The 57671-nt window shown below is 63.8% G+C and carries 51 protein-coding genes (2 of these 51 only partly in view); 43 read left to right on the top strand and 8 right to left on the bottom strand.

Translation table 11 applies throughout. From position 1 onward, the window contains the following. Positions 1–598, top strand: partial view of a 3'(2'),5'-bisphosphate nucleotidase CysQ gene (cysQ, locus tag BKX96_RS27465; RefSeq protein WP_179092184.1) — the 3' portion only. The gene continues 167 nt to the left of window position 1, outside the view; 598 of the gene's 765 nt are visible here — the last part of the coding sequence; its start codon lies off the left edge, out of view; its stop codon occupies positions 596–598. A 71-nt stretch (positions 599–669) separates the two neighbouring features. Here cysQ and BKX96_RS27460 read toward each other — a convergent pair whose 3' ends face one another. Both BKX96_RS27460 and BKX96_RS27455 read right to left on the bottom strand, forming a co-directional pair. Then, the gene (locus tag BKX96_RS27460; RefSeq protein WP_077185976.1) at positions 670–1104 is read right to left on the bottom strand and encodes a nuclear transport factor 2 family protein; all 435 of its coding nucleotides are present in this window, start codon (positions 1102–1104) and stop codon (positions 670–672) included. 230 nt (positions 1105–1334) lie between these two features. Beyond that, positions 1335–2663, bottom strand: coding sequence for a spinster family MFS transporter (locus tag BKX96_RS27455; protein ID WP_046817055.1), 1329 nt, complete (start codon positions 2661–2663; stop codon positions 1335–1337). 254 nt (positions 2664–2917) lie between these two features. Between BKX96_RS27455 and BKX96_RS27450 the strand changes: the two genes are divergently transcribed. The 11 genes from BKX96_RS27450 (at position 2918) to BKX96_RS27400 (ending at position 17779) form a co-directional block, all read left to right on the top strand. Further along, complete coding sequence (locus BKX96_RS27450; protein WP_077185975.1) at positions 2918–4003, top strand: alkene reductase; 1086 nt, start codon at positions 2918–2920, stop codon at positions 4001–4003. Then, entirely contained in the window at positions 4000–5853 is a 1854-nt protein-coding gene (locus BKX96_RS27445; protein WP_143512480.1) for a long-chain-acyl-CoA synthetase, read from the top strand. Before BKX96_RS27450 ends, BKX96_RS27445 begins: the two co-directional genes overlap by 4 nt. Then, complete coding sequence (locus tag BKX96_RS27440; protein WP_077185974.1) at positions 5846–6931, top strand: MBL fold metallo-hydrolase; 1086 nt, start codon at positions 5846–5848, stop codon at positions 6929–6931. The genes BKX96_RS27445 and BKX96_RS27440 overlap by 8 nt, the downstream gene beginning before the upstream one ends. Positions 6932–6998: 67 nt before the next feature. After that, on the top strand, positions 6999–8666 hold the full coding sequence (locus tag BKX96_RS27435) for a DUF1302 domain-containing protein (RefSeq protein ID WP_077185973.1): 1668 nt from the start codon (positions 6999–7001) through the stop codon (positions 8664–8666). Between the two features lie 93 nt (positions 8667–8759). Then, on the top strand, positions 8760–9971 hold the full coding sequence (locus BKX96_RS27430) for a thiolase family protein (protein WP_046817060.1): 1212 nt from the start codon (positions 8760–8762) through the stop codon (positions 9969–9971). Positions 9972–9975: 4 nt separating this feature from the next. Beyond that, positions 9976–10926 (top strand): bifunctional OB-fold nucleic acid binding domain-containing protein/MaoC family dehydratase, encoded by a 951-nt coding sequence (locus tag BKX96_RS27425; protein WP_077185972.1) that lies wholly within the window; start codon positions 9976–9978, stop codon positions 10924–10926. Positions 10927–11214: 288 nt separating this feature from the next. Then, entirely contained in the window at positions 11215–12201 is a 987-nt protein-coding gene (locus BKX96_RS27420; RefSeq protein WP_077185971.1) for a WD40/YVTN/BNR-like repeat-containing protein, read from the top strand. Positions 12202–12215: 14 nt separating this feature from the next. Then, complete coding sequence (locus tag BKX96_RS27415; RefSeq protein ID WP_077185970.1) at positions 12216–14648, top strand: efflux RND transporter permease subunit; 2433 nt, start codon at positions 12216–12218, stop codon at positions 14646–14648. Positions 14649–14796: 148 nt separating this feature from the next. After that, the gene (locus tag BKX96_RS27410; protein WP_046817064.1) at positions 14797–16032 is read left to right on the top strand and encodes a helix-turn-helix transcriptional regulator; all 1236 of its coding nucleotides are present in this window, start codon (positions 14797–14799) and stop codon (positions 16030–16032) included. A 133-nt stretch (positions 16033–16165) separates the two neighbouring features. Then, complete coding sequence (locus tag BKX96_RS27405; RefSeq protein WP_077185969.1) at positions 16166–16933, top strand: SDR family oxidoreductase; 768 nt, start codon at positions 16166–16168, stop codon at positions 16931–16933. A 12-nt stretch (positions 16934–16945) separates the two neighbouring features. Continuing rightward, a complete protein-coding gene (locus tag BKX96_RS27400) occupies positions 16946–17779 on the top strand; it encodes an SDR family NAD(P)-dependent oxidoreductase (protein WP_046817066.1) in 834 nt (277 codons plus the stop codon). A 61-nt stretch (positions 17780–17840) separates the two neighbouring features. Here BKX96_RS27400 and dmpG read toward each other — a convergent pair whose 3' ends face one another. From dmpG to BKX96_RS27380, 4 genes are all read right to left on the bottom strand, one after another. Beyond that, positions 17841–18869 carry a 4-hydroxy-2-oxovalerate aldolase gene (gene dmpG / locus BKX96_RS27395; protein ID WP_077185968.1) on the bottom strand — a complete coding sequence of 343 codons (1029 nt, stop codon included), beginning with the start codon at positions 18867–18869 and terminating at the stop codon, positions 17841–17843. Between the two features lie 10 nt (positions 18870–18879). After that, on the bottom strand, positions 18880–19806 hold the full coding sequence (locus BKX96_RS27390) for an acetaldehyde dehydrogenase (acetylating) (protein WP_077185967.1): 927 nt from the start codon (positions 19804–19806) through the stop codon (positions 18880–18882). Between the two features lie 31 nt (positions 19807–19837). After that, a complete protein-coding gene (locus BKX96_RS27385; protein ID WP_077185966.1) occupies positions 19838–20629 on the bottom strand; it encodes a fumarylacetoacetate hydrolase family protein in 792 nt (263 codons plus the stop codon). Positions 20630–20704: 75 nt separating this feature from the next. After that, entirely contained in the window at positions 20705–21478 is a 774-nt protein-coding gene (locus BKX96_RS27380; protein ID WP_046817070.1) for a glucose 1-dehydrogenase, read from the bottom strand. A gap of 849 nt (positions 21479–22327) precedes the next feature. Between BKX96_RS27380 and BKX96_RS27370 the strand changes: the two genes are divergently transcribed. The 5 genes from BKX96_RS27370 to BKX96_RS27350 all read left to right on the top strand — a co-directional run bounded on the left by BKX96_RS27370 (position 22328) and on the right by BKX96_RS27350 (position 29251). Further along, entirely contained in the window at positions 22328–23515 is a 1188-nt protein-coding gene (locus tag BKX96_RS27370; RefSeq protein WP_046817071.1) for an acyl-CoA dehydrogenase family protein, read from the top strand. Between the two features lie 79 nt (positions 23516–23594). Next, positions 23595–24617: a ferredoxin--NADP reductase gene (locus BKX96_RS27365; RefSeq protein ID WP_077185965.1), complete on the top strand. Its 1023-nt coding sequence runs from the start codon at positions 23595–23597 to the stop codon at positions 24615–24617. 16 nt (positions 24618–24633) lie between these two features. Beyond that, positions 24634–26250, top strand: coding sequence for a FadD3 family acyl-CoA ligase (locus tag BKX96_RS27360; RefSeq protein ID WP_077185964.1), 1617 nt, complete (start codon positions 24634–24636; stop codon positions 26248–26250). A 50-nt stretch (positions 26251–26300) separates the two neighbouring features. Further along, positions 26301–27947 (top strand): DUF1302 domain-containing protein, encoded by a 1647-nt coding sequence (locus BKX96_RS27355; protein WP_178134461.1) that lies wholly within the window; start codon positions 26301–26303, stop codon positions 27945–27947. A gap of 74 nt (positions 27948–28021) precedes the next feature. Beyond that, complete coding sequence (locus tag BKX96_RS27350) at positions 28022–29251, top strand: NADH:flavin oxidoreductase (RefSeq protein WP_077185963.1); 1230 nt, start codon at positions 28022–28024, stop codon at positions 29249–29251. A 196-nt stretch (positions 29252–29447) separates the two neighbouring features. Here the strand turns inward: BKX96_RS27350 and BKX96_RS27345 are convergent, their stop codons facing one another. Continuing rightward, positions 29448–30281 carry an alpha/beta fold hydrolase gene (locus BKX96_RS27345; protein WP_046817075.1) on the bottom strand — a complete coding sequence of 278 codons (834 nt, stop codon included), beginning with the start codon at positions 30279–30281 and terminating at the stop codon, positions 29448–29450. A 254-nt stretch (positions 30282–30535) separates the two neighbouring features. Here BKX96_RS27345 and BKX96_RS27335 point away from each other — a divergent pair, with 254 nt between their 5' ends. From BKX96_RS27335 to BKX96_RS32945, 20 genes are all read left to right on the top strand, one after another. Continuing rightward, positions 30536–31270: an SDR family NAD(P)-dependent oxidoreductase gene (locus BKX96_RS27335; protein ID WP_077185961.1), complete on the top strand. Its 735-nt coding sequence runs from the start codon at positions 30536–30538 to the stop codon at positions 31268–31270. 14 nt (positions 31271–31284) lie between these two features. After that, positions 31285–32058: an SDR family NAD(P)-dependent oxidoreductase gene (locus BKX96_RS27330; RefSeq protein WP_077185960.1), complete on the top strand. Its 774-nt coding sequence runs from the start codon at positions 31285–31287 to the stop codon at positions 32056–32058. Next, entirely contained in the window at positions 32058–32693 is a 636-nt protein-coding gene (locus BKX96_RS27325; RefSeq protein ID WP_077185959.1) for a nuclear transport factor 2 family protein, read from the top strand. Before BKX96_RS27330 ends, BKX96_RS27325 begins: the two co-directional genes overlap by 1 nt. Before the next feature lie 213 nt (positions 32694–32906). After that, positions 32907–33797, top strand: coding sequence for a VOC family protein (locus BKX96_RS27320; protein ID WP_077185958.1), 891 nt, complete (start codon positions 32907–32909; stop codon positions 33795–33797). A 12-nt stretch (positions 33798–33809) separates the two neighbouring features. Further along, positions 33810–34685, top strand: a complete 876-nt coding sequence (locus tag BKX96_RS27315; RefSeq protein WP_046817130.1) for a CoA transferase subunit A — start codon at positions 33810–33812, stop codon at positions 34683–34685. A 12-nt stretch (positions 34686–34697) separates the two neighbouring features. After that, positions 34698–35495: a CoA-transferase subunit beta gene (locus tag BKX96_RS27310; protein ID WP_077185957.1), complete on the top strand. Its 798-nt coding sequence runs from the start codon at positions 34698–34700 to the stop codon at positions 35493–35495. Between the two features lie 16 nt (positions 35496–35511). After that, complete coding sequence (locus BKX96_RS27305; RefSeq protein WP_077185956.1) at positions 35512–36420, top strand: enoyl-CoA hydratase; 909 nt, start codon at positions 35512–35514, stop codon at positions 36418–36420. Beyond that, entirely contained in the window at positions 36417–37529 is a 1113-nt protein-coding gene (locus BKX96_RS27300) for an NAD(P)H-dependent flavin oxidoreductase (RefSeq protein WP_046817083.1), read from the top strand. The genes BKX96_RS27305 and BKX96_RS27300 overlap by 4 nt, the downstream gene beginning before the upstream one ends. Continuing rightward, positions 37526–38278, top strand: coding sequence for an enoyl-CoA hydratase family protein (locus tag BKX96_RS27295; RefSeq protein WP_046817084.1), 753 nt, complete (start codon positions 37526–37528; stop codon positions 38276–38278). The genes BKX96_RS27300 and BKX96_RS27295 overlap by 4 nt, the downstream gene beginning before the upstream one ends. A gap of 9 nt (positions 38279–38287) precedes the next feature. Further along, positions 38288–39451: an acyl-CoA dehydrogenase family protein gene (locus BKX96_RS27290; RefSeq protein WP_077185955.1), complete on the top strand. Its 1164-nt coding sequence runs from the start codon at positions 38288–38290 to the stop codon at positions 39449–39451. A gap of 9 nt (positions 39452–39460) precedes the next feature. Then, entirely contained in the window at positions 39461–40519 is a 1059-nt protein-coding gene (locus BKX96_RS27285; RefSeq protein WP_077185954.1) for an acyl-CoA dehydrogenase family protein, read from the top strand. Positions 40520–40522: 3 nt separating this feature from the next. Next, the gene (locus BKX96_RS27280; RefSeq protein ID WP_077185953.1) at positions 40523–41674 is read left to right on the top strand and encodes an acetyl-CoA C-acetyltransferase; all 1152 of its coding nucleotides are present in this window, start codon (positions 40523–40525) and stop codon (positions 41672–41674) included. A gap of 60 nt (positions 41675–41734) precedes the next feature. After that, positions 41735–42613, top strand: coding sequence for an SDR family oxidoreductase (locus BKX96_RS27275; RefSeq protein ID WP_046817088.1), 879 nt, complete (start codon positions 41735–41737; stop codon positions 42611–42613). 230 nt (positions 42614–42843) lie between these two features. Continuing rightward, complete coding sequence (locus tag BKX96_RS27270; protein ID WP_046817089.1) at positions 42844–43629, top strand: SDR family oxidoreductase; 786 nt, start codon at positions 42844–42846, stop codon at positions 43627–43629. A 10-nt stretch (positions 43630–43639) separates the two neighbouring features. Continuing rightward, complete coding sequence (locus tag BKX96_RS27265; RefSeq protein ID WP_046817090.1) at positions 43640–44110, top strand: MaoC family dehydratase; 471 nt, start codon at positions 43640–43642, stop codon at positions 44108–44110. Positions 44111–44117: 7 nt separating this feature from the next. Next, positions 44118–45326 carry an acetyl-CoA C-acyltransferase gene (locus BKX96_RS27260; RefSeq protein ID WP_046817091.1) on the top strand — a complete coding sequence of 403 codons (1209 nt, stop codon included), beginning with the start codon at positions 44118–44120 and terminating at the stop codon, positions 45324–45326. A 75-nt stretch (positions 45327–45401) separates the two neighbouring features. Further along, a complete protein-coding gene (locus tag BKX96_RS27255; protein ID WP_077185952.1) occupies positions 45402–46604 on the top strand; it encodes a helix-turn-helix transcriptional regulator in 1203 nt (400 codons plus the stop codon). 101 nt (positions 46605–46705) lie between these two features. Then, positions 46706–48082, top strand: a complete 1377-nt coding sequence (locus tag BKX96_RS27250; RefSeq protein WP_082240511.1) for a DUF1329 domain-containing protein — start codon at positions 46706–46708, stop codon at positions 48080–48082. Between the two features lie 175 nt (positions 48083–48257). Continuing rightward, positions 48258–49298 (top strand): 3-ketosteroid-9-alpha-monooxygenase, oxygenase component, encoded by a 1041-nt coding sequence (locus BKX96_RS27245; protein WP_077185951.1) that lies wholly within the window; start codon positions 48258–48260, stop codon positions 49296–49298. A gap of 83 nt (positions 49299–49381) precedes the next feature. Next, on the top strand, positions 49382–49555 hold the full coding sequence (locus BKX96_RS32945) for a hypothetical protein (protein WP_179092183.1): 174 nt from the start codon (positions 49382–49384) through the stop codon (positions 49553–49555). Here the strand turns inward: BKX96_RS32945 and BKX96_RS27240 are convergent. Then, a complete protein-coding gene (locus BKX96_RS27240) occupies positions 49542–49703 on the bottom strand; it encodes a DUF2986 domain-containing protein (protein ID WP_077185950.1) in 162 nt (53 codons plus the stop codon). The two genes, BKX96_RS32945 and BKX96_RS27240, sit on opposite strands and share 14 nt — an antisense overlap. A 162-nt stretch (positions 49704–49865) precedes the next feature. Here BKX96_RS27240 and BKX96_RS27235 point away from each other — a divergent pair, with 162 nt between their 5' ends. The 6 genes from BKX96_RS27235 to nahK all read left to right on the top strand — a co-directional run. Beyond that, positions 49866–50387: a sigma-70 family RNA polymerase sigma factor gene (locus BKX96_RS27235; RefSeq protein ID WP_046817094.1), complete on the top strand. Its 522-nt coding sequence runs from the start codon at positions 49866–49868 to the stop codon at positions 50385–50387. Next, positions 50384–51343, top strand: coding sequence for a FecR domain-containing protein (locus BKX96_RS27230; RefSeq protein ID WP_077185949.1), 960 nt, complete (start codon positions 50384–50386; stop codon positions 51341–51343). Before BKX96_RS27235 ends, BKX96_RS27230 begins: the two co-directional genes overlap by 4 nt. A 96-nt stretch (positions 51344–51439) precedes the next feature. Then, positions 51440–53920 carry a TonB-dependent siderophore receptor gene (locus tag BKX96_RS27225; RefSeq protein WP_077185948.1) on the top strand — a complete coding sequence of 827 codons (2481 nt, stop codon included), beginning with the start codon at positions 51440–51442 and terminating at the stop codon, positions 53918–53920. Positions 53921–54159: 239 nt separating this feature from the next. Beyond that, positions 54160–55344, top strand: coding sequence for a porin (locus BKX96_RS27220; protein WP_046817097.1), 1185 nt, complete (start codon positions 54160–54162; stop codon positions 55342–55344). A 248-nt stretch (positions 55345–55592) separates the two neighbouring features. Then, a complete protein-coding gene (nosP, locus tag BKX96_RS27215; RefSeq protein ID WP_046817098.1) occupies positions 55593–56756 on the top strand; it encodes a nitric oxide-sensing protein NosP in 1164 nt (387 codons plus the stop codon). Next, positions 56725–57671, top strand: partial view of a hybrid sensor histidine kinase/response regulator NahK/ErcS' gene (gene nahK, locus BKX96_RS27210; RefSeq protein ID WP_046817099.1) — the 5' portion only. Its footprint extends 1648 nt past the window's final position; only the first 947 of its 2595 coding nucleotides appear in the window; its start codon is at positions 56725–56727; its stop codon lies off the right edge, out of view. Before nosP ends, nahK begins: the two co-directional genes overlap by 32 nt.

The following is a 57671-nucleotide window of genomic DNA, read 5'->3' as shown; positions in this document are numbered from 1 at the left end:
CTTGGCGACGCTCACGCCGCAGATTCCGGTGATATCGGAAGAGGCTGCCGCCGCCGGCTTGGTGCCTGAGTTCGGCAGGCGTTTCTGGCTGGTGGACCCGCTTGACGGGACGAAGGAGTTCATCAATCGCAATGGCGAGTTCACCGTCAATATCGCCCTGATCGATAACGCTGAACCAGTGCTTGGGGTGGTGCTCGCGCCCGCGCTTGCGCGACTGTTCGCCGGTGCCCGTGGTTGCGGCGCCTTTATCGAGCAGGCCGGGCAGCGCCAGCCCATCCACTGCCGGGCAGCGGCGAAAGAAGGCTTGGACGTTGTCGCCAGTCGCTCCCATGGCGATGCCCAGGCGCTGGATAAATTCCTCGACGGGCGCCAGGTGCGGTCACTGAAAAGCGCCGGCTCGTCGCTGAAAATCTGCCTGGTCGCTTGCGCAGAGGCAGACCTTTATCCGCGCCTGGGGCGCACCATGGAATGGGATATTGCCGCGGGGCATGCGGTGCTGGTGGCTGCCGGTGGACAGATCCGCATCCTTGGCGGCGATGTGCTGCGTTACGGCAAGCCCGGCCTGGACAACCCGCATTTCTACGCTCACGGGTTATAGACCCCACACGCTTGCGCACGGGCCTGTTTCCGGGGATGGAAGCAGGCCCTTTTTGTTGGCGATTTCGTGATCTACATCGACAGATGCGCGCTCAAGTCCCCCATCATGTCCAGGTGCGAGTAATCGCGAAAGCTGAAGCGCCAGACCCCGTCCATCTGTACGAACTCATCGAGGTAGCGTCCGCTGGCGATGGGTTGCAGGGCCAGGGTGTCGGTGGCTTGCAGCACGGTGTAGCAGGAACGAACCGACGCGGTGCCTGCGGCCTCGTCGAGGTCGATGATCGGATTACTGATGATGTGCCGGGTGCGGGGTGTGCCGCAGGGGTAGCGCTTGATCCGTTGCTGCCAGATGCCCAGCAAGGCGCTGTGATCGGCGAAGGTCTCCTGGCTTTGCAGCTTGATGCGGGCATGACGGAACAGCTCGGCCGCTTCAATCAGTTGGCCGCTGTCCAGGTATTCGCCGTAACGGTAGAGCAGGTTGCTGATCTGTATGGCGCTGGTGCTCATGGTGATCCTCTTTTTTGTAGGCGCCGGCTTGCTGGCGATGGCGGCCTGACAGCCAACCCATCTCCCACGGCCGTACCCGATCTACTGTGGGAGCTGGCTTGCCAGCGCATCGCCAGCAAGCTCCTACAGGAATTGCGTCATCCATGTTTCCCCGCAAATGCATGAAGAACCATTAAAAAGCCGCTGCAACCCGGCAAGGGTTGCAGCGGCATGGTGATGTGCGAAAGCGGTCAGGCAGTCACTGGCCGGATCGCCGCGAGGGGCGCAGCGGGGTTCTTCATCTGTTGCCGATAACGTGGCAGCGCCAGGGCCAGGAACACGCTGGCCAGCGCCAGCATCGACACCGATGAGGCCAGGGCGTAGCGCAACGACTCGCTGCCCAGGGTTGGCACGAAGAAGTCGCTGAGCATGCCAACGAAGAGCGGCCCGATGCCCACGCCCAGGAGGGTCATGGACATGACGAAAATCGCCGTGGCCTGGGCCAGGCGGGTCGCCGGGAAAAGGTGGGTAATGGCGCTCAGGCATGGTGTTGCCCACCACACGCCAAAGAAGGCGAATGCGCTGTAGAACAGGAACGCCTGCGGTACGGCAGTGCTGCCGATATGGAACGCCGTGCCCTGGGGCCAGAGGAAGTACGCCAAAGCGAAGGGAATGCTGATCAGCGTGCCCAGCAGCGGCACGCCGATTTGCCAGCCGACATCGCGCCGAGCCATGCGGTCGGTGAGCATGCCGCAGACCAGGGTGCCAATGGCCGCGCCACCGCCGCCTACCACGCCGACCAGGAATCCGGCCTGTTGCATGTTGAGACCGTGGGAACGGATCAGGAAGCTCGGGCTCCAGGTGCCAATGGCGTAGCCGGCAATCGCCGCCGCGCCACCGGTGAGTACCAGCCACAGGAACGAGGGCATGCGAAACAGCTCAGTGAGGGTCTTGAGCCAGCCGTCTTGTTGCAATGTGGCGCTGCTCAGCGGTACGACCCGCTTGGGCGTACGCACAGTCAACAGCAGTAGCAGGCCGAGGAAAATGCCCGGAGCGCCGATCAACAGGAAGGCGTAGCGCCAGCCATGGTGTTGGGCGATCCAGCCGCCCAGCCCCAGGCCGACAACCGCTCCCAGGCTGGAGCCGAGCATCAGGAATGCCAGGGCTGTGGAGCGGCGATTGGGCGGATACAAATCCGAGACCATCGCCACCGACGGCGCCGTGCCGCCGGCTTCGCCCACGGCCACGCCAATCCGCGCCAGCACCAGGGTCAGGAAGTTGCCGGCCATGCCGCAGAGCATGGTCATCAGGCTCCAGGCGATGCAGCTGAAGGCGATCACCGGCTTGCGCCCGATGCGGTCCGACAGGCGCCCCAGCGGAAAGCCGAACACGGTGTAGAACACTGCAAAGGTCACCCCCGACAGCAAGCCGATGCCGGTATCGGAAATGCCGAACTCAAGCTTTACAGGCTCGATCAGGATCGCCATCAACTGACGGTCGATGTAGTTGAACACATAGATGCTGGCGAGCACGAACAGCGCGTAGTGCGTTCGCCATGTGACGGGGGTGGACTGGTTCACTGCGGGTGCTCCCGGTTTTGTTCTAGTTGGCGCGATGCTCTACGTGCACAGTGTTTTTTTCATCGTCCGTTCAGACCATTTTCGGCTTTGCCGGCAAGCCGCCGTGCACCTTGGCAAACCTAGTCTTGTCGGACGATGTTTCGCTCGCGCTCAACGTCAATCATTCAGCCCGTATCCGCTGCCATGCCAGCGTTTGCCCACATTGTGGCAAGCCCTGCGACAGCCTGAAAACAATAAGAAGCTGAGGAATTGAAATGAGCGTCTTGTTCGAGCCGGTCGCCTTGGGCGAGCTTCAACTGGCCAACCGCATCGTCATGGCTCCCATGACGCGCAGCCGCGCCCTTGCCGATGCGATTCCCGGCGGCGATATGGTCGAATACTACCGCCAGCGGGCCAGTGCCGGGTTGATCGTGGCCGAAGGCACTGCGCCGTCCGCCAGCGGCCTGGGCTATTGTCGCACCCCGGCGATCTACAGCGACGAGCAGGTCGTCGGCTGGCGGCGGGTCACCGAGGCGGTGCACGCCGAGGGCGGGCGCATCGTTTTGCAGTTGATGCACGTCGGCCGCGCCGCCAGTCGCCACAACAAGCCGGCAGGCGCGGCCACGGTGGCGCCTTCGGCGCTGCGTGCACGTACCCAGGTGTTCAGCGACGCTGCCGGGCTGGTGGACACTGACGAGCCGCAGGCGTTGACCCTGCAAGGCATCGGCGAGGTCATCGAAGACTATCGCCAGGCCGCACTGAATGCGCGCCTGGCCGGCTTCGACGGTGTCGAACTGCATTGCACCAGCGGTTATCTGCCGATGCAGTTCATGGCCTCCGGCAGTAACCGGCGTAGCGATGTCTACGGCGGCGACGTGACCGGGCGAGTGCGTTTCGCCAAGGACGTGATCGAGGCCATGGCCAGTGCCATCGGCGCCGGCCGTGTCGGCTTTCGCCTATGCCCCGGCAACCCCTACAACGACATCGACGATCAGGACCCGGTCGCGACGGCCGCCGCCCTGTGCGAAGCCGTGGCGCCGTTGAGCCTGGCGTACCTGCACATCATGCGTTCGCCCCTGGCCGAGCTCGATGCCTTCGCCCTGGCGCGTAAGCACAGCCCCCACGCCTTGATCCTAAACGATGGTTTCGACGGCCCTTCGGCCAGTGCCGCTCTCGCGTCGGGCGAGGGGGCTGCCGTGTCGTTCGGCCGTCACTTTATTGCCAACCCCGATCTGGTGGAGCGCTTGCAGCGTGGCCTGCCTTTGGCTGGCTTCAACCGCAAGACCCTGTATACGCCGGGCCCGGCGGGCTACTCGGATTACAGCGCCTATCAAGCCAATGCCCAGGAGGTGGCGCAATGAACCTGAATGACCTCAGTCACGGCCTGCCGACCCGCGTGGTTCCACGGGAACAGACCCAGGCACTGCTCGACCAGCGCGCGGCCGCCGCCGGGCTGATCAAGCCGAAAGACCGCTACACCCTCGCCGACCGCCTCGAACATCAGGCGCGCGAGCAGGGTGAGCGCACGTTCCTGATCTACGGCGAGCAGACCCTGAGCTACGCCGAGGTCGATGCCCGGGCCAACCAGATGGCTCACACCTTTTATGCCAATGGCCTGCGCGCCGGCGATGTCTGCGCCCTGGCCATGGAAAACCGTCCGGCGTTCTTCTGCACCTGGTTCGGCCTGGTCAAGCTCGGGGTGGTGGTGGCCTTCATCAATACCCAGGTCACCGGCCGCCCGCTGCTGCATGCATTGCAAACCACCGATGCCAAGGCGTTGGTGATCGGCGAGGAATGCCTGGCCAATGTGCAGGCCACCGAAGGTTTTCCAGACCTGCCATGCTGGCTGATACGTGACGCGGAAAATCCCTGGAGCGGCCCGCTGCCCAAGGGCATCGACGGGCATTTCGCCGCGCGCCTGGAGAAGGCTCCGCGCATGCCGTTTCCCCGGGATATCCGCGCGCACATCGAAGCGCAGGCCGCGACGCTGCTGATCTTTACCTCGGGCACCACCGGCTTGCCCAAGGCGGCGCGCTACAGCCACATGCGCTGGATGTCCTCGGGCGATGTGATGGAAGTCACCCTGAACGCTACCTGCAAGGATGTGTTCTATTGCTGCCTGCCGCTGTACCACGGCGCCGCAGCCACCTCGGTGACCTCCACCGCACTGCGCGCAGGTGCCGCCATCGTGGTGCGCCGCAAGTTCAGTGTGCGCGAGTTCTGGAACGATGTGGCGCGCCACCAGATCAGCATCTTCCAGTACATCGGCGAGATCTGCCGCTATCTGCTCAACCAGCCGATGCGCGCCGGCGAGCGCGAGCACAGCCTGCGCTGCATGCTCGGCGCCGGGCTGTCGCCGGACTCCTGGCAGCGCTGGCTGGAGCGCTTCGGCCCGATCCAGGTGTTCGAGGGCTGGGGCGCCACCGAAGCCAACTCCGCCGTGATCAACGTCGACAACTATTTCGGTTCCTGCGGACGGATACCGGACTGGAACAAGACCAACTTGCGGCTGGTGCGTTACGACATCGAAAACGACTGCCATCCGCGGGACGAAAACGGTTTCTATCAAGTCTGCAAAGTGGGTGAGGTGGGCGAGGCCATGGGCTTTATCGTCGATCACCCCGAGATCGGTGGCGGACGCTTCGAGGGTTACACCTCGGCTGAGGCGACCGAGAGCAAGATCCGCCGCAATGTGTTTCGCGAAGGCGATGCCTACTGGAGCTCCGGCGACTTGATGCGCGAGGATGCCGACGGTTACTGCTACTTTGTCGACCGCATCGGCGATACCTATCGCTGGAAGAGCGAAAACGTTTCGACCCTGGAAGTGGCCGATGCCCTGGGCGATCTGGCGGGGCTGGAACTGATCAACATCTATGGCGTCCTGGTGCCGGGCCATGAAGGCCGCGCCGGCATGGCCGCGGTGCTGATGCAGGCGGGCCAGGCATTCGATCCCGCCGCCCTGTACGCCCTGACCGAAGCGCGCCTGCCGCGCTATGCGGCCCCGGTATTCGTGCGGGTCACCCAGTCGGCAGACCTGACGGCCAGCTACAAGCTGCGCAAGGTCGATCTGCAGCGCCAGGGTTATTGCCCGACTCGATGCAGCGATCCGCTGTTCATCCGCGACGAGCAGGCCCGCAGCTATGTGCCCTACTCGCCAGAAGCCCTGGCGCGGGCTGGCCTGACGCCCTTCACGGTGGCCGACCATGGCTGATCTCGACGCCAACGGTCACGAACTGCGCAGCGGCCTGCGGTATCCCTGGCCGCAGGCGCCGGACTCCGGGCAGGTGCGTGAAGTGGCGCCGGGCGTGTGGTGGCTGCGCATGCCGCTGCCGTTTCGCCTGGACCACATCAACCTCTATCTGCTGCGCCACACCGATGGCTGGGTGGTGGTGGACACCGGCATGAACACCGCGCAAACCCGTGAGGTCTGGGATCGGGTGCTCAGCGAAGTGTGCGGCGGGCTGCCGGTGCTGGCAGTGGTCTGCACCCACTTTCACTCCGACCATGCCGGGGTGGCCGCCTGGCTCAGCGAGCGTTTTCACTGCCCGGTGTACATGACCGCCAGTGAGTTCCAGTCGCTGCATGTGAGGTTTCCCGCCGACCAGCCACCGGGCTGGGATTTCCTCGATTTCTACCGCAAGGCTGGCGTGACTGACGAGCACAGCACCGAGATGTTCGCGGTGATGAGCAACGCGCATTTCCTGCCGGCGCCACTGAACCATTTCCGCCGTCTGCAGGAAGGCAGCTGCCTGCACATCGGTGGCCGCAACTGGCAGGTGGTCATCGGCCGCGGGCACTCGCCGGAGCATGCCTGCCTGTATGCCGCCGATGACGGCTTGCTGATTTCCGGCGACCAGGTGTTGCCGCGCATCACTTCCACTGTCGGCGTGCATGCCACGCAACCGTTGGCCAACCCACTGCGCGACTGGCTCGATTCCATCGAGCACCTGCGCAGCTTGCCCGACAGCGTACTGGTGCTGCCGGCGCACGAGCGGCCGTTTTTCAATTTGCATGAGCGCCTGGATCAACTGCAAGCCCATCACCAAGGGCACCTGGCGCAGATGCTGGCCGCCTGTGACGAGCCGCGCACCGTGCTCGAACTGATGGCCGTGCTGTTTCCCAAACTGTCGGGTCGTTTCGACGAACTGATGGCGCTGGGCGAAACGTTGGCCCATGCCAACTATCTGGTGGCCGAAGGGTCGCTGGAGCGTGAAGAGGACCGGGGGCGATACCGCTACCGGCGTGCTGTAAGGGGAGCGTGCGCTGTTAACCCGCTCAGGGTGTTTTGAGCGGGCGGCACGGCAGCAGTGTTGAACATTCCAGGCAGCCAGCCGGTTGTCATAGAGGAGAGTCAGTGTGATCAACAAGAACAACAATAACTCCACGGTCATCGGTTCGCGTGCGTTTGAGCTCACCAGCCTGGCGGCAGCCATTGCGCTGGTGTCCACACCGGTGTGGGCTGGCGATACGATCGAGTTCGACAACGGCGCGACGATGGATTGGTCGGTGACCACCAGCTACGGCATCGGTGTGCGCACTGGCAGTCAGAGCGATCGCTTGCTGACGGTCAACGCCGACGATGCCAACCGCAACTTCGACAAGGGCAGCCTGACCACCAATCGCGTGGGCGCGCTGGCGGAAATGATCCTGCGCAAGGACAACTACGGCGCCGTGGTGCGCGGCAGTACCTTCTACGACGACGTCTACCACCGCAAGAACGATAACGACTCGCCTGCCACCGTGAACAAGAACGGCGACAACGACGAGTTCACCAGTGACACCCGCTACTACAGTGGCGGCCGCAGCAAACTGCTGGACGTCTATGCGTTCAGCGGCTGGCGCTTTGACAACGACACCATGCTCGACGTCAAGGCCGGGCGCCACATTGAATCCTGGGGCGAGAGTCTGTTCTACCCGGGTGTGAACGGCGTACAAAACCCGTCTGACGCGGTAAAAGCGTCGCAGCCGGGTGTCGAGGTCAAGGAAGTCCTGTTGCCGGTGGGCCAGTTCTCCGGCTCGTTCCGACTGAACCCCCAGTTGACCTTCGGTGCCTACGTGCAATACGAATGGAAGGGCACCGAACTGCCGCCGGTGGGCAGCTACCTGTCCAGCAGCGACGTGGTTGGGCCAGGGCGCGAGTTTATCTACGCCAACGGCCAGAAGATCGCCTACCGCGGCACCGACAAGCCGAGTGATGGTGGTCAGTGGGGCGTGCAGATGCGCTACCGCCCGGTACCGGCCCTCGAGCTGTCGCTGTTTCACGTCAACTACCACGACAAGAACCCGGCCACCGCCCTGGTCGGCTACGACCCGCTGCCAGTGGGCGGTGGCCGCAACGCCTTCGTCAGCAATGGTTACGAGATCAAGTACTTCGAAGACATCAAGCTGACCGGCATCAGCGCCTCGACCAAGATCGGCGACACCCAGGTCGGCGCCGAATGGTCGTACCGCGACGGTGCGCCGGTGATGGTCAATACCGGCCTCGGCGCGGTGCCGGCCAAGGGCAAGGGCCAGCAGATGCAGCTGTCGGCGATCCGTATCCTGGGGGATCGTCCCTGGGCCAGCCAGACCAGCCTGACCGCCGAAATCATCCGCGTGCAGGTCGACAGCGTCGAGTCCACTTCGGCGGCGCCCAACCTGCAAGGCGTCAACCTATTACCCTCCCTGGCACCCCTGGTGGCTCCTTCCGATGACTATACCTACAGCACAGCCGCGGGTTACCGCACCAAGTCTTCCAGTGCCTACACCGTGGGCGCATCGTTCAGTTATCCGGGCGTTTTCCAAGGCTGGGATCTGGAAGTCCCCTTCAGCTTCTCCAACGTCTTCAGCGGCTCCACGCCCATGGCCGGAAGCATCTCCGGCGTCGCCGGCGACCGACGCCTGAGCGCGGGCACGACCTTCAAGTACCTGGGCAACCTGGAACTGGGTTTGAAATACATCGCCTACCTGGGTGAAGCCGATGCGATCGACCGTCCGTTCGCCGACCGCGACTACGCCACGTTCTCGATGAAATACACCTTCTGACCGACCACTCGAGTTCCGCGGCGCTTGATGGCGCCCGGACCTTAAACACAACTTGGAAAAAGCCGCGGCGTAACGCTTCGGCACGGAGGCACTATGGGGCTCAAAGGGCATGCGGCCATTGTTGGCAGCGCACAGTACAAACCGGAGAAGTACTCCACCGCGCCCAAGATGTTTCACCTTGAACAAGTCGCCGACCTGGCGGCCCAGGCGCTACGCGATGCCGGGCTCAAGGCTTCGGACCTCGACGGGCTGGTGATCAACGGCCCGCATTTTCATGAAGCCTCGGTGTTCGTACCGGCGATGGCCGCCGAATACCTGGGCCTGCGGCTGAACTTCGCCGAAGTGGTCGACCTTGGCGGCTGTACGTCGGTGGGCATGGTCTGGCGCGCCGCCGCCGCCATCGAACTGGGGTTGTGCCAGGCCGTGCTGTGCGTCATCCCCGCCCGCATGGCGCCGTTGGGTCCCGACGAGGATCCTGGCTGGATGGCCCGGTCCATGCGTTTTGGTGGGCACAGTACGGCGTTCGGCGCGCCCGAAGCCGAGTTCGATTTGCCTTACGGGCACATGGGCCAGAACACCGGCTACGCCATGATCGCCCAGCGTTATGCCGCGCAGTACGACTATGACCAGCGGGCGATGGCCAAGATCGCCGTCGACCAGCGCACCAATGCCCTGGCCAACCCGCAAGCGATGTTTTACGGCCAGCCGTTGACCATCGAGCAGGTGCTGGCGAGCAAAATGGTCGCCGACCCGCTGCACGTCCTGGAAATCGTCATGCCGGTGGCCGGTGGCGCCGCATTGATCATCACCAACAAGGAAGTGGCGGCGCGGGCGCGCAAGCGTCCAGCCTTCATTACCGGGTTTGGCGAGCACCTGGCGTTCAAGTCGCCGTCCTATGCAGAAGACATGCTGCACACGCCGATCGGTCCGGCGTCCCAGCGGGCCTTTGCCATGGCCGGGCTCAAACCCACAGATGTCGATGCCGCGCAGATCTACGACTGCTACACCATCACCACCTTGCTGACCCTGGAAGACGCCGGTTTCTGTGGCAAGGGCGAGGGCATGGCGTTCGTGCGCGAACACGACCTGACCTGGCGTGGCGATTTCCCGATGAACACCCATGGCGGGCAACTCAGTTTCGGCCAGTCGGCCTCGGCCGGTGGCATGAGCCAGGTGATCGAGGCGGTGACGCAGATCGCCGGCACCGCCGGTGAACGCCAACTGGGCCGCTGCGACAGCGTCTACGTCTCCGGCACTGGCGGCGTGATGAGCGAGCAGGGCGCATTGATACTTCAGGGAGCATAAGCACATGTCCAACAACAAACCGATGCCGGTCGCGACGCCGATCTCCGCGCCCTTCTGGGAGGGCCTGAAGGCTCGCCGCCTGTTGATCCAGCAATGCAACGCCTGTGCGCACTGGAACTTCTACCCGCGCCGGCATTGCCCGGTGTGCCTGGAACACGACCTGGCCTGGCGCGAAGTCGACGGCGCCGCCACGCTGTACAGCTACACCGTGACGCGCATCGCCACCTTGCCCGACTTCATGGATGAGATGCCGCAGAAACTGGCGGTGGTCGAACTGGCCGAAGGGGTGCGCATCAACACCAACCTGGTCGGCCTCGACGAAACCGAGATCCGCATCGGCATGCCCCTGCAGCCGGTGTTCGCCGAAGTCGACGCCAAGGGCAACCGCCTGCTGCGCTTTACCGGCGTGGACAAGGATGCAGCGGCGTTCGAGTCGCTCCCTGCACAGGACAGCGAACCGGCGCCTGCGACCTCGCAGCAACCCGTCGCCCTGCAGGTCGACCTCAACGATGGGCCGGCCTTGCAGGCCCTGGTCAGCGAGCAGTACAGCGACTGGAGCAACGTGGTGGTGGTCGACCAGGCACTGATCGATGCCTTTGCCCAATTGTCGGGCGACGATTACTGGATCCACACCGATCCGCAGCGGGCGCGCCTGCAAAGTCCGTTCGGCGGCACCATCGCCCACGGTGCGCTGGTACAAGTGCTGCAGTCGCGAATGAAACTGGCGCTGGGGTTCGAGATCAACGGTTTCAGCACCCAGATCAACTACGGCTCCGATCGCCTGCGCTTCCCGGCGCCGGTACCGGCCGGCTCGCGCATTCATTCGCGAGCCCGGGTGAAAAAAGTCGAAATCCTCGCCCGGGGTACCCAGCTGACCCTGGAACTCAACATTCATGTGGTGGGTCAGGACCGGCCCTCGGTGATCAACGACCTGGTGATCCTGTACATGGCCTGATCCCCACGCAAGCCCATGAGCGGTGATCTCCTGTGGGAGCGAGCCTGCTCGCGAAGAGGCCATTCCTGTCGGCATCAATGCCGACTGGTCTACCGCCATCGCGAGCAGGCTCGCTCCCACAGTTGCATAAGCCATTTGGACGATGTGTCCCCCCTCCCTTGCGCCGACTATTGCCCCAGAGGCAACGCCCATCTCGATTGCCTCGCATGCCCTGGCGCGTGACAAAAACAAGAGGATCGGCCCTATGACTTGCCCTATCCACGCCACCCCCGAACAGGAGCGTTACTCATGCGTTCGGTGATCGGCTACGCGGTTTGCCTGGTGGTCGCCTTGACCATTGGCTACACCTTCTCCCCCAAATCCCCCCCACAAGCGGAATTGCTGGCCACGCGCCCGGACCGGGTGCAGATCAATGGCCTGCTCAATCTTGGCGCGCGCGTGGTCGCCGTGGGCGAGCGTGGCAGTGTCCTGCTCAGCGATGACCAGGGCGTCAGCTGGCAGCCCGCGAGCGTCGCCACCCAGCGCAACGCCACCCTGACCGCCGTGGTGGCCCTGGATGACAAGCGCTTGCTGGCCGTCGGGCATGACGGCTGGATCCTGCGCTCCGAGGATGCCGGCAGCAGTTGGCAGGAAATGCGCTACGACAGCGACCTGGGCGAACCGCTGCTGGGCATCTGGACCAGTGATGGCAACAGCGTCATGGCGTTCGGCAGCTTCGGCAAGTTCTATCAATCGGCTGACGCCGGGAAGACCTGGACGCCGCAGTCCCTGGACATCGACAACGCCCACCTCAACAGCATGGCCGGCGGCGACGATGGCCGCCGCATGCTGGTGGGCGAGCAGGGCCTGGTGCTGCGCACCAACGACGCCGGCCAACACTGGCAGAGCTTGCCGGCGTTCTACAGCGGCTCGCTGTTCGGCATCGTTCGCCTGAGCGCGAACAACTGGGTGACCTATGGCATGCGCGGGCACGTGTTCGTCAGCCACGACTTCGGCGACAGCTGGACCCAGGTCAAGGTCGGCAATCAACTGCCGCTGTACGGCCATGTACTGCTGCCCGATCAGTCGGGCCTGGTGATCGTCGGTGCCGGCAGCTCGGTGGTGCGCCTGGATGCACAGGGTGCGCTGGTCGGCGTCGGACGCCTGGCCGGGCTCGGTACGTTGACCTCGGCGACGATGGTCGGCTCGCGGCTGCTGGTCGGAGGCGAGCGCGGCGTATTGCAGGGTTCAGGTGGCAGCGTCGCTGCCCAAATGGCCACACAGGCCACCCAGTGAATGAGAGGCGGGCAATGAAACAAGGTAAACATTGGGTGACGCACTGCGTCGAAACCTGTGCGGATCATCTGATGGCCTGGCGCAAGGGACTGCTGGCGCTATTCGTTCTGGTGACGCTGGGCCTGGGCTACAGCGCCACCCACACGCAACTGGATCCGGGTTTCAACAAACAGATCCCGGTGCGTCATGACTACATGATCAATTTTCTCAAGTTCAGCCGCTACTTCACCGGCGCCAATCGTTTCCTGGTCAGCGTGCGCTGGAAAGGCGAAGGAGACATCTACAACGCCGAGTACCTGGAGACCCTGCGCAAGGTCACCGACGATGTGTTTTTCATCTCCGGGGTCAGCCGCCCCAGCGTGACGTCGCTGTTCACCGCCAACGTGCGCTACATCGAAATCACCGAGGAAGGTTTCTTCGGCGACGTGGTGGTGCCACCGCGCTTCAGCGGTACCGCCGAGGACCTGGCGCAGGTGCGCAGCAACACAGCGGCCTCCGGGCAGGTCGGCCGCCTGGTGGCCAATGACCTGAAGTCGGCCATGGTCCGCGCCGACCTGCAGGACATCGACCCCAAGACCGGCCAGCCGGTGTCCTATGTCGAGATCGCCAAGCGCCTGGAAGACATCCGCGCCAAATACAACAGCCCGGATATCGAGATCAACATCGTCGGTTTCGCCAAGCTGGTGGGGGATGTGGTCGAAGGATTGAACACGGTGATCGGCTTCTTTGTGGTGGCCTTCGTCATTACCGGGTTGCTGCTGTGGCTGTATTCGCGCTCCCTGCGCCTGACGGTGGTGGCGCTGCTGGTGGCGTTGCTGCCGGTAGTCTGGCTGCTGGGGCTGTTGCCCCTGTTGGGGTTGGGCATCGATCCGATGTCGATCCTGGTGCCGTTCCTGATCTTCTCCATCGGCGTGTCCCATGCGGTGCAGATGACCAACGCCTGGAAGCAGGACGTGCTGGCTGGCAGTACATCGAAGGACGCGGCGCGTTCGGCGTTCTGCAAGATCTTCATCCCCGGTTCCCTGGCCTTGCTGATGAACGCCCTGGGGTTCGCGGTGATCATGCTGATCGACATTCCCATCGTCCACGAACTGGGGGTGACGGCCTGCATCGGCGTGATGCTGATGATCATCACCAACAAACTGATGCTGCCGGTGATCATTTCCTACCTGCGCCTGGAGCCTGCGCTGTTGCGTCGGGCGCAATCGCGGCCGGCGGGCAGGCATCGCCTGTGGTGGCGCCTGTCGGCGCTGGCCGAACCGGGACCTGCCCTTGGGGTGTTTGTGGTCAGTCTGCTGCTGCTGGCGGCCGGGGCCTACAAGGCCCGCGACCTGGCGGTGGGCGATATCGGCGCGGGTGCGCCGGAGCTACGGGCCGATTCGCGTTATAACCAGGACAACGCCAGGATCATCAGCAGCTATTCCATAGGGCTGGATGTGATGTCGGTGTTCGTCCAGGTCAATGGCGTCGAAGAAGGTTGCCTGTCGCCTGCGGTGATGCGTGCGGTGGAAGCGTTCGATTTCCGCATGCGCACGGTCACCGGCGTGCAGTCGATCCAGAGCGTGGCGGACATGGGCAAGCGGGTGATCGCCGGCAACAACGAAGGCAACCCGCGCTGGGCGGCGATTCCGGGTTCGCCCCGGGGCCTGAGCCAGGGTGCGCGGGCCTATATGCCCGATGACGGGCTGGTCACCGACGGCTGCCAGCAGATGCAGATCCTGGTGTTCCTGGCCGATCACGAAGGCAGCACCGTCAGCCATGCGATCGCCGAAGCCAGGCGGATCATTGCCGAGGTCAGCTCGCCGCAAGTCGAATTCCTCCTGGCCGGCGGCAACGTCGGGGTGATGGCGGCCTCCAACGAGGCGGTCAAGCGCGCTGAAGTGATCATGCTCGGGGCGCTATTCGGATCGGTGGCATTGTTTTGCTGGCTGACCTTCTTGTCGATTCGCGCGGTGCTGTGCATTCTGGTGCCGCTGGCGATTGTCGCGATCCTGTGCAACGCCCTGATGACCTTGCTCGGGATCGGCCTGAAAGTCGCAACCCTGCCGGTGATGGCGCTGGGAGTGGGCGTGGGCGTCGACTACGGCATTTACCTGTACGAACGGATCCAGCACGAAATGCTGCGCGGCGCCAACCTGCGTGAGGCGTTCTACGAGGCCATGTGCCAACGCGGGACCGCCGCGGTGTTCACGGCCGTGACCATGTCGATCGGCGTCTGCACCTGGGCCTTCGCCCCGCTGAAGTTCCAGGCCGACATGGGTGTGCTGCTGTCGTTCATGTTCCTGGTCAACGTGTTGGGGGCGATTTTTCTCCTGCCGGCGTTGGCCGCCTGGTTCAATCGCGGGCGCCCACTGGTGTCCGAAAGGGTGCGTCAGCCTGCGCCGGCACAAGGGCAGTTCCGCCTGAAAAACAGCCCGGCAGCGCGTGATACCGCGAACGAGAAATAAACCTGCCGGACCTCTTGTGGAGTCCGCAGGCGCTGGTGAAAACTGGCAGGCAAGTAGCAGTCGAGAGGGGGGAACCCTGGGTTTCCCCGGCCGAAATTATAAAAATAACAAGGGAAGGGCGCAGTCCTTACCCGAGCGAGATAAGACTATGCAGAACGCTGACTTGACCCATGAAGCCCTGGCCAGTCTTGGCCTCGACCTCACGCGCTACAACCAGTTGGTGGGCGAAATCTACGAAGGCGCCCTCGATCCGAAACTGATGGCCACGGCCCTCAGGAGTTTTCTCAAGCTCTACGATGCCAACTTCGTCACCCTGATCCTGCGGGTGCCGGATCAACCCGATGTCGGTGTGATGATCATCGTCGGCGACATCGAAGGTGCCGGTGATGTCTGCTACATGACCTACCCGCAGACCAATTCGCCTTTCTCCAATCAGCCGCTGGACCATGTATTCACCGTGGACGACATCATGAGTTCCACGCAGTGGGAGCAGAACGGCTACTTCAAGACGTTCTGCGAGCCCCATGACGTGTACCACCTGATGTTGGCCGACATTTCCACCCCGGACGGGGGCAAGCTGCGCTTTCGCATCACCCGCCCCAAACGGGCTCCCAACTTCTCGGCGCATGACCGGGCGGTGTGCGCCAGTTTCCTGCCACACCTGCGGCGTGCCTCGCAGTTGCATAACCTGCTGGACCGCAGCGAATCGCTGAGCGAGTTGTACTCCCAGGCCATCAGCCGGCTATCGGTGGCGACCCTGGTGCTCGACGAGAGCGGCAGCGTGTTGCAGATCAATCCGGTGGCCCAGGAAATCCTGGCCCGCTCCGATGGCCTGAAGCTGGTGGGTGGGCGCCTGGAAGCCACCTATCCCAGCGACAACCGTGAACTGCAGCGCCTGATTCGCGGCGCGTTCTGCCCGGACGCGCCGAAAAGCGCCGAGGCCATGTCAGTAACGCGGCCTTCGGGGCTGGTCAACCTTGGTGTGGTAGTCGAATCGATCCCGTCCCTGGACTGGGCCGAGGAGAAGGGCCAGCCGGCGGCGCTGGTGTACATCCGCGATGCCTCGAGCAAGTCCCTGGCCAGCGAAGTGGTGACCAAGCAGCTGTTCAACCTGACCAAGGCCGAAACCGCCCTGGCCATGGAACTGGCCAACGGCTTGTCCCTGGAGGAAGCGGCCGAGGTCCTGAATATCCGCCGTAATACGGCGCGGGCGCACTTGCGCTCGATCTTCTCCAAGACCGGCGTGCGACGCCAGACCGAACTGGTGCGCATCATGCTCAACAGCGTGGTGGCCTTGGGCAAGCCGCAACTGGCGTTGAAAATGACCGAGAAAATCAAGGTGCCGCCCCTGCAACTGGCCGTGCCGATCTATCGCCAGGCCTGATCCTGCAAACCCGCCGCCGGGCCATCCTGCCCTGCGGCGTGGTTGTTGACGCCACTTGTTTTTAGTCCGCACGGACGATGCCGTCCCGTGATCGCCCTGTCGATACTGGGCGGACCCATCACGGAGAACCACCATGCCAATTACAGCCATCACCGGCAGTGCCTCGGGAATCGGCGCCGCCGTATCCGCCGCCCTGCGCGCCGCCGGCCACCAGATCATCGGGATCGATCGCAGCAACGCCGAAGTCATCGCCGACCTCTCCACTGCCGCAGGGCGTGACACTGCCATCGGGCAAGTGCTTGAACTCAGTGGCGGGGTCCTCGACGGGCTGGTCTGCTGCGCCGGGGTCGGTGTCACGGCGCCAAACTGCGGCCTGATCCTGGCGGTCAATTACTTCGGCGTCAGCCAGTTGCTCGACGGCCTGCAAGGGGCGTTGACCAAGGGCCAACAACCGGCGGCTTTGGTGATCGGTTCTGTCGCGGCGACCCATTCGGGCCCCGACGGCCAGCCGCAGATCGAAGCGATGATCGCCGGCGATGAGGCCCAGGCGCTGGCATTGGCCGACACCCTCGGCCAGCCTCACGTCGCTTATGCCGCCTCCAAATATGCCATCAGCCAGCATGTGCGCAGCCTGGCGGTGAGCTGGGGCAAGCAGGGCCTGCGTTTGAACGTGGTGGCGCCGGGTGCGGTAGCAACCCCATTGCACCAGGCCTCACTGGACGATGCCCGTTTTGGCCAGGCGACCCGCGATTTCGTCGCGCCCCTGGGCCGCGCTGGTCACCCTGACGAGATCGCCGCAGTGGTAGCCTTCCTGCAATCGCCGCAGGCATCGTTTGTCCATGGCAGCGTCGTGTTCGTCGACGGCGGCATGGACGCCATGGTCCGCGCCCCGCGCTTCTAAAAAGGAACTTGCATGAACAAGGTGGCATTCATCACCGGCGCCAGCCGTGGTATCGGTCGCGAGGCGGCGCTGGCGTTCGCCCGCGCCGGTTTCGACCTGGCGATCAGCGCCCGTACCCTCAATGAGGGCGAACACCATGAACATGCCCTGCGCGACGCCGCCGGGGCACCACTGGCCGGCAGCCTCAACGGCACGGCGCAGGCCCTGCGCGAGCTTGGTTGCCGAGTGCTCGTGGTACCGATGGACCTGCTCGACAGCGATTCGGCGCTGCACGCCTGTCAGGCGGTACTGGCCGAGTACGGGCGCATCGACGTGCTGATCAACAACGCGATCTACCAGGGCAGTGATCTCAATGCCGGATTCATGGACCTGCAGGCCCAGACCCTGGAACGGATGTTCCAGGGCTACATCCTCACGCCGTTCCTGTTGACCCGGGCAGTGGCTGAACACATGGTGACGCGCGGTGGCGGGGTGGTGATCAACGTCACGTCCGGCGCCGGCGAAAGCGACCCACCGGTGGCGGCGGGCAAGGGCGGATGGGGTTATGCCTACGGCGCGGGCAAGGCGGCGGTGTCGCGGTTGTCCGGGGTGCTGAGCACGGAACTGGGCGAGGCTGGCGTGCGCGCCTATACCCTCAACCCTGGCGTGGTCACCACCGAGGCGCTCAAGGCAACCATCGGCGACAAAGGCCTGATCGCCCTGCGTGCGGGCAGTGCGCCGCCCCATGTACCGGCGGCGGTGATGTTGTGGCTGGCCACTGCGGAACAGGCACCGGCGTTTCAACGGCGGACCATTGCGGCACAGCCGTTTGCGCTGGAGCACGGCATCGTCGCCGATTGGCGTTAAACCCTTTCCATCCCCCCCCTGTGGGAGCGAGCAGGCTCGCTCCCACAAGGGCTGTGCGGCGTTAAGCCTGCTGCCGTTGCCGGGCCAGGGTCATCGCGGTGTCTTCGATCATGTCTTCCTGGCCGCCGACCATGCCGCGGCGACCCATTTCAACGAGGATCTCCCGGGCCGACACGCCGTATTTCTTCTCGGCGCGCTTGGCGAACAGCAGGAACGAACCGTAGACCCCGGCGTAGCCCATGGTCAGGGCATCGCGGTCGCTGCGGATCGGGAAGTCCATGATCGGCACCACCAGGTCCTCGGCCACGTCCTGGATGCCGAACACGCTGACGCCGGTGTGGATGCCCATGCGGTCACACACCGCCACCAGCACTTCCATCGGTGTGTTGCCAGCGCCTGCACCGAGGCCCGCGCAGGCGGCGTCGATGCGGTTGGCCCCGGCGGCAATCGCGGCGATGGAGTTGGACACGCCCATCGACAGATTGTGGTGGCCATGGAAGCCGATCTCGGTTTCCGGCTTGAGGGCCGCGCGCATCGCCGTCACGCGGGCGCTGACGTCGTGGGGCAGCAGGTAGCCCGCCGAGTCGGTCAGGTAGATGCAGTTGGCGCCGTAGCTCTCCATCAGCAAGCCTTGCTTGACCAGGCCTTCGGGGCTGTTCATGTGGGCCATCATCAGGAAACCGACGGTGTCCATGCCCAGGTTGCGGGCGTGGGAAATGTGCTGCTCGCTGACGTCGGCCTCGGTGCAATGGGTGGCCACGCGAATGGTGTTGACCCCCAGCTCATGGGCCATCTTCAGATGATCGACAGTGCCGATGCCCGGCAGCAGCAGGGCCGAAACCTTGGCCTTTTTCATCAGCGGGATTACCGCCGACAGGTACTCCTCGTCGGTGTGGGCCGGGAAACCGTAGTTCACCGAGCTGCCGCCCAAACCGTCGCCGTGGGTGACTTCGATCAGCGGCACGCCGGCCGCGTCGAGGCCGCAGGCGATGTCTTTCATCTGTTGCAGGCTGATCTGGTGACGCTTGGGGTGCATGCCGTCGCGCAGGCACATGTCGTGAACGGTGATGCTTTTGCCGCGAAGATCCATGGTCGGCTCCTTATGCGTGGGCGGGTTGGGCGGTGGCTTGCAGCACCAGCTCGCCCTTGAGGATTTCCTCGGCGAACATTTCGGCGGTGCGCGCTGCGGCGGCGGTCATGATGTCGAGGTTGCCGGCGTACTTGGGCAGGTAGTCGCCCAGGCCTTCGACTTCCATGAAGATCGACACTCGGTTGCCGTCGAACACCGGACCGTTGACCAGCTTGTAGCCGGGCACGTAGCGCTGCACCTGCTCGATCATGGCTTCGATGGCGGCGGTGATCGCCGGCTGGTCGGGTTCGCTCTCGGTCAGGCAATGCACGGTGTCGCGCATGATCAGCGGCGGCTCGGCGGGGTTGATGATGATGATCGCCTTGCCCTTCTTCGCGCCGCCGACTTTCTCCACGGCGCTTGAGGTGGTGCGGGTGAATTCGTCGATGTTCTTGCGGGTGCCGGGGCCGACCGACTTGGACGCGGCGGTGGCGATGATTTCGGCGTACTCCACCGGCTGCACGCTGGACACCGCGGCCACCAGAGGAATGGTGGCCTGGCCGCCGCAGGTGACCATGTTCACGTTCATCACGCCCAGGCCCAGTTGCGCCTTGAGGTTGACCGGTGGCACGCAGTACGGTCCGATGGCCGCCGGCGTGAGGTCGATCATCAACACGCCCAGGGCATTGAGTTTGCGCGAGTTCTGCGCGTGCACGTAGGCCGAGGTGGCGTCGAAGGCGATCTGGATCTGGTCTTCGAGGACATGGGGCAGCAGGCCGTCGACGCCGTCGGCGGTGGTCTTCAAGCCCAGCTCACGCGCTCGCGCAAGGCCTTCGGAGGTGGCGTCGATGCCGACCATCCACACCGGCTCCAGCACCTCGCTGCGCATCAGTTTGTACAGCAGGTCGGTGCCGATATTGCCCGGCCCGATCAGCGCGCATTTGATCTTCTTGCTCATGTTTTTCTGGCTCCTGGAAAGGGAAGGGCGATCACGGGACAAAACGCAGGCTGGTTTCGCCCAGTCCGGTCATGGACAGGCTGATATGGTCGCCGGCGACCACGGGCACCAGCGGCGCCAGGGCACCGGACAGAATGATTTCGCCGCGGCGGAACGGGATGCCCAGCTCGCCCAGGGTATTGGCCAACCAGGCCACTGCCGCGCAGGGATGGCCCTGCACCGCCGAGCCCAGGCCCGAGCCAGCCGGTTGGCCGTTCTTGCTCATGTGCATGTGCACGGCAGCCAGGTCCAGCGAGCGTGGGTCGATGCGCTGGGTGCCGAGGGCGAACACGCCGCAGGAGGCGTTGTCGGCCACGGTGTCCTGGATGCGGATCTGCCAATCGTCAATCCGCGAGTCGACGATCTCGAAGCACGGCACGACCCATTGGCTGGCGGCCAGCACGTCTTCGGCGCTGATGCCCGGGCCTTGCAGGTCTTCGCCGAGGATGAAGGCGATTTCGCCTTCGGCCCGCGGCTGGATCAGGTTGTAGCGGGCCAGGCTGACATCGCAGCCATCTTCGACCTGCATGGCATTGGTGAGGAAGCCGAAGTCCGGTTGATGAACATCGAGCATTTCCTGCACGGCGCGGCTGGTCACCCCGATTTTCTTGCCAATCACCTGCTCGCCGAGGGCTTCGCGGCGTTGCAGGAAGTGCAGGGAAATCCGGTAGGCCTGCTCCAGGGTGATCTGCGGATAACGGCGGGTCAGGGGGGCCAGCGTCTGCCGGCTACGCAGGGCGTTGAACAGCTCGTCACCGAGCGCGTTGATCAAATGGGCGTCCATGGCGAGGGCTCCAGTGGGGTGGGAGAAAAAAAAGGCCCGCCCCGACATCATCAGGGGCGAGCCCAAAGGAGTGGGTCAGCCGGGCCAGACCGACGAGTCGGCGCCGCCATCGACATCGATGATCTTGCCGGTCACCCAGGCCGAAGCGGGGCTGGCCAGGTAGAGGGCGGCGGCGGCGATGTCTTGCGGGGTGCCCAGGCATTTGAGCGGGGTATTGGCTTGCATGGCCTCGCGCATGGCGGCGGGCATCACGCCGTTCAGCGCTTCGGTCAGGGTCGGGCCGGGGGCGACGGCGTTGACCCGGATCTGCGGCGCGAAATCCTGGGCCAGCAAGCGGGTCAAGTGGCTGAGGGCCGCCTTGGCCGTGCCGTAGGCGCTGAAATGACGCTGGGCATAACGCGCGGCCACCGAGCTGATATTGATGATGTTGCCACCACCGGCCTCGCGCATCAGCGGCACGCACAACTGGCAGAAGTCGTAGCTGGTGGTCACGTTGAAATTCAGCACTTGGGCGAACTGCTCAGGGGTCATGGCCAGCGGATCGTTGGGCCCGCCGCCGCCAACGTTGTTCACCAGATGGGTGAGGCGGCCCATGTGCTCGACGCTCTGGCGCACCAGTGCCTGGCGTTGCCCGGCATCGTTGACGTCACAGGCGACGGCCAGGGCGCGTCGGCCGAGGGCGCGAACCTCCTCGGCCACGGCCTCTACCTCGTCCAGCGAACGCGCCGAGCACACCACATCGGCGCCGGCTTCGGCATACGCCAGGGCAATCGCCCGACCGATACCCCGGCCGCTGCCGGTGACGATGGCGACGCTGCCGTGCATCTGGAAACGCTGCAAAATACTCATGGGCCCTTGCTCCGTGGGGTCGACTTTGGATGGGTTTACTATCGCTGCGGTGATCGGGTTGGGCATCGTCTCAACGGACTAGCGGGGGGGGGTGTACATATCCATTTCTGCGGTAACGGCCGCCTATGGTTTCGCCCTTACGGCGAGTCACTTGGAAAAGCCCCAAGTAACCAAGGGCTCTTGTCCCTGGCGTTCGGTGCCTCGCTGTGGCTCGGCATGCCCTCGCTCCGGTCCTGCTCCGTGGGCCCGCCGCGATGGGCCATCCTTGGCCCAGCGCGGCTAACCCGGCATCCATGCCGGGTTGCCCACTGCGCAGAACCTCCACTCGGCCTCTCGATGGGACAAGAAGATCAAGATCAAGATCAAGATCAAGATCAAGATCAAGATCAAAAGCAGAGCGAAAACCAGAGCAAGGCGGCCTGGCAGCCGACCTGATTAAGGGACCTGTCTACGATCCAATTGTGGGAGCTTGTTCACTTGAAATCAGGTCGGCTGTCAGGCCGCCTCGCTTTGTTTTTGATCGTGGCGCCCCGTTAAACCACGATGGCCCATCGCGGCGACCCACGGAGCAATGCCGGAGTGAGGGCATGCCGAGCCTAGGCGAGGCACCGAGTGGTGGGGCAAGAGCCTTTTGGTTACTTTTGGCTGGGCCGGCATTCCGGCTCTTTCAAAAGTGACCCGCTGTAAAAGCGGAACCATAGGTGGCCGTTACCGAAGAAACGGATATGTACCCGATAAACCTAACCCCCCCCCACCCCTAGTCCGCTTTGACGATGAAGGATTGCCCGCTCGATCCGATGATCCGTCTCAACTCGCGCAGTGGCGCAGTGAGATCGGGAGAATTGAGTGATGCACAGCATGCGAGAAAAGACCCAGGACGAACGTGATCTGCTTGAACGTGCACGCAGCCTGGTGCCGGCACTCAAGGCGCGCACGGCGCAGGCCGACAAGGATTTGAAGGTGCCGGTGGAGAGCGTCCTCGAGTTGCAGTCCGCCGGATTGCTGCGGGCCTTGCAGCCAAGGGCGTTCGGTGGTTATGAAGTGGACCCGCGAACCTTTTTCGAAATCCAGACCATCCTCGCCGAGGGTTGCATGTCCACGGCCTGGATCTACGGCGTGATGGGGGTTCACCCCTGGCAACTGGCGCGTTACCCGATCGAAGCGCAGCGCGAAGTCTGGGCCGATGACCACAGCGCACTGATCTGCTCGACCTACATGCCGGCGGCCAGGGTCACGGTGGTCGAGGGCGGTTACCGCATCAGCGGGCGCTGGGGTTTCTCCAGCGGCAGCGAGCACTGCCAATGGGTGTTCCTGGGGGGCATCCTGCCGCCCGATGGCGACATGCCCGCCGAGCACGGCACCTTCCTGCTGCCGCGCAGCGACTATCAGATCGAACACAACTGGGACGTAATGGGCCTGCGCGGCACCGGCAGTCATGACATCGTGGTCGAAGATGTATTCGTCCCGGCCCATCGCGTGCAACGCACCAACAACTGCACCCTCGAAGCGACGCCGGGGCGCCTGGTCAACAGCAACCCGATCTACGCGATCCCGTTCGCCCAGGTGTTCTCCCGTGCCGTCTCGACCTCGGCCCTCGGCGCCCTGCAGGGCGCGATCAACGAGTTCCGCGACAACGCCGCCAGGCACATCGGCAAGCACGGCGCCCGTACCGCTGAAGATCCGGTGGCGCAAACCGCCGTGGCCGAAGCGATGATCACCGTCGACAGCCTGCGCCTGGTGCTCGAGCGCAACTACGAGCACCTGATGAGCCTGGCCCGTGCCGGCGATTACCCGGACACCGAGACCCGCCTGCTGTATCGCTACCAGTCGGCCTATGTGACCAACATCTGCGCCGAACGGGCCAACGACCTGCTGCGCAGCATGGCCGCCTCGGGCCTGTACAACACCAACCCGGTGGCGCGGCTGTTTCGCGACCTGCACCAGGCCCGCGGGCACATCGCCAACAACTACATGGCCTATGGGCGCAGTTACGGCGCGGTGCTGCTCGGCCTGCCCAACCCGGACCCTTACGTCTGAGGCCATGGCGAGCGATTCGATACCCCTGGGTTTACACCTGTCCGTGATCAACGGCCAGGTGGTCATGAGTAGCTGACCTATGAACAATTATCTTGCCCTGCGCGTGGCACGCGTGATCGAGGAAACCGCCGATGCGCGTTCCCTGGTCTTCGACGTGCCGGAGCATCTGGGCGAACGTTTTCGCTATCAACCGGGCCAGTTCCTGACCTTGCGCGTGCCCTTCGAGGGCGGCTGGTTGCCCCGTTGTTATTCCTTGTCCAGCACGCCGTTGTTGGATGAGCCGCTGCGGGTAACGGTCAAGCGCGTGCACGAGGGCCGCGCCTCGAACTGGCTGTGCGGCGAGTTGCAGGCCGGCCAGACCCTGGAGGTGCTGCCACCGGCCGGGGTGTTCGTGCCGCGCAGCCTTGACGGCGACTTGCTGTTGTTCGGCGGCGGCAGCGGCGTGACCCCCGTGCTGTCGATCCTGCGTTCGGCGTTGCTCGCCGGAACCGGCCGGGTCCTGCTGATCTATGCCAACCGCGATGAGTCCTCGGTGATTTTCAAGGATGAGCTCAAGGCCTTGGCCAGCGCTCATCCGCAACGACTGCAAATCGTCCACTGGCTCGATTCGGTGCAGGGCATCCCGGGCGTCGGGCAACTGGCGGAGCTGGCGCGGCCGTTCATCGATGCCCAGGCATTCATTTGTGGCCCGGGCCCGTTCATGGATGCGGCAGTCAGTGCGCTCAAGGGCCTGGGCATGCCGGACCGGCGGGTGCATGTCGAGCGCTTCGTCTCCCTGCCCGGTGAGGGCGAACTGGCGCTGGTGAGCAGCAGTGAGGCGGCCGTGGCCGCGCAGTTGGCGGTGCGCCTCGATGGCGAGGATCACCAGCTGGCCTGCGACAGTGGCGAGACCGTGCTGGCCGCCATGGAGCGTGCCGGCCTCAACCCACCCAGTGCCTGCCGCGTCGGTGGCTGCGCCTCGTGCATGTGCACCCTCGAAAGCGGCGAGGTCGAGTTGCTGCACAACGATGCACTGGACGCGGGCGACCTGGCCGAAGGCTGGATCCTGGCCTGCCAGGCAGTGCCCACCAGCGCGCAACTGCGTATCCGCTTCCCCGATTGATGAGCCCGAGCCCACGATGAATCAGAGCCTGAACCTTGCCGCGCCGCTGAGCGCCGCCCCTGTTACCCTTGCCCAATTGGTCTTCAGCAGTGCCGAACGTTTTGCCGGGCGCACCGCCATCGAGGACAACGGCCAGTGCATCGACTACGCCGAGCTGCCCGAGCGCGTCATGGGCTTTGCCCGGGGCTTGATGGCGCTGGGTATCCAGGCCGGCGACCGGGTCGGTATCTGGGCGCCGAACAGCGGTGACTGGATCCTCGCGGCGCTGGGCATTCAGTGCGCCGGCGCAGTACTGGTGCCGATCAACACGCGCATGAAGGGTCTTGAGGCCGCCGATGTGCTTGAGCGCAGCGGCTGCCGAGTGTTGTTTGTCCAGCAGCGTTTTCTCGACGTCGACTACCCGGCGCTGCTCGCGCCCCATCGGCCGGCCAGCCTCGAACACTTGGTGATGCTCGAGGGCGACACCCCCGGGTTGCCGTCGGACCTGACCCTTGCCCAGTTCCTGCTCGGCGCGGCGACCATTGATGCCGACAGTGCCAGGCGCCGGGCCATGGCGATCGGCCCCGAAGCCATGTGCGACCTGTTGTTCACCTCCGGCACCACCGGCAAGCCCAAGGGCGTGATGAGCGGCCATGGCCAGAACCTGCGGGCCTTCACCGAATACGTCAAGGTTATCGGCCTGCTGCCGCAAGACCGCTACCTGATCGTCAACCCGTTCTTCCATGCCTTTGGCTACAAGGCCGGCTGGCTAACCTGCCTGATCGGTGGCGCGACCATCCTGCCCCATGCGGTGTTCGACGCCGAACACGTATTCCAGCGCATCGCCCGTGAGCGCATCAGCGTCTTGCCCGGTGCACCGACCCTATACCTCTCGCTGCTGGCCCATCCGCAGCTCAAGCAGACCGACCTGTCGAGCCTGCGCATCGCGGTGACCGGTTCGGCGAGCATCCCGCCGAGCCTGATCGAGCGCATGCGCGACGAGCTGGGTTTCGCCGTGGTAACCACCGCCTACGGCCTGACCGAATGCGGCGGGCTGGCGACGATCTGCGATCCACAAGACTCGGCAACAGTGATCGCCGGCACCAGCGGACGGCCGATCGCCGGCACCGAAGTGAGCATCCGCGATCCGCACAACCAGGCGCTGGAGGCCGGGCAGACCGGCGAGATCTGCCTGCGCGGTTTTCACATCATGCAGGGCTATTTCCAGAACCCCGAAGCGACCCGCGAAGCCATCGACGCCCAAGGCTGGCTGCACACCGGCGATGTCGGGCGCCTGGACGAGGCGGGCAACCTGATCATTACCGACCGCCTGAAGGACATGTACATCGTCGGCGGTTTCAACTGCTACCCGGCGGAAATCGAAGCGGCGCTGATCAGGCACCCGGCCATTGCCCAGGTGGCGGTGATCGGTATCGCCGATGAGCGCATGGGCGAAGTCGGCTGTGCCTGTGTGGTGCTGCGTGAAGGGCGCGAACTTGACGAAGCGCAACTGATCGCCTGGAGCCGTGAGCAGATGGCCAATTACAAGGTGCCGCGCCGGGTGCATTTCTTCAACGCCTTGCCACTCAACCCATCGAGCAAAGTAGCGAAGAACGAACTGCGCGCGATGCTGGCCAACAGCGTTCCGGCGTGAGGCGCGGCGGTGTCGAAACACGAAAAAAACAACAACAAAAGGAGAGGAGCATGTTCACGGGAATCACTGTCGCGCGCCATTCACGGAACCTGAGCGGTGGCCGCTGCCTGTTGGCAACGGCCATCACCATTGCCAGTGCCACGGCCAGCGCCGCACCGAGCATCCAGCTGGGGGAAAACACCACCCTGGATTCGTCGCTGACGGTCAACTACACCGCCTCCATGCGCACCGCCAAGCAGGCCAGTCAATACCTCAACGATCCGAACAACGACGACGGCACGCGCGCCTTCAAGCGCGGTTCGTTGATCAACAACCGCCTGAGCCTGTTCGGCGAGTTGCAACTTCGGCACGACAACCTCGGCGCGGTGCTGCGCGGCAGCCAGTTCTACGATGACGTCTACAACCAGAAAAACGCCAACGACTCGCCGCAGACGGTGAACAAGACCGGCCACAACGACGGCTTCAGCGACGAAACCCGTCGCCTGAGCGGCAGCGCGGCGCGCCTGCTCGATGCCTATGTGTATGGCAACTTCGAGCTCGGCGAGACCCAGTACCTGTCACTCAAGGCCGGGCGGCACCTGGTGGCGTGGGGCGAGAGCCTGTTCTGGGCCAACATCAGTCAGGGCCAGGCCCCGGTGGATGCGACCAAGTTCAACGTGCCGGGTACCGAAGCCAAGGACTCCTACCTGCCGGTGGGGCAGGTGTCCGGGTCGTGGTCGCTCAATGAAGACCTGGCGCTGGTGGGCTACTACCAGTACGAGTGGGAAAAGACCCAGCTCAACCCGGTGGGCGATTATTTCGGCAGCGATACCTTCGGTCCCGGTGCCGAGTTTTTCCGTCTGGGCGCCGGGCAGGTCGACCGTCTGCCCAACGGCCTGGCGGTTGGTTACGCCGGTGAGAAAGACGCCAGCGACAGCGGCCAATGGGGCCTGGGTGTGCGCTACCGGATCACCGAGAACACCGAAGTGGGGCTGTTCCATTACCGCTACAACGAACGCATCGGCTCGCTGTTCTTCGACTTCACCGGCACCACCCAATACTCCTCGCTCAAGGGTATCGGGCATGACGGCACCGCGCCGTCCTATCGCCTGGGCTACTTCGAAGACGTCAAGCTGACGGGTGTCAGCTTCAGCTCCAAGGTCGGTGATTCGGTGCAGTACGCCGGTGACCTGAGCTACCGCGATGGCGCCTCGGTCTACCTCAACAACGGCGCACCGACCACCGGGCAGATCTGGCAAGGCAACCTCAACGCCAGCTACATCCTCGGCCCAAGCCTGCTCGCGCAACAGACCACCTTCATGGGCGAAGTGGTGCATCAACACATCGACGGGGTGGACAGCCTGACGATCACCGGCGGCGGCGCTGGCGTGGATGGCACTTTCGACCAGTTCGAATCGAAGACCCAGACCCGAGGCTCGACCCTGCTGGGCATTGGCGCCTACATGGATTACCCGTCCATCGCCACGGGCCTGGACCTGAGCACCAAGGTGGTCTGGACGCAGAACGTCGACGGCAGCGCCTATCAGGGCCTGGGTCGAGACGAAAAACGCCTGACCGTTGGCGGCGACTTCAAGTACCTGGGCAACTTCCAGGTCGGCATGACCTATGTCGCCTACCTGAGCTCCCCGGATGTCGCCCAGGGCCGGTTGCTGGCTGACCGCGATTACCTGTCATTCAACGCCAAATACACCTTTTGAAGATCATGGCTGCGTCGCGATCCAGCGCCGCAGTCGTTTGTTTTTAGCCTGATAAAAATAAAGAGAGGCCTGTCATGAATCCTCGTCCGACCCCATCACCGTTCAGCCCGATCGCGATTGGCCCGTTGACCCTGAAAAACCGATTTATCAAGGCGGCCACCAACGAGGGCATGAGTGCCCAGGGCGTGCCTTCCAAGCAACTGGTCAAGCTGCACTCGGCCCTGGTCGCCGGCGGCACCGCCCTGACCACCGTGGCCTATTGCGCGGTGAGCAGCGATGGACGCACCTTGCCCAACCAACTGACCCTCAGCCAATCCAGCCTGCCGCACTTCAAGGCCCTGACCGACGGCGTGCACCAGGCCGGCGGCCTGGCCAGCGCGCAGATTACCCACGGCGGCTGCTTCACCTTCATCCGCGAGCGCTCGACCAAGCGTCCGCTGTCCGCCAGCGGCGGCTTCAACAAGATCGGCCTGATGAGCGGCATGTTCCTCAAGCAGGCGATGAACGAGGCCGACATGCAACAAGTGGTGCGCGAATTCGCCCAAGGCGCGCGCCTGGCCCGCCAGGCGGGATTCGACGCGGTGGAAATCCACATGGGCCACGGCTACCTGCTCAGCCAGTTCATTTCGCCGATGTACAACAAGCGCCGCGACCAATACGGCGGCAGCCTGGAAAACCGCCTGCGCTTTCCGCGCCGGGTGCTGCGGGCGGTGCTGGATGCGGTCGGCCAGGAGATGGCGGTCATCTGCAAATACAGCGTGACCGAAGGCGTGCGCGCCGGTAACAGCGCCGAAGACGGGGCACGGATCGCGCGCATGCTCGAAGAGGAGGGTGCGCATTTGCTGGTGCTCAGCGCCGGTATGAACGCTGAGTCGATCACTACCATGTTCGGCTCTTCCTTCCCCAAGGAAAACCGCGTGCAGCAGAAGAACAAGATCATCGCCCTGGCCATGGCCATCCAGCGTCGCAAGGAGCCGACCGTGGAATTCCGCGAGCTGTATCTGCTGGAACATGCGCGCAAGGTGCGTGCGGCGGTGAAAATGCCGTTGGCGTATCTGGGCGGTGCCAAGAGCCTGGCAAGCATCGAAAAGATCATGGCCGAGGGCTTTGACCTGGTCGCCATGGGGCGGGTGTTGTTGGCCGAAAATGATTACGTCAACAAACTCGCCAGCGGCGCCAGCCGCGACTCGATCTGCACCGCGTGCAACCGCTGCGTGGCCATGATGTACACGCCCGGCGGCACTTCCTGCGTACTGGGTAAGCCCGGCGATGCCGTGTTGAACAGCCAGAAGGCGGCGGGCTGACAGATACACCAGCGCTTGGTTCGCCTGCAGGAGCAAACTTGCTGGCGATGCGATGGTGGCCGTTATGCCGCCATCGCTGGCAAGCCAGCTCCTACAGGTTTGGGGGGTATGTGGGGTTTGTGGCGTGACACACATCTGTAGGCGGCTTGCTGGCGATAGCGGTGGCGAAGCGGATGCCGCCACCGCGTCGCCTGGTTCAACCGTGCTGCAGAAACTCAATGCAGCTACGGTTGAACAATTCGCGATGCTCCACCTGAACCCAATGCCCGCACCGGTTGAGCACGATGAACCGCGCATTCGGTGTGCCGTCGATGATGCGCTGGGCGCCACTGATCGGGTTGAAGTGATCGTTGCTGCCCCAGAACCCGAGGATCGGGCACTGGATCTCGCCCAGGCGCGCTTCCATGTTCGGCACCATCATCGTGCTGAACAGGTTCTTCGGCTGGGTCACCGCCACCGCCACGCGTTCCTGCAGCAGGCTTTCCGGCAGGATCGACGCATCGAACAGCTGCAGGCTCATCATGCTGCGCATTTCCTCCATGCCGATGGGGCCGGCGCTGAACAGGCTGACCATGCGCACGATGCCTTCCATCTTGAAATAGGTTTCCCGCTCCTCGACACCGCCCGGTGCCAGCAGGATCAGGCTCTGGGCCAGTTGCGGCAGGCGCAGGGCCAGGCCCAGGGCGATTGCACCACCCAGCGAGTTACCCAGCAGCGTGCAGCGTCGCACACCGACGGACTCCAAGAACGCCGCCACGCAATCGACGAAGAACTCCAGGTTGTACTGCACGTCCTCAGGTTTGTCCGAGCGGCCGAAACCCGGGAGGTCCAGCACGATATTGCGATAGCCGGCGGCGACCAGTTGCGGGTAGTTGCCCTTGAAGTTGCTGAAGCCACTGGCGCCCGGCCCGCTGCCGTGCAGCCACAGGACCACGGGGCCGGCGCCCTCATCCAGATAGTGCAGGCGCAGGCCGTTGGGCAGGGTTGCGTAATGGCCAACGGGCAAGGGCAGGTCTACAGGTTGGTTCATGGGGTTCTCCATTGATGGCGGATTCATGAAGCACAACCGCGCCAGGCGCTGCAGCGAATTGAAGGGGAATGCCGCGCCTGGCGTGGTGCGCGCCAAGCGAATGCTGGGCGCTGACGCCGTCATTCACATCGTCCGTTCAGACCACGCGGCGCTAGTCCTATCGGACGATGTGTGCACGGGGGCTTGCCGCCAATCATGCAAGTGACGGCTCCATTGCAGCGGGCCGCAGCGTATTCGCACACTTGGAGATTGCTATGAAGTTACTCGATAAAGTGGCCTTCGTGACCGGTGCCGCCCAGGGCATGGGCCAGGCCATCGTGCGTGGTTTTGTCGCCGAAGGCGCCAAGGTGGTGGCTGTCGACCTGAACCAGGCGGCCCTGGCCGAGAGCCTGGCAGACCTGGGCGACCAGGTGCTGGCCCTGGCCTGCAACGTCGGTGATGGTGCCTCCGTGGCCGATGCCATGGGCCAGGCCGAGCAGCACTTCGGTGGCCTCGACATCCTGGTCAACAACGCCGGCGTGGGCGGGCTGGACAGCTTCCTCGAAACCCCGGACGAGAGCTGGGCGCGGGTGATCGGGGTGAACCTGGGCGGCACCTTCCTGTGCTGCCGTGAAGGCGCCAAATTGATGGTCAAGGGTGGCCGCAAGGGCGCGATCATCAACCTCTCCAGCACCGCCGCGCTGACCGGCGAAGGCCCAAGCCACTACTGCGCCTCGAAAGCCGGGGTCATGGGCCTGACCCGCTCGATCGCCCGTGAATTGGCCGCCAGTGGCATCCGCGTCAACACTCTGGTGCCTGGGCCGACCAACACCCCGATGATGGCCGGCATCCCTGAGGACTACATGCAGGCGCTGCTGAAAAACGTGCCCTTGGGCCGTATGTGCGAGACCGACGAGATCGCCCGGGTCGCGGTGTTCCTGGCCAGCGAAGACGCCAGTTTCATGACCGGGCAGAACATCGCCGTCAACGGCGGCATGGCCTTTATCTGAGCAGGGAGTCACCCATGAGCAAACGTCTACAAGGAAAAATCGCCTTCGTCACCGGCGCCGGTTCCGGCATCGGCGAAGCCACCGCGCTGCGGTTCGCTGAAGAGGGTGCCACGGTGGTGCTGTGCGGGCGGCGCATCGAGTCGCTGCAGGGCGTGCAGGAAAAAATCCAGGCCCAAGGCGGGCAGGCGGAGATCGCCGTGGCCGATGTCAGCGATGAACAGGCCTACGTCGGTGCGCTGCAAGCCACCGCGCAACGTCACGGGCGCCTGGACATCCTGGTCAACAACGCGATGGCCTACACCTGGGGCGGCATCGACAGCATGACCACCGCCGACTGGCACGCCAACTTCGCCACTACCGTGGACGGCACCTTCTGGGGCACCCGCACCGCCATGCAGTTGATGAAGGCCCAGGGCGGCGGTTCGATCGTCAACATCGCGTCGATCTGCGGCCTGTTCGGCACGGCGTGGATGGCCGGTTATTCGGCGGCCAAGGCGGCGGTGATCAACTTCAGCCGGGCGGCGGCCAGCGAAGGCGCACCGCACAACATCCGCTGCAACGTGATCATTCCCGGCGTAGTCGACACCCCGGCCACGGCCGGCATGCTGGCCGATGCCAAGACCCGCAGCAACACTGAAAAAGTCATCCCGATGAAACGGGTCGGCCTGCCGGTGGAGCTGGCCAACGCCATTGTGTTCCTGGCCAGCGACGAGGCTTCGTATGTCACCGGTGCCAGCCTGGCGGTGGATGGCGGACGGGGTTCGGACCTGTACACGGTGCTCGACTGATGAGCCTCGAAACCAACGCATTGCTTGAGCGCATCGACCGCCTGGAGTCGCTGGACGCGATCCGCCAACTGGCCGGCAAATACGCCCTGGCCCTGGACATGCGCGACATGGATGCCATGGCCAACTGCTTCGCCCCGGACGTGCGCGTGGGCCGTGACAAGAGTGGTCGCGCGCACCTCAAGGCGTGGCTGGACGAAACCATGCGCAAGCAGTTCCATGGCACTGCCCATCACCTGGGGCAGCACATCATCGAGTTCAGCGATGCCGATCACGCCACCGGCGTGGTCTATTCGAAGAACGAGCATGAGACCGGTCCCGAGTGGGTGATCATGCAGATGCTGTACTGGGACGACTACGAGCGGATCGACGGGCGTTGGTGCTTCCGTCGCCGCTTGCCGTGCTACTGGTACGCGACCGACCTGAACAAACCACCGATCGGCGGCCTGAAAATGCGTTGGCCGGGGCGCGAGCCTTACGCGGGCAGCTTCCACGAACTGTTTCCGTCCTGGGATGCCTTCTGGGCGCAACGCCCGGACAAGGACGCCTTGCCGCAGATCGCCGAACCCGCACCGCTGGAGGGCTTCCTCAAGACCCTGCGTCGCGGGGCGGATGACCCGAAGATTCGCGTGCGCTGAACGGCAGCGAAGGCGTCCGTCCAGCCAACTCATGGTTGCCTGACCCGGCGCTTTCGCTGGCAAGCCAGCTCCTACAGTGGGCGTCCATCCTGCCCGCCAATGTGGCATCTGCCCCACGCCTTTGCCTGCTTAGTCTCAACGGACGATGAAGCCTCGGCAGGCGCTTTGCACAATGCTCGTCACAAAAGCCCTTCAGCCAACGAGGACCCAGGCATGATCGACATTCGCGGTTTGAGCTATTTCGTCTCGCAGATCGAAAACCTCAGTCATTGGCAGCGTTACGCCGAAGACGTGCTGGGCATGCAAGTGAACCCGGCACCGGGCGGTGGCTTGTACGTGAAAATGGACGAGCGTCCGTTTCGCATGCTGATCGTCGAAGGCAGCGAGGCGCGTTACCTGGCCTCTGGCTGGGAGCTGGCCAACGAGACGGCCTTCAAGGTCGCCCTCGAGCACCTGAGCGCTGCCGGTGTCGAATGGCAGCCAGGCTGCGCCGCCGAGATCGAGCAGCGCGGCGTCCAGGCGCTGGTCAAGGTGACCGACCCGTCGGGCAACTGCCACGAGCTGAGCTGGGGCCATCGCTCCGATTGCCTGCCGTTCGTGTCTCCCCAGGGCGTGCCGCGTTTCATCACTGGCGACATGGGCCTGGGCCACACGGTGCTGCCGGCGCCGAACTTCGACGCCACCCTGGCATTCGCCAAGGATGTGCTGGGCTTTGAGCTGTCGGACATTTTCAACTTCCGTCCCGACCCGTCCGTAGCACCGGTGCGCATTCACTTTTTGCATTGCCAGAACGCCCGTCACCACAGCCTGGCGCTGGCCGAGTACCCGGTGCCGTCCGGTTGCGTGCACGTGATGGTCGAGGTCGATTCGATGACCGAAGTCGGCCGCGCCCACGACCGTCTGCACGCCCATGCGGTGGACCTGTCGGCCACCCTCGGCCAGCACCTCAACGACCGCATGACCAGTTTCTACATGAAGACACCGTCCGGCTTCGATCTGGAATACGGCTTTGGCGGGTTGCAAGTCGACTGGGCCGAGCATTCGGCCTTCGAGTTCACCCGCGTGAGCATTTGGGGGCACGACTTTTCGGTCGGCCAGCACTAAGGAATTGTCATGATGAACAAACAACTGACAGCGGCCGATGCGGTCGCTCAATTGCGCGATGGCATGACCATCGGTTTCGGTGGCTGGGGCCCGCGGCGCAAGCCGATGGCGATCGTGCGCGAGATCCTGCGCTCACCGGTCAAGGACCTCACCGTGGTCGCCTACGGCGGCCCGGAAGTGGGCATGCTGTGCGCGGCCGGCAAGGTCAAGAAACTGGTGTTCGGCTTCGCCACCCTCGATGCCATTCCGTTGGAACCCTACTACCGCAAGGCCCGCGAAGCCGGCGAGCTGGAGCTGATGGAACTCGACGAAGGCATGTTCCAGTGGGGCCTGCGCGCCGCCGGCATGCGCCTGCCGTTCCTGCCCACTCGTTGTGGCCTGGCCACTGACGTGACGCGCCTGAACCCGGCACTCAAGACGATCCAGTCACCCTATGCCGATGGCGAGGTGCTGCTGGCGATGCCGGCGCTCAACCTTGACGTGGCGTTCCTGCACGTCAACGTCGCCGACCGCCTTGGCAACTGCCTGGTGACCGGGCCAGACCCGTATTTCGACCACCTGTTCGCCCGCGCCGCCCAGCAGTGCTTCGTCTCGTGCGAGCGTCTGGAAGAACGCCTGGCGCTGACCGCCGAGCAGGCCCGCTTCAATACCTTCGAGCGCTATCTGGTGAGCGGTGTGGTGCATGCACCTTTCGGTGCGCACCCGACGCTCTGCGCCCCTGACTACGGCTGGGACATGAAGCACCTCAAGGGCTATGTCGCCAGCAGCCAGGCGGAAAACGGCTGGCAGGACTATGTGCAGACCTGGATCGCCGGTGGCGAGCAGGCCTATCAGGCACAGAACGGCGGTGCCGACTCCATGGGCGCCTTGCCCCTTCCCGTGTTCTGAGGATTACCGAGCATGTCTGCAACCTGTGATTTCACCCTGGCTGAACTGATGATCGTCGCCGCCTCCGAGGCCTGGCGTGGCAATGGCGAGGTGATTGCCTCGGGCCTGGGCGTGATCCCGCGCCTGGGCGCCAGCCTGGCCAAACTGACCCACAGCCCGGAACTGTTGATGACCGACAGCGAGGCGTTCCTGGTCGAAGAACCGATCCCGCTGGGCCCGCGTGGCGACTACGTTGCGCGTTATTCGGGTTACATGTCGTTCGAACGAGTATTCGAATGCGTGTGGGGCGGGCGCCGTCACGCAATGATCGGGCCGACCCAGATCGACCGCTGGGGCCAGACCAACCTGTCCTGCGTCGGCGACTATCAAAAACCCAGGACGGCGATCCTCGGCGTGCGCGGCCTGCCGGGCAACAGCATCAACCACCTCAACTCGTTTTTCGTGCCCAGCCATAACAGCCGGGTGTTCGTCAGCGGCGAAGTGGACATGGTCTCCGGTGTCGGCTTCAAGGCCGAGCGCTGGCCCGAAGGCGCGCGTCGCGACCTGATGGACATCCGTTGCGTGGTCAGCGACCTCTGCGTCCTCGATTTCAACGGCCCGGACCGTGCGGTGCAAGTGCGTTCGTTGCACCCCGGCGTGAGCTTCGAGCAGGTCCAGGACAACACCGGCTTCCCGTTGCTCAAGTCGGCACAGTTGCACGAAACCGCGCATCCCACTCCTGAGCAGTTGGCGCTGATCCGCCGACTCGATCCCCACGACTACCGCGCCACGGCGATCAAGGGCAACCCGCCCGGCATCCGTACGGCCTGAGCCAAGGACAGCGACCATGCACAGCAGCGACAGTGAATTCATCGTCCGCCAGGACAACGCCGTCTACGAGACGGACACCCCGGTGCTGTACAGCGTGGCCGAGGGTATTGCCACGCTGACGCTGAACCGGCCGACCTTCAATAACGCGCAAAACTCGCAGATGACCTACGCCCTGGATGCCTGCTTTCGCCAGGCGGTGAACGACGACAGCGTCAAGGTCATCGTCCTGCGCGGCAACGGCAAGCACTTTTCGGCGGGCCACGATATCGGCACCCCCGGGCGCGATATCGACAAGCCGTTCGAACGCGCGCACCTGTGGTGGGACCACACCAACAAGCCCGGTGGCGAGCAACTCTATGCCCGCGAACAGGAGGTGTACCTGGGCATGTGCCGGCGCTGGCGCGAACTGCCCAAGCCGACCATCGCCATGGTCCATGGCGCGTGTATCGCAGGTGGCCTGATGCTGGCCTGGGTCTGCGACCTGATCGTCGCCAGTGACGACGCCTTCTTCCAGGACCCGGTGGTGCGCATGGGCATTCCGGGGGTGGAATATTTTGCCCATCCCTATGAAATGAACCCGCGCATCGCCAAGGAATTCCTTTTCACCGGCGATCGCATGAGCGCGGGCCGAGCCTGGCAGGTGGGCATGGTCAACCGCCTGGTGCCCCGTGATGAACTGGAGCAGGCCACCTATGCCTTGGCCGCGGGCATTGCCCGTCAGCCGCGCATGGGCCTGGCCCTGACCAAGCAGGCGATCAACCACGTCGAGGACCTGCAAGGCAAGCGCACGGCGATGGATGCGGTGTTCGCCTGGCACCACTTTGCCCATGCCCATAATGAGCTGTTGTCCGGCGACAAGCTGGGCGGCTTCGACGCCAAGGGCATGGCCCGGGCCAACAAGCAAGCCGAGGACAACAGCCAATGAACCGCTGGCTCGATACGCCTCTGACCGAGGCCCTTGGTTGCCGTTACCCGATCGTACAGACCGCCATGGGCTGGGTCGCCGACGCCAACCTGGTGATCGCCTCGACCCAGGCCGGGGGCTTCGGTTTCCTCGCCGGGGCGACCATTACGGCGGCTGAACTGGAAGGCGAAATCTGCAAGGTGATTGACGCCACCGGTGGCAGCAATTTCGGTCTCAACTTCCATATGTTCCAGGATAACGCCGCCCAGTGCGTCGACCTGGCGATCAAGTACCGCCTGCGTGCCGTCAGTTACGGGCGCGGCCCGGACAAACAGACCATCGCGCGTTTCAAGGCGGCCAAGGTGCTGTGCATTCCCACCGTCGGTGCCTTGAAGCATGCGCTCAAGGCGGTGGAGCTGGGCGCCGACCTGATCACCATCCAGGGTGGCGAGGGCGGTGGTCATACCGGCGGTGTGCCCAGCTCGATCCTGCTGCCCCAGGTGCTGGCGGCGGTCAAGGTACCGGTGATTGCGGCCGGCGGCTTTGCCACCGGCCGTGGCCTGGCCTCGGTGCTGGCCGCCGGTGGCGCCGGCATCGCCATGGGCACGCGATTTCTCATGACCCGTGAATCGCCGACCCCGGCCGCGACACTGGAACGCTACCTGAAGGTCAACGACCCGCAGCTGGTGCGCGTGACCACGGCAGTGGATGGCATGCGCCACCGCATGATCGAAAACCGCTTCATCAATCACCTCGAGCAGGCGGGCCCCTTCGGCCGCCTGCGCATTGCCCTGGGCAGCGCCTGGCAGTGGAAGCAGCAGACCGGCATGAGCCTGGGGCACATGGCTTCTGTCTTTATCCGTGCGTTGCGTGAAGACCCGTCGCAGCTGTCGCAAGTGGTGATGGCCGCCAACCAGCCGGTGCTGCTGCAGCGCTCGATGATCGATGGCGCCCCGGACGAGGGCATCCTGCCCAGCGGCCAGGTCGCGGCGGCCATCGGCGAGTTGCTCAGTTGCCGCGAAGTCATCGAAGGCATTGCCAGTGAGGCCCAGCAATGCCTGGACGCACTCCTGGCCCGCAGCCAGACCCTCCCATCGAATCGTCCCGCCAGCATTGGAGAACCCCTATGAACCAGGCATTTACCACACAACTCAATCAGGGGATCGCGGAACTGGTGATCGCCAAACCCCCGGTCAATGCCCTCGACAGCCAGCAATGGCTCGCCCTGGCACGAGAGATCGAAGCCCTTGGTGCCAATCCGCAGGTGCGGGTGATCGTGATTCGCGCCGAAGGTCGCGGCTTTTGCGCCGGCGTCGACATCAAGGAGCTGGACCAATACCCGGAGCGGATCGTCGAGGTCAATGCCGGTAACTACGCCACTTTCAAGGCCGTGCACCGCAACCCGGTGCCGGTGATTGTCGCGGTCCATGGCTTCGTCCTGGGCGGCGGCATCGGTATCACCGGGGCGGCGGACATCGTCGTCGCCTCCGACTGCGCGACCTTCGCCCTGCCGGAAGTCGACCGCGGCGCCATGGGCGGCGGAGCGCATCTGCAGCGCCTGTTCCCGGTGCAAAAAGTTCGCTACCTGTTCTTTACCGGCGACAGCATCGGCGCTCCCGAGGCGCTGCAATACGGCTTTATCGAGCGCGTCGTCAGCAAGGACCAGCTGCGCGAAACCGCCCTGGGCATCGCGGCGAAAATCGCCGAGAAGAGCCCGGCGATGATCCGCATCGCCAAGGAAGCCTTGAACGGCATCGAAGACGGCAACCTGGAAGACAAATACCGCTGGGAGCAGGGTTTCACCATGCAGGCCTACAGCAGCCCGGACTCCGCGGAAACGCGCCGGGCCTTCGTCGAAAAACGCGACGCCAAGTTCTGAGAGATCGCCATGGACCTGACTTACACCCCCAAGCAAAACGCCTTCCGTGCCGAAGTACGGGCCTGGCTGGCGGCCAATCTGCCACGCGAGCCCTTTGCCAGTTACGACAGTCGCGAAGGCTTTGAACAGCACCGCGCCTGGGAGGCCAAGTTGTTCGAAAGCCGCTGGTCGATGGTGATGTGGCCGGCCGAACTGGGCGGTCGCGGCAGCGACTTGATCGAGTGGCTGATCTTCGAGGAAGAGTATTACGGCGCCGGGGCACCGATGCGCATCAACCAGAATGGCCAACTGTTGCTGGGACCGACCTTGATGGAGTTTGGCACCCAGGAGCAAAAGCAGCGCTTTTTGCCACGCATGGCGGCCAGCCTGGACATGTGGGCACAAGGCTGGTCGGAGCCCAACGCCGGTTCCGACATGGCGGCGATCACCAGCAAGGCGGTACTCGACGGCGACCATTACGTGATCAACGGGCAGAAGACCTGGTCGAGCCGGGCGAACTTCGCCGACTGGCTGTTCGGCCTGTTCCGCAGCGAGCCGGGATCAACCCGTCATCACGGCCTGTCGTTCATCATGGTGCCGCTCAACACGCCAGGGGTGAGCATTCGCCCGATCAAGGCACTCAACGGCAAGGAAGCCTTCGCCGAGGTGTTTTTCGATGACGTTCGGGTCCCCGTGAACAACCTCATCGGTACCCAGGGGCAGGGTTGGCACGTGGCGATGGCCACCGCCGGCTTCGAGCGTGGCTTGCTGCTGCGTTCACCGGCGCGCTTCCAGTCCACGGCACGCAAGCTGATTGAACTGTACAAGGCCCATCGCGTCAGTGCCGACCGCGACCCTGGCCTGCGCGATGCCGTGCTGGAGACCTGGATGTGCGCCGAGGCCTATGCGATGTCGGCTTACTACACCGTAGGGCGCTTGAGCCGCGGCGAGCAGATCGGCGCCGAGTCGAGCATCAACAAGATCATCTGGTCGGAGCTCGACCTGAAGATGCACGAGACCGCCATGCGCATTCTCGGCACACGCGGCGAGCTGGTGGCAAAGGGCGCGCAAGCGGGCGACGCGGCGGGCTGGCTGGAGGGTTTCCTGTTTGCCCAGTCCGGGCCGATCTACGCCGGCACCAACGAAATCCAGCGCAACATCATCGCCGAGCGCATGCTCGGTTTGCCGAAATAAGGAACCGCCATGGACTTCACTTTTAACGATGACCAGTTGGCGTTCCGCGAAGCCATCAGTCGTTTCCTGATGACCGAAGCCGCGCCGGAAATGCTCCGGGAAATCTGGGAGACCGATGCCGGGCGCTCCCGGGACTTGCGCAACAAGATTGCCGGGCAGGGCCTGACCGCCTTGTCGGTGCCCGAGGCCGAAGGTGGTCTGGGCATGGACGATGTGACCTGGGCACTGATGACCCAGGAGTTGGGCTACTACGCCATTCCCGACTCATTGGCCGACACCGCCTATGTCGCCACCGGCTTGCTCGCCGGCTTGCCTGCGATGCATCCGGCGCGTGCCGACCTGCTGCCACGGATTGCCGACGGCAGCTTGCGCATGGCGATCGGTCATCCGGTCAATGCCCTGGTCAGCGACGCGCAACTGGCCGAAGTGCTGATCCTCACCCATGGCGATGAGATCCATGTGGTGCCGCGCTGCGAAGTCAACGTGGACAACCACCTGAGCATCGATGCCTCACGCCGCCTGGGCCACGTGACCTGGACGCCGTCGGCGGCCACCTGCATTGCCAGTGGCGAACAGGGCCGGGCTTTGCAGGAACGCCTGCTGGACCGTGGCGCGCTGTCGGTGGCCGGGCAACTGCTGGGGTTGGCGCAGCGCATGCTCGACCTGTCGGTGGACTACGTCGCACAGCGCAAACAGTTCGGAAAGCCGATCGGCAGCTTCCAGGCGGTCAAGCATCACCTGGCCGATGTCGCCCGTTACATCGAGCAGGCCAAACCGGTGCTTTATCGCGCCGCCCACGCCCTGGCCCGGGGCGACGTCAACGCCGGGGTCCGGGTCTCGCAAGCGCGCCTGGCGGCGAACGAGGCCAGCTGGATCGCCGCCCGCAAGGGCATCCAGGTGCACGGCGCGATGGGGTACACCTGGGAAGTGGACCTGCAGATGTTCATGAAGCGCGCCTGGGCCCTCGATGCGTCCTGGGGCGACCGCGGTTTCCACAAAACCCGAGTCAGCGACTACCTGTTCGCCGACGCCACTGGCCTGGAGCCAGGGCATACTTTCGAGGAATGAGTCATGGCCCAGGCCTACATTGTTGATGCACTGCGCAGCCCCACCGGCAGGCGCAAGGGCTCTTTGAGCGAGATCCACGCGATAGACCTGGGCGCCCATGTGCTCAAGGCCCTGGTCGCGCGCAACGTGATCCCCGCCGAGGACTACGACGACGTGATATTCGGTTGCGTCGACACCATCGGTTCCCAGGCCGGCGACATCGCCCGCACCAGTTGGCTGGCCGCCGGCTTGCCGCTGACGGTGCCCGGCACCACCGTGGATCGCCAGTGCGGTTCGTCGCAACAGGCGCTGCATTTCGCCGCGCAGGCGGTGATGAGCGGCACCCAGGATGTGGTCGCGGTGGGCGGGGTGCAGACCATGACCCAGATCCCGATTTCTTCGGCGATGCTGGCCGGCCAGCCCCTGGGTTTTGCCGATCCGTTCTCGGGCAGCGTCGGCTGGCGCGCGCGCTTTGGCCAGCAGCCGGTCAACCAGTTCTACGCCGCGCAACGGATTGCCGATCACTGGCAGATCAGCCGCGAGCAGATGGAAGCCTTTGCCCTGCAGAGCCACGAACGTGCGCTGGCGGCCATCGCCAGCGGCCGCTTTGCCCGGGAAATCGTCAGCTGCCAAGGGTTGGCGGTGGATGAAACGCCGCGCCACAGCAGCCTGGCGAAGATGGCCGAGTTGCAACCGGTGGACCCGCAGTTCCCATCGATCACCGCCGCGGTGTCCAGCCAGACCTGCGACGCCTCGGCGGCGTTGTTGGTGGTGTCCGAGGCGGCGCTCAAGCGCTACGACCTGACCCCTCGGGCGCGGATTCATCACCTGACGGTGCTCGGCGACGATCCGATCTGGCACCTCACCGCACCGATTGCCGCCACCCGCCGGGCCCTGGCCAAGAGCGGCCTGAGCATGGCCGACATCGACCGTGTCGAGATCAACGAAGCCTTCGCCTCGGTGGTCATGGCCTGGGCCAAGGAGCTGGATTACGACCCGGCGCAAACCAACGTCAACGGCGGCGCAATTGCCCTGGGCCACCCATTGGGCGCTACCGGCGCCCGGTTGATGACCACGCTGCTCAACGAACTGGAATGCAGCGGCGGTCGCTATGGCCTGCAAACCATGTGCGAAGGCGGCGGCCAGGCCAACGTGACCATCATCGAACGCTTGTAGTTTTCCATGCGGGGCCGCCGCTTCGGGCGCGCGGCCACCCACCATTTCAAGGAGTCAAACATGGCTATCTGTGCAGACCGCACCGTGATCATCACCGGGGCCGGCGGCGGACTCGGTCGCGCCTACGCCCTGGCGTTCGCCGCGCAAGGGGCCAACGTGGTGGTCAACGATATTCGCGCCGACGCCGCAGAGGATGTGGCGGGGGAGATTCGCGCCAACGGTGGCCAGGCCATCGCCAACAGCGACGACATCACCACCCTGGCCACCGCGCAGCGCATCGTCGATGCGGCATTGGCGGCGTTCGGTGAAGTGCATGTGTTGATCAACAACGCCGGCGTGTTGCGCGACCGCATGTTCATCAGCCTCAGTGAAGAAGACTGGGACATGGTCATGCGCGTTCACCTCAAGGGCCATTACTGCCTGGCCAACATCCTCGGCCGCCGCTGGCGCGACCTGGCCAAGGCCGGCACGCCGGTGGACGCACGGATCATCAACACCAGCTCCGGCGCCGGGCTGCAAGGCTCGGTGGGCCAGTCCAATTATTCGGCGGCCAAGGGCGGCATCGCCTCGCTGACCCTGGTGCAAGCGGCGGAACTGGCCCGCTATGGCGTCACCGCCAATGCACTGGCGCCGGCCGCACGCACCTCGATGACCGAGAGCGCCATGCCCGACGTGGTGAAAAAACCCGAGGACGGCAGCTTTGATGCCTGGGCCGCGGAAAACGTCGCGCCGCTGGTGGTTTGGCTGGGCAGCCCGGCCTCGGCCCACGTCAGCGGCCAGGTCTTCGAGAGCCAGGGCGGACGCATCTCCCTGGGCGACGGTTGGCGCACAGGCGTGACCTGCGACAAGGGCGCGTTGTGGAAAGTCGAAGAGATCGGCGCGGCGGTGGACGCCATCCTCGCCGAAGCACCCAAGGCACAGAAAGTCTGGGGAAGCTGAAGCCTCGACCATTCACTCGCGGCCGTACCCGATCCCCTGTAGGAGCTGGCGTGCCAGCGATGGCGGCATAACGGCCACCATCGCATCGCCAGCAAGCCGGCTCCTGCAGAGGCGCGTCGTGCCCGCCGCCGTCTTGCTGTTTCTCCACCTTCATACCCCATTTTGACGATGCGCCCGCATCGCTCCCTCCGTACAACTGCAGCGTATTGATTTCTTCGGAGGTAGACGCTGTGAAACAAGCCCCCCCTTATGTTCCCGGGCATCAATTGCTGGCCGGCAAGTCGGTGTTGATTACCGCGGCGGCCGGTGCCGGTATCGGTTATTCGGCGGCCCGGCGCAGTGCCGAGGAAGGTTGTCGGGCATTGATGATTTCCGATGTGCATGCGCGGCGCCTGGAGGAGGCGGTGGAGCGTCTCAAGGCCGAGACGGGTTTGCAGGCGATTTATGGCCAGCTGTGCAATGTCACGGACGAAAACGAAGTCCAGGCGCTGGTGGCAGCAGCCGAGCAAGCGTTGGGCGGGGTCGATGTGCTGATCAACAACGCAGGCCTGGGTGGCCAGAAACGCGTGGTGGAGATGAGCGACGAAGAATGGTTGCGGGTGCTGGATGTGACCCTGACCGGCACCTTCCGCATGACCCGGGCGATGTTGCCGCACATGCAGCGCCGTGGTGCCGGGGCCATCGTCAACAACGCCTCGGTGCTCGGCTGGCGGGCGCAGAAGGAACAGGCCCATTACGCCGCCGCCAAGGCCGGGGTGATGGCGCTGACCCGCTGCAGCGCCCTGGAAGCCGCCGAGTTCGGCGTGCGCATCAACGCGGTGTCGCCGTCGATTGCGCTGCACGATTTCCTCAAGAAAGCCTCCAGCGAAGAGTTGCTCGCCAGCCTGGCCGGGCGCGAGGCGTTCGGGCGTGCCGCCGAAGTCTGGGAGGTGGCCAACGTGATGATGTTCCTGGCCAGCGATTATGCCTCCTACATGGTCGGCGAAGTGCTGTCCGTCAGTTCACAACAGGCTTGAGGATGTGCACATGAGCCACGTATTCAACAGTGCCCAGGCGTTGCTGGCGGCCGAGGGCCTGGATCTGGGCCACACCGAATGGCTGACCATCAGCCAGCAACGCATCGATCTGTTCGCCGAAGCCACCAGCGATCACCAGTGGATTCACGTCGACCCGGTGCGCGCCGCCAGCGGCCCGTTTGGCGCCTGCATTGCCCACGGCTACCTGACCCAGTCACTGGCCAACCTGTTCATGCCGCAGTTGCTGATCCTTGAAAACATGGCGATGGGCGTGAACTACGGCAGCGACCGGGTGCGCTTCCCGGCGCCGGTCAAGGTCGATTCGCGGGTGCGCGGCAGCGGCCAGATCCTGCGCGCCGAACAACTGGGCGACGCCGTGCAACTGGTGGTGCGCATGACCATGGAAGTCGAAGGCCAGGCACGCCCCGGCTGCGTGATCGACACCATCAGCCGCTACACCTTCAACCCCATTTCCGAGTGAGTTAGCCATGGACCAGAATGAAGTCGTCATCGTCGCCACCGCCCGTACCGCGTTGGCCAAGTCGTTTCGCGGATCGTTCAACGATACCGAGGCCCCGGTGCTGGGCGGCCATGTGGTGCGCGCGGTGGTCGAGCGCGCCGGCATCGAGCCTGCCGAGGTCGAGGATGTGATCATGGGCGCGTCGGTGCAGCAGGGCACCCAGGGCTTCAACATCGGCCGGCTCTGCGCCTACACCGGCGGTTTGCCGGACAGCGTGCCGGGCATGGCGGTGGATCGCATGTGCGCCTCGGGCCTGATGAGCATTGGCATGGCCGCCAAGGGCATCATGACCGGCGAGATGAACATTGCCATCGGTGGTGGCGTGGAGTCCCTGTCGCTGACCCAGACCAAGCACAAGAATGCCTATCGCGCCCGTTCCGAAGCCGTGCTGCAGGTGATGCCCAGCGCCTATATCCCGATGATCGAGACCGCCGAGATCGTCTCGCGTCGCTATGGCATCAGTCGCGCCGCCCAGGACGAGTATTCGCTGCACAGCCAGTTGCGCACCGCCGCCGCGCAGCGAGACGGCCTGTTCGACGATGAAATCGTCGGCCTGAGCGTGGATAAACTGCTGTTCGCCGCCGATGGTCAACCCAATGGCCACGAACGCGTGCAGGTGCTGAAAGACGAGTGCAACCGGCCCAATACGCGCCTGGAAGACTTGGCGGGCTTGAAAACGGTGTGGAAGGACGGCGCCTGGGTCGAGCAGGGCGAGTTCGTCACCGCCGGCAACGCCTCGCAATTCTCCGACGGTGCCGCGGCCAGCTTGCTGATGAGTCGAGCCGAGGCCAAGCGCCGCGGGCTGACGCCACTGGGTATCTACCGCGGCATTGCCGTGGGCGGCTGCGCGCCTGAGGAAATGGGCATCGGCCCGGTGATCGCGATTCCCAAGCTGCTCAAGCGTTTTGGCCTGGGCGTGAAGGATATCGGCCTGTGGGAGATCAACGAGGCCTTCGCCAGCCAGGTGCTGCATTGCCGCGATGCGCTGCAGATCCCGGCCGATCGCCTGAACGTCAACGGCGGGGCGATTGCCATCGGTCACCCGTTCGGCATGTCCGGCGCGCGGATGGTCGGCCACGCCTTGCTCGAAGGGCGGCGGCGCGGTGTTCGGTATGTGGTGATCGCCATGTGCATCGGCGGCGGCATGGGCGCCGCCGGCCTGTTCGAGCTGCCATGAGGCGAGCGGGGCAGTGCCGACCTGTCGATTAATCCATGGGGCCCGCAGGTCGGGTCTCTCTGCTGGGGAATGGTTATGCAAAGTGGTATGCCCAATGCACAGGTCCTGGCGCACATGGGCCTGGAGCTGGACGAGTACGAACGGATTATCGGCAACATCTACGATTCGGCAATGGATACCCGCAGCTTGAGCGACGCGTTGCGCGAGGTGCGGACGTTGTTCAAGGCCAATTTCGTCACCTTGATCCTGCGGGTCCAGGACGAGCCGCTGTTGTCACCGATGGTGGTCGCCGGCGATGTCGAACTGGGGCAGGGCGGTATCAACCATTACGCCTACTACGCCAAATCCACCCTGTTCGATGGTCTGCCCACTGACACGGTGTTCACCGTCGATGAGCTGATCAGCGACAGCGAATGGTCCAGCTCGGCGTTTTACCTACTGTACTGCCAGCCCTACGACTGCTACCACATGCTCGGTGCCGATATCCGCATGCCGGATGGCGGCACCGTGCGTTTCCGGATCAATCGACCCCGGGCCCAGCCACGGTTCAGTGACGCCGAGCGGGCCATGTGCGCCATGTTGTTGCCCCATCTGCGCCGGGCCTTGCACATGTATTCGCTGCTCGACCGCAGCGAGTCGCTGGGCAGCCTGTATTCACAGACGATCAGCCGCCTGGCGGTGGCGACCATCGTGCTCGATGAGCACGGCACCGTGGTGCAACTCAATCCCGTGGCCCGGGAGATCCTCGACAGCCAGGACGGCCTCAAGGTGGTCGGCGGGCGGCTGGAAGCGACTTATCCCAGCGACAATCGCGAGCTGGCGCGCCTGGTGCGCAATGCCTTCCAGCGCGCCAGACAAGGCGCCAGCCGGGGTGTGCAGGTGGCCGAGGCGACCTCGATTTCCCGCCCTTCGGGGCAGGTCAGCCTGGGCGTGGTGGTGGAGTTGATTCCGTCCGGGGACCTGCTCGAAGGCAACGGCAAGCCCACGGTGGTGGTGTATGTGCGCGATGCCGTGAGCAAGTCGCTGGTGAGCACGGTGCTGACGTCGCAACTGTACAACCTGACGCCGGCGGAAACCACGCTGGCCCTGGAACTGGCCAACGGCCTGTCGCTGGAGGAAGCCTCGGAATTCCTGAATATCCGCCGCAATACCGCGCGGGCGCACCTGCGCTCGATTTTTTCCAAGACCGGTGTGCGACGCCAGACGGAGCTGGTGCGGATCATGCTCAACAGTGTGGTCGCCCTGGGCGCGCCGCAGCCAGCGACGGCGCGGCTATGAAGCGGGTGCGCGGCAAAATGCGTTAGTCCGTGCGGACGATGCTGCCGGGTTCCCGGGCTGTCGATACTGGGCCACCGTTGTCGAACCTAAGGAGAATAAAAATGACCGGCAGTAATCAGTCCCCTGGCTGGGCGTTGGCGTTGTTATTGGGCTGCTGTGCCATCGGCACGGTGAATGCCGCACCCGAAGATGCCTCCCGCCTGGGCACAGACTTGACGTGCATGGGCGCGGAAAAAGCCGGCAACGCCGACGGCAGCATTCCAGCGTTCAGCGGCAAATGGCTGGGCGCGCCACCCCACGTCGACTTCAAGGGCACGGGTAACCACCCGGTCGACCCGTACGCGGACGAAAAACCGCTGTTCGTGATTACCGCGCAGAACATCGCGCAGTACAACGACTACCTGTCCGACGGCCAGAAAGCCCTGTTCAAGCTGTTCCCGGGCACCTACAAGATGCCGATCTACCCCTCGCACCGGGATTTCCGCTTCGACGACGCGGTTTGCAAAGCCACCCGCGAGAACGCCAGCATTGCTCGCCTGGTGGATGAGGGTGAAGGGGTGGTGGGCAAAACCGGTGGCACAGCCTTTCCGGTACCGCGCAGCGGCCTGGAACTGTTGAAGAACGCCTCGGCTTTTACCCTGCGTGCCTGGACCGAGGAATACACCTCCGACAACGCCTACGTGCTCAAGGATGGCAACATCAACTGGGGCCGCGTGCATTCGCGCAACCTGGCGCCGGCGCTGGAACCCGGCAAGATTGGCGAGACCACCGGCAACTCGTCGTTCTACCTCAACGAAACCCTGTTGCCGCAACGCGACAAGGGCGAGATCAATACCGGCACCGAGTTCTGGAATGACAAGACCGAACCGCGCCAGGCCTGGCGTTACGATCCGGGCACCCGGCGTGTGCGCCAGTCGCCAGGCTATGGTTTCGACATGTCGTTCCCTGGCAGCGGTGGCTCGATCACCGTCGACGAGGTGCGCTTGTTCAACGGTTCCGGGCAGCGTTACGACTGGAAGATCGTCGGCAAGCGCGAGATGTTCATCCCCTACAACACCTACCGCCTGCACGCGGCCAACCTCAAGTACGCCGATCTGCTGACGCCGGGCCACATCAATCCCGATGCCATGCGTTATGAGCGCCATCGGGTGTGGGAGCTCGAAGGCACCCTCAAGCCGGGTTATCGCCACCTGTATGGCAAGCGCAAGTTGTATATCGACGAGGACACCTGGTTCCCGATGCTCGCCGACAACTATGACAACCGTGGCGAGCTGTGGCGCACCTCGATGCTCAATTACTTCTACGCCTACGAAACCCAGCGGCCGCAAGCGGGCGTCGGCCTGTACTACGACCTCAATGCCGGCAGCTACCTGGCGTTCAACCTGATCAACGAGCAGCGCAACGGCTACCTGTTGAACAAACCCGGCTTCAGCCCACGGGACTTCGGCCCGGAAGCTGCCCGGCGTTTCGGCCAGTAACCGTCAAGCGCGGCGCCCCTGGTGACAGGGGTGCCATTGAGAGTGGATCGCGTTTGATCTAGTCCAACTGAAGGATGACCTGCCGACGCGGCTACCCAATGATGTCGGCCATGGGATCACCCTGTATTTCTTGGGGGCATTGCCTGCCCAAGTCTGCAACCGAGGAACAATAACAATGACCAAACTCGCTGAAATCAACATCGAGAACGCCCAGCGCAGCCACCGTTACGCCCGCGGCTGGCACTGCCTGGGCAATGCCAGCGACTACCGTGATGGCAAGCCCCATACCCTGGAAATCTTCGGCACCCGCCTGGTGGCCTTTGCCGACAGCCAGGGCAACATCAGCATCCTCGATGCCTATTGCCCGCACATGGGCGCGGACCTGTCCCAGGGCACCATCGAGAACGACCGGCTGGTGTGCCCGTTCCACCACTGGAAGTACGACACCGGCGGCAAATGCGTGGAGATCCCTTACTGCAAGCGCATCCCGCCCAAGGCCAAGACCCGCAGCTGGTTGACCTGCGAGGAGAACAACCTGCTGTTCGTCTGGAACAACCCCGAAGGTCGTGCGCCGAAGGAGGGCGTGGTCATTCCGCACCTGCCCGAGATGGACGATCCGGACTGGGTGCATGACTGGAACATCGACACCATGCACATCGAGACCAACCCACGGGAGCTGGTCGATAACCTGGTGGACGCCCAGCACTTCGGACCGGTGCACGGCACCCCGACCAAGTACTTCGCCAACGTTTTCGAAGGACACATCGGCCACCAGATTTTCCATGGCGACTCCGAGCGCCTGGGCGGCGACCTGATCGCGCCGTCGGCCTACTACGGGCCGGCGACCCACTTCACCCACATCAGCTCGATGTTCGGCGACGTGCGCATCCACGCCATCCTGCTCAACAGTCACGTGCCGGTGACACCGAACAGCTTCGACCTGCGTTTTGGTTGCATGGTCAAGCGGGTGCCGGGCTGGACCGATGAACAGAACCAGGAAGTGGCCAGGGCCTACGTCCAGGGCAACCGCGACTCGTTCTACCAGGACGTGGTGATCTGGAAACACAAGATCCGCATCGACAAGCCGGTGCTGGCGGAAACCGACGGTCCGGTCTATCAGTTGCGCGAGTGGTACGAGCAGTTCTTCACCGATGAGGACGACGTGCCGGCGTTCATGGCAGAGCGTCGCGAGTTCATCACGGTGGACGAGCGCTGACAGCGTGACAGGGCGCCTTCGGTCACTCGAAGGCGCCCTATTGCCAGCGCAGTTTCAATCCAAAGGTCATGAGAGTACTGACAATGAAAATAAAAAGTCATCTCGCCTATTACGTACCGTTTTTGATCCTGTTTTTCCTGGTGTTGACCGTGCTGCTGTCGGTGCCGCCGGAGCCCGCCAGCGTCAAGGCCTGCAAGCATTACGCGAGTTGTGTGGCGATGAGTACGGGTGCGCCGAATTGGATCAATTTTCGCTAGGGGGGGTGATCGAGGCGTCACCGGCTTCAGCCGCCAGTTTCAACCGGTCAGCCTTGCTGATGTATTTCGGCTTTTTCGGTGCCAGTTTGGCGCTGGCCTTCTTGGCCTTTTCCTTGAACAGCTGCTGCAGCTTTTTTTGACGGTTCATGTTTTCCACCCGGCTTGTAAGTACTTGAATGATATCAGCGTAGCCCCTGCCTGGCCCTACCTTCCGGTGGGGTGGGGCAGGTTGGCCGTTGTGGCTATTGCAAATTACCCTGCGCACGACTGACAATGCGAGTCATTATCACTCGCGAATTATTCCATCGTCATGTCCGCCAACGACTTATCCCTGCGCAGCGCCGTCAATGATCTGTATTGCGAGCACCACGGTTGGCTCAATGGCTGGCTGCGCCAGCGCCTGGGCAATGCGTTCGATGCCGCGGACCTGGCGCAGGACACCTTTGTGCGGGTGATCAAGGCGCGAAACGCGCTGGAGATTCGCGAACCGCGACCTTACCTGTCGATGATCGCCAAGGGCTTGCTGATCGATCTGTTTCGCCGACGCTCGCTGGAACAGTCCTACCTCGAAGCCCTGGCCGCCATGCCTGAATGGCAGCAGCCCTCGCTGGAGGAACAGGCGATCCTGCTGCAAGCGCTGGTGGAAATCGACCGCCTGCTGCAAGGATTGGGGACCAAGGTCAAGCAGGCGTTCATCCTGTCCCAGTTCGACGGCCTGACCTACCCGCAGATTGCCGAGCGCTTGAATATCAGCACCCGCACGGTCAACAACTACATGGCCAAGGCCATGGAGCATTGCTGCCTGATGCAGATCCAGTTGCAACTGGCATGAGCCTGTCGCCCCCTGAGTTGCAGGCGATTGGCGACGCCGCCCGCTGGTATGCCCGGCTTCGCTCGGGGATTGCCAGCGATTCCGACCTGGCCGCCTGGAACGCCTGGCTGGCCGGCGATCCGGCCCATCGCCAGGCCTGGCAACGCATGGTCGACGTCAGCGAGCAGATGGCGAGCGTGCCGGGCTCCCTGGCGTCGCCTGCGTTGCGCGGCGCCGATCGCTCCCGGCGGCAGGTGTTGCGCAGTGTGCTGGTGCTCGCTTCAGCCGGTTCTCTGGGCTGGCTGGGCTGGCGCAGTGAAACCTCACAGAACCTGCTGGCCGATTTTCGCACCGCCGTGGGCGAACGCCGCGAGTTTCGCCTGGCCGATGGCAGCGCGTTGCTGCTCAACACCGACACGTCGGTCAACCTGCGTTTCGACGGGCGTCAACGAGTGCTCGAACTGTTGCGCGGTGAGATCCGGGTGACGACTGCAGCCGATCCCCTGCAGCGGCCGTTCAAGGTGCTCACCCGTCATGCCGAGGTGCTGGCCCTCGGCACGCGTTTCATCGTCCGCGCCCATGAACAGAGCGGTGGGGTGGCGGTGCTCGAGAAGGCCGTGGAGGTCCGTTCCGCGGGCTCGATGGTGCGTCTGGAGGCCGGTCAGTCCCTGGACTTCGATGGCCGCTCATTGGGGGCAGTACAGCGCAACGATGCGTCGGTGGGCGCCTGGCAACAGGGCAGCATCATTGCCATCAATCGTCCCTTGAGCGAGTTGCTGGCTGACCTTTCGCGCTATCGCAGCGGCGTGCTGCGCTGCGATCCGCGCATTGCCCAGCTCAAGGTATCCGGCGCATTCCCGATCGATGACACCGACCTGGCGCTGGCGGCGCTGGAGAGTGGCTTCTCGCTGCGGATCATCCGCTACAGCCGTTATTGGGTCGATGTGTCGGCGCCTGCCGGTGCGCTTTCACCGTGAGTTGAAAAAAGTTTGTCTGCCTTTGCACTTTTGATACGCAACGTTCGGCTCATCCCTCAATGAGTGTTTAGCGATTGTTTTTGGGGGAGGGCAAGCATGTTTGGGGTGTACAAGCCGGGTCGTTTGACGACCGCAGTAAAGGTCGGGTTATTGGCGGCAACGACGGTGGGCGTCTGGTCAAGCGTGACCTTGGCGGCGCAGCCGCCAGTGCAACAGCACAACTCGGTCAAGTCCTTTGATATTGCTGGCGGCAGTCTGACCGAAGTCCTCAGTCATTTCGCCAGTGCGGCGGGTGCGGCACTGTCGTTCGATGCGCGACAAACGGATGGGTTGAAGTCTCCCGGTCTGCGGGGAGCGTTTGCTGTCAGCGAAGGCTTTGCGCGGATCCTCGGCGGCAGCGGCCTCCAGGCCGAACCCCAGGCCAACGGCACTTATGTGCTGCGGCCGGTGCCGATTGTCGGTTCGGCGCTGGAACTGGGTGCGACCAACATCAATGGCCAGGTGCTGGGCGCGACCACCGAATACAGCGGCTCGTACACCACAGGTGCGATCACCATTGGCAAGGGCGAGCACTCGCTCCGGGAAACGCCGCAATCGGTCACGGTGATGACGCGCAAGATGCTCGATGACCAGAACCTCAACACCATCGACCAGGTCATGGAAAAGACCCCGGGCATCACCGTCTACGACTCGACCATGGGCGGCAAGTATTTCTATTCCCGTGGCTTTCGCATGTCGGGCCAGTACCAGTACGACGGTGTGCCCCTGGACATGGGCAACCTTTATGTCCAGGCCGACAGTTTCAGCCAGGACATGGCGTATTACGACCGGGTGGAAATCCTGCGCGGCGCCGCGGGCATGATGAAAGGCGCAGGCGGTACCGCAGGCGGGGTGAACTTCGTGCGCAAGCGCGGCCAGACCTCGGCGCACACGGACATCACCCTGTCCGGGGGCAGCTGGGATAATTATCGCGGACAGGTCGACACCGGTGGCCCGCTGAACGAATCCGGCACCTTGCGTGGCCGCGCCGTGGTCGCCGAACAGAGCCGGCATTACTTCGTCGACGACGCCAGTCGCAAGGACCAGGTGTATTACGGCGCGCTCGACCTTGACCTGAGCCCCGACACGACCCTCGGCCTGGGCGTCGCCTATGAAGACGTGGATGCCAACCCTTGCTGGGGCGGCCTGCCGCGTTATCGGGACGGCAACGACTTGAAGCTCAGCCGCTCGACCTGTCTCGATCCCTCGTGGAACACCTGGCGCAGCCAGCGCACCACCGTGTTCAGCGACCTGACCCATCAACTCAACGACGACTGGGCGTTGAAGGTCGCCAGCGTTTATACAAAAAACACCCAGGACATCAAGTACGCCTTCGCTTCCGGTGCCGTGACACCCGGCACCAATACCACCGGCATGCTGGGCAGCATGTATGACTATGACCAGGTCGACTACGGCCTGGACGCCTACGTCGATGGCATGTTCGACGCGTTCGGTCAGCGCCATGAACTGGTGGTGGGCTTCAACGCCAGCCGTTCGAAAAAAGACGACTTCTACTCGGTGGCATTCCTGCCGCAGCGGCAGAATGTGTTCAATCCCGACAAGCATATCCCCGAGCCGGATGACAGCTACTTCATCGATAACTCATCCCGCGGCGGGCCGGTCAATTCGGTGACCAAGCAGAAGGGTATTTACTCGACGCTGCGCTTGAAATTGGCGGAGCCGCTGACATTCGTCGTCGGCAGTCGGGTGAGCTGGTACGACTCCGATACCGACTCCGACTTCATCAACACCGGCACCTCGGAACATTCCAGCACCACGGAGACCGGGCAGGTGACGCCGTTTGCCGGCCTGCTGCTGGACCTCAACGAGAACCTGACGGTTTATACCAGCTACGCGGAAATCTTCACCCCGCAAGGCAATTACCGCTCCGAAGACGGTTCGGCGCTCAAGCCCCTGGTGGGCCAGAGCTATGAGCTGGGGATCAAGGGCGCCTGGTTCGACGGTCGACTGAACAGCTCGTTCAACCTGTTCCGTACGATCCAGAAAGACCAGGCGCAGACGGACTTCAACTCGTCCTGTCCGTCCTCCGACGGTTACTGCTACGTCAACGCCGGCAAAGTTCGCGCCCAGGGTTTCGAGGCCGAGATCAGCGGTGAAGTCATCGAACGCCTGCAACTGCTGGCGGGATATACCTACACCCAGACCAAGACCCTCGATGACATCGACAGCAGCCTCAATGGCGCGGCGTTCAACAGTTATGTGCCGCGGCATCTGTTGCGCGTGTGGGGCGATTACGCCCTGGGCGGGTCACTCGAGCGATTCACTGTTGGTGCCGGCGTCAACGCGCAAAGCGATAACTTCCGGGTTTCGCCCCTCAGCGGCGAGAAAATCAACCAGTCGGGTTATGCGATCTGGAACGGCCGCATCGGCTACCGCATCGACGACACCTGGTCGGTTGCGCTCAACGGCAACAACCTGTTCGACAAGCGCTACTACACCACCATCGGTACCGAATCCTTCGGTAACTACTACGGTGATCCACGCAACTTCATGCTGTCGGTCAAGGCGAGTTTCTAACGCCAATAGCACAGTCGAGGAACCAAATGCCCGGGTCGCAAGACTCGGGCATTGTTCATGGGCCTACAGGCCTACACCCTAAGTGGTGAGCCTTGCCGACAGACGGTCTTACGCCACAGTTGTCGCGCTCTTGCGGCCATGCCAAAGCACCTCGATTCCACCCCCAAGGCAGCGTATGGCGCCGCCCTTGAGCTTTCGATAATCGCCTCCGACAACTCGTCCCAGTCGCGGAGCGCGCCATGCACAACAATAAGAACTTCACGCAGCGTTTTTTGCCTGCCTTGATTGCCAGCCTGTCTACCTTCGGCCTAAGTTCGATGGCCGAGGCCGAGATCATGCTGTACGACAAAGACCAGACCACGTTCTCCACCGACGGCTACATCAATGCCTTCTACGTCAACAGCGATGTCGACCGTGCCGGCGACCAGTATGACCGCCGTCAATCGCGGGTGAAGATGGGGTTCCTGCCCAACTACCTGGGCTTCAACATGGGCAAGCAGGTCGATGACCTCAAGCTCGGTGCCCGCGCCTCGTTCTGGGTCACCATCAACGACAGTGAAACCAATGGCACCGACACCGCCATCGATGTGCGGCAGTTCTACGGCACCGTGGCCAATGCGCAGTGGGGCGAAGTGCTGATCGGCAAGGACTTCGGCCTGTTTGCCCGCTCCAACATCCTGCTCGATGAGATGCTCGCCGGTTATGGTCAGGTCAGCGATACCCTGGGGCTGGTGGATGGTGGCGGGGTGTCGTTCGGCAACATCGGCACCGGTTACCCCTATCCATTCCCGACCTCGCAGATCACCTACCGCACGCCGGTGATGGACGGTTTGCGCGTGGCGGTGGGGATCATGGACCCGGTGGACACTAATGACAGCAGCCCCACAGGCAAGGCCTATCAGGAAAATCCGCGCACCGAGAGCGAGATCACCTACCAGTTCGATCTCGCCGGAGCGCAGATCTACAGCTGGGTCAACGGCAGCTACCAGACCTCGGACAATACCGATTCCACCGTCGACACCGTCACGTCAAAAGGCGTCGGTTATGGCGTCCAGGCCAAGATGGGCGGCTTGTCCCTGACCGGCTCGGGCTTTCAGGCCAAGGGCATCAATCCCTTTTTCACCAACAACGCCGGCGAGCCGACCCTGCGCAACGTCGACAGCGACGGCTACCTGTTGCAGGGCTCCTACAAGCTGGGCAAGAACCGCCTGGCCCTGTCCTACGGCAAGACCAATGACGATGGCAACGGCGTGGTCGGCAGTGGCGCCGACTACGAGACCCGCGGCATCGCGCTGTTCCACGATGTGAACGACAACCTCAAGCTGGTGGCCGAGTACAACCAGTTCGAAATCAACGGCCATGACGGCAGTGCGCAGAACGAAGACACCGATACCGTTGCGCTGGGGGCGGTGTTGACCTGGTAATGGCTTCGTGACTATCCACTGTGGGAGCGAGCCTGCTCGCGAAGGGGCCCGGCAAATCCAGCATCTTTGTTGGCTGACCCGCCGCCTTCGCGAGCAGGCTCGCTCCCACAGGTATTCAGCTATCTGCTGGATCTGCGGCACATCTCTCATCCCATTGAAGCGCCTACCTGCTACCCAAGTAGCATTCGTGGCACCTCTCGCGCTTCGTACACTCGTGCCTCATACACACGCACCTGCGGGGGGCGACCATGCAGCAGGTCCAGAACGAAGGGATCGTCAGCGCGATGTCCCAGGCCACCGATCCCCAGCAGGTGGCGCAGGAGCTGGCGCGGCAGTTGCTGCACCCGCATCTGGGTTTCGTGTTGTTCTTCTGCTCTGCCGAATACGACTTGCAGGCCCTCGGTGGCGCCTTGCAACAGGGATTCGGCGGCATACGCCTGGCGGGTTGCACCAGCGCCGGGGAAATCACGCCGCAAGGTTATGGGCGCAACTGCGTGACGGCGGTGGGCTTCGATCATCGGTACTTTTCCATTGCCCTGGAACTGATCGACGAGATGGAGCACTTCAGCCTGATCGACGCGCAGCAGATGGTCGAGCGCCTGGTCAACGGTTGTCGCAGCAACACCCTGGCCCCGATCAAGGGCAACAGCTTTGCCCTGACCCTGCTCGATGGCCTGTCCAGCCGCGAGGAAATGGTCCTCGCCGCCTTGAGCGCGGCGCTGGGCGATATTCCGCACTTCGGCGGCTCGGCCGGTGACGACAACTACCTGACCCACACCCATGTCTACTTCGACGGCGGTTTTCGCAGCGGCGCAGCGGTGGTGGTGCTGGTCAATACCTGGCTGGACTTCGAAGTGTTCACCACCCATCACATTCTGCCGCGCGCGGACAAACTGGTGGTCACCGGTGCCGACAGCGCCTCGCGGCGCGTCTTCGAACTCAACGCCGAGCCGGCCGCCGCCGAGTACGCCCGGCACATCGGCGTGCCGGTTGGCGAGCTCGACCACCGGATCTTCGCCGCACACCCCCTGGCGGTGCGGATCAACGAGCAGTATTACGTGCGCGCCATCCAGCAGGTTCACCCTGACCTGAGCCTGAGTTTTTACTGCGCCGTAGAGAACGGCATCGTCCTCACCGCCATGACGCCTGGCCCGATGCTGCCGAATCTGCAACGCCTGTTCGACGGCTTGCAGGAACGGCTCGGCGATCTGTTGCTGACCATCGGTTGCGACTGTTTCCTCAGGCGCCTGGAGCTGGAGGACAACGGCGACCTGGAGCAGATCGGCAGTTTTTTGCGCGAGCAACGGGTGATGGGGTTCAACACCTACGGAGAACAGTTCAATGGCATGCACATCAACCAGACCTTCACCGGCGTTGCCATTGCCCGCGGCCGCTCCCTTGGACAGCGCTGAACTGCAGGCGCAAATCGCCATCCTGCAGCACGATAACCAGAAACTGCAGCGCATCAACGCGGCGTTGATCGAACGCATCGAGTCCGGCATCACTCGCGGTAACGATCCGTATGCCGCATTCCAGCATTCGGTGGTGCTGGCCGAGCAGGTGCGTGAGCGCACCGATGCCTTGAACCAGGCCATGGCCGAACTCAAGGCGGGTAATCATTTGCTCAGCGAGGCCCGCCTGCGCGCGGAAACGGCTCATCAGCACCTGATCGATGCCATCGAGAGTATTTCCGACGCCTTCGTGCTGTTCGATGCCGAGCAACGGATTGTCCTGTTCAACAGCCGCTTCAAGGCGTTCTGGACGAACAGCCGGGTGCGGATCAACGCGGGTATGCGCCTGACCGAGGTCAAGCGCCTGATGCTCAGCAACGGACTGTTTACCGAGGAGCCGCGCGGGCACGCCGACGAGAACCTGCTGTATCGCTTGCAGGACGGACGTTGGCTGCAGGTCAGCGAACGGCCAACCCAGGAGGGTGGACGAGTGATCCTGTTCACCGACATCACCGACGTCAAACACAGCGAAACCATGCGGCGCGAGCAGGCGGTGGCGCAGAAGTCGCACTTGCTGCAACGGGCGGTCGACAACCTGTCCCAAGGGGTGGCCATGGTCAACGCCGAGGGCATCCTGGAACTGTGGAACCGGCGGTTCCTGGAACTCAGCGGCCTGGCACCGGTGGCTGCCCATCGGCCCTTTGCCGAAGTCATCGCCGACAGCGAATTGACCCTGCTGACCCCGGCCAGTCGCGGCCCAAATGGGCGCCCCGTGCAAGAATGCGAGCAGCGCCTGTACGATGGCCGGGTCCTGGAAATCCGCACCCATCCATTGCCTGCCGGCGGTTTCGTCAACACCTTCACCGACATCACGGA

This window comes from Pseudomonas putida (genome assembly GCF_001976065.1).
In the GTDB taxonomy this organism is placed as follows: Bacteria; Pseudomonadota; Gammaproteobacteria; order Pseudomonadales; family Pseudomonadaceae; genus Aquipseudomonas; species Aquipseudomonas serbica.
Note: the sequence above shows the minus strand (reverse complement) of the source record. Positions and strands in the feature narration are given on the sequence as shown.

Excerpts from the sequence above, each read along its gene's own strand:
- BKX96_RS27400 (WP_046817066.1), top strand. The coding sequence starts at position 16,946 with ATGAACAAGGTGGCATTCATCACCGGCGCCAGCCGTGGTATCGGTCGC.
- BKX96_RS27240 (WP_077185950.1), bottom strand. The coding sequence starts at position 49,703 with ATGAACCGTCAAAAAAAGCTGCAGCAGCTGTTCAAGGAAAAGGCCAAG.
- BKX96_RS27430 (WP_046817060.1), top strand. The coding sequence starts at position 8,760 with ATGGGGCTCAAAGGGCATGCGGCCATTGTTGGCAGCGCACAGTACAAA.
- BKX96_RS27415 (WP_077185970.1), top strand. The coding sequence starts at position 12,216 with ATGAAACAAGGTAAACATTGGGTGACGCACTGCGTCGAAACCTGTGCG.
- BKX96_RS27350 (WP_077185963.1), top strand. The coding sequence starts at position 28,022 with ATGAATCCTCGTCCGACCCCATCACCGTTCAGCCCGATCGCGATTGGC.
- BKX96_RS27250 (WP_082240511.1), top strand. The coding sequence starts at position 46,706 with ATGACCGGCAGTAATCAGTCCCCTGGCTGGGCGTTGGCGTTGTTATTG.
- BKX96_RS27355 (WP_178134461.1), top strand. The coding sequence starts at position 26,301 with ATGTTCACGGGAATCACTGTCGCGCGCCATTCACGGAACCTGAGCGGT.
- BKX96_RS27235 (WP_046817094.1), top strand. The coding sequence starts at position 49,866 with ATGTCCGCCAACGACTTATCCCTGCGCAGCGCCGTCAATGATCTGTAT.
- BKX96_RS27260 (WP_046817091.1), top strand. The coding sequence starts at position 44,118 with ATGGACCAGAATGAAGTCGTCATCGTCGCCACCGCCCGTACCGCGTTG.
- BKX96_RS27285 (WP_077185954.1), top strand. The coding sequence starts at position 39,461 with ATGGACTTCACTTTTAACGATGACCAGTTGGCGTTCCGCGAAGCCATC.
- BKX96_RS27325 (WP_077185959.1), top strand. The coding sequence starts at position 32,058 with ATGAGCCTCGAAACCAACGCATTGCTTGAGCGCATCGACCGCCTGGAG.
- BKX96_RS27420 (WP_077185971.1), top strand. The coding sequence starts at position 11,215 with ATGCGTTCGGTGATCGGCTACGCGGTTTGCCTGGTGGTCGCCTTGACC.
- BKX96_RS27365 (WP_077185965.1), top strand. The coding sequence starts at position 23,595 with ATGAACAATTATCTTGCCCTGCGCGTGGCACGCGTGATCGAGGAAACC.
- BKX96_RS27280 (WP_077185953.1), top strand. The coding sequence starts at position 40,523 with ATGGCCCAGGCCTACATTGTTGATGCACTGCGCAGCCCCACCGGCAGG.
- BKX96_RS27290 (WP_077185955.1), top strand. The coding sequence starts at position 38,288 with ATGGACCTGACTTACACCCCCAAGCAAAACGCCTTCCGTGCCGAAGTA.
- BKX96_RS27360 (WP_077185964.1), top strand. The coding sequence starts at position 24,634 with ATGAATCAGAGCCTGAACCTTGCCGCGCCGCTGAGCGCCGCCCCTGTT.
- BKX96_RS27300 (WP_046817083.1), top strand. The coding sequence starts at position 36,417 with ATGAACCGCTGGCTCGATACGCCTCTGACCGAGGCCCTTGGTTGCCGT.
- BKX96_RS27295 (WP_046817084.1), top strand. The coding sequence starts at position 37,526 with ATGAACCAGGCATTTACCACACAACTCAATCAGGGGATCGCGGAACTG.
- BKX96_RS27245 (WP_077185951.1), top strand. The coding sequence starts at position 48,258 with ATGACCAAACTCGCTGAAATCAACATCGAGAACGCCCAGCGCAGCCAC.
- BKX96_RS27440 (WP_077185974.1), top strand. The coding sequence starts at position 5,846 with ATGGCTGATCTCGACGCCAACGGTCACGAACTGCGCAGCGGCCTGCGG.
- BKX96_RS27410 (WP_046817064.1), top strand. The coding sequence starts at position 14,797 with ATGCAGAACGCTGACTTGACCCATGAAGCCCTGGCCAGTCTTGGCCTC.
- BKX96_RS27425 (WP_077185972.1), top strand. The coding sequence starts at position 9,976 with ATGTCCAACAACAAACCGATGCCGGTCGCGACGCCGATCTCCGCGCCC.
- BKX96_RS27405 (WP_077185969.1), top strand. The coding sequence starts at position 16,166 with ATGCCAATTACAGCCATCACCGGCAGTGCCTCGGGAATCGGCGCCGCC.
- BKX96_RS27445 (WP_143512480.1), top strand. The coding sequence starts at position 4,000 with ATGAACCTGAATGACCTCAGTCACGGCCTGCCGACCCGCGTGGTTCCA.
- BKX96_RS27265 (WP_046817090.1), top strand. The coding sequence starts at position 43,640 with ATGAGCCACGTATTCAACAGTGCCCAGGCGTTGCTGGCGGCCGAGGGC.
- BKX96_RS27330 (WP_077185960.1), top strand. The coding sequence starts at position 31,285 with ATGAGCAAACGTCTACAAGGAAAAATCGCCTTCGTCACCGGCGCCGGT.
- BKX96_RS27345 (WP_046817075.1), bottom strand. The coding sequence starts at position 30,281 with ATGAACCAACCTGTAGACCTGCCCTTGCCCGTTGGCCATTACGCAACC.
- BKX96_RS27255 (WP_077185952.1), top strand. The coding sequence starts at position 45,402 with ATGCAAAGTGGTATGCCCAATGCACAGGTCCTGGCGCACATGGGCCTG.
- BKX96_RS27320 (WP_077185958.1), top strand. The coding sequence starts at position 32,907 with ATGATCGACATTCGCGGTTTGAGCTATTTCGTCTCGCAGATCGAAAAC.
- BKX96_RS27390 (WP_077185967.1), bottom strand. The coding sequence starts at position 19,806 with ATGAGCAAGAAGATCAAATGCGCGCTGATCGGGCCGGGCAATATCGGC.
- BKX96_RS32945 (WP_179092183.1), top strand. The coding sequence starts at position 49,382 with ATGAAAATAAAAAGTCATCTCGCCTATTACGTACCGTTTTTGATCCTG.
- BKX96_RS27335 (WP_077185961.1), top strand. The coding sequence starts at position 30,536 with ATGAAGTTACTCGATAAAGTGGCCTTCGTGACCGGTGCCGCCCAGGGC.
- BKX96_RS27305 (WP_077185956.1), top strand. The coding sequence starts at position 35,512 with ATGCACAGCAGCGACAGTGAATTCATCGTCCGCCAGGACAACGCCGTC.
- BKX96_RS27380 (WP_046817070.1), bottom strand. The coding sequence starts at position 21,478 with ATGAGTATTTTGCAGCGTTTCCAGATGCACGGCAGCGTCGCCATCGTC.
- BKX96_RS27275 (WP_046817088.1), top strand. The coding sequence starts at position 41,735 with ATGGCTATCTGTGCAGACCGCACCGTGATCATCACCGGGGCCGGCGGC.
- BKX96_RS27370 (WP_046817071.1), top strand. The coding sequence starts at position 22,328 with ATGCACAGCATGCGAGAAAAGACCCAGGACGAACGTGATCTGCTTGAA.
- BKX96_RS27385 (WP_077185966.1), bottom strand. The coding sequence starts at position 20,629 with ATGGACGCCCATTTGATCAACGCGCTCGGTGACGAGCTGTTCAACGCC.
- dmpG (WP_077185968.1), bottom strand. The coding sequence starts at position 18,869 with ATGGATCTTCGCGGCAAAAGCATCACCGTTCACGACATGTGCCTGCGC.
- nosP (WP_046817098.1), top strand. The coding sequence starts at position 55,593 with ATGCAGCAGGTCCAGAACGAAGGGATCGTCAGCGCGATGTCCCAGGCC.
- BKX96_RS27460 (WP_077185976.1), bottom strand. The coding sequence starts at position 1,104 with ATGAGCACCAGCGCCATACAGATCAGCAACCTGCTCTACCGTTACGGC.
- BKX96_RS27225 (WP_077185948.1), top strand. The coding sequence starts at position 51,440 with ATGTTTGGGGTGTACAAGCCGGGTCGTTTGACGACCGCAGTAAAGGTC.
- BKX96_RS27315 (WP_046817130.1), top strand. The coding sequence starts at position 33,810 with ATGAACAAACAACTGACAGCGGCCGATGCGGTCGCTCAATTGCGCGAT.
- BKX96_RS27450 (WP_077185975.1), top strand. The coding sequence starts at position 2,918 with ATGAGCGTCTTGTTCGAGCCGGTCGCCTTGGGCGAGCTTCAACTGGCC.
- BKX96_RS27310 (WP_077185957.1), top strand. The coding sequence starts at position 34,698 with ATGTCTGCAACCTGTGATTTCACCCTGGCTGAACTGATGATCGTCGCC.
- BKX96_RS27220 (WP_046817097.1), top strand. The coding sequence starts at position 54,160 with ATGCACAACAATAAGAACTTCACGCAGCGTTTTTTGCCTGCCTTGATT.
- BKX96_RS27230 (WP_077185949.1), top strand. The coding sequence starts at position 50,384 with ATGAGCCTGTCGCCCCCTGAGTTGCAGGCGATTGGCGACGCCGCCCGC.